This window comes from Cytobacillus sp. FSL R7-0680, from assembly GCF_038009245.1.
Taxonomy (GTDB): domain Bacteria; phylum Bacillota; class Bacilli; order Bacillales; family Cytobacillaceae; genus Cytobacillus; species Cytobacillus kochii.
Map to the genome: position 1 here is coordinate 1,958,572 of NZ_JBBPAO010000001.1, position 57,671 is coordinate 2,016,242.

The following is a 57,671-nucleotide window of genomic DNA, read 5'->3' on the forward strand; positions in this document are numbered from 1 at the left end:
GAGCCATTTGCTGTTCATTTTCTGTTAATGTCTTGATTCTTTTCATTGTTTGCTCGTATTCTCTATAGACCTCTTCGTATTCTTGTCTGCTTTTAGCGATTTTGGTACCACCAAATTGATCTAATAAAGGCAAATGCAAACTTTCATTCATTAATTCTTGGTGTTCATGTTGACCATGTATGTCAATTAGAGTACTACCAATTTCTCGAAGAATAGAAATGGTTACAAGTTTTCCATTTATTCGACAGACACTTTTACCTGATTTAGATATATCTCGTCTTAGAATCAACATTCCTTCATCGATATCTATACCAAATTCTTGCGCCCGTTTGTAACACGGATGTTGTTCATCATCTAATATGAATAAACCCTCTATCTCAGCTTTCTCTTCACCATGTCTTACATACTCTGAAGAACCCCTGCCACCAACAAGCAGGTGAACGGCGTCAATAATAATTGATTTTCCTGCTCCTGTTTCTCCTGAAAGCACAGTTAGACCTTTATTAAAGGCAATTGTGATTGATTCGATAATAGCAAAGTTTCTAATTGATATTTCATTTAACACTGACATTTCACCCCAGCTTATAGCATTTCTAAAAATCTTTTGGAAATCACTTCAGCTTCTTCAGGTGTTCGACAGATAATTAAGCAAGTATCGTCGCCACAAATTGTTCCTAATATTTCATCCCAATCTAGGTTATCCATCAATACACCAATCGCCATTGCATTCCCTGGCAAAACTTTCATCACAAGTAAATGACCGGCAGAATCTAGACGAACAAATGCATCCATTAAGTTACGCTTTAATTTTTGTAAAGGGTTAAAGCGTTGATCAGCTGGTAAACTGTACTTATATCTTCCATCCAAAAGGGGAACTTTCACTAAATGTAGTTCTTTAATATCTCTTGAAACCGTTGCTTGTGTGACGTTAAACCCAGCATTTCTTAACTCTTCTACTAGTTCATCTTGGGTTTCAATATCATTGTTCGTAATTAAATCCCTAATCTTAATATGTCGTTGTCCTTTATTCATTCTTTTCACCTCTATGAATACAAAGCGCTGCCTGAAATCAGCAACACGATTCTTATTATCTTTTAATTCATATGTTAGCTGATTTTCTCTATATTGTACAATTTATTCTGCATAATTTGTGTTTTTTTGGTAAAAAAGATTGTTTCATAAGAGAATTTCAAATCTCATTTATATCCGTTATGATGCCTGACACAAAAGAACAGGCTGGAAAATGCTCCCCTAGCCTGCTCACTTTAGTCTGTGTTCATTCTTTCAGTTTTGCTTTTAATTGCTTGTGGGCTTCTTCTACTACTGATTGGATATCAAAATCATTGGTAGCATGCACTTCCTCTGAACCATGTGGCCACTGCAAATGAGCGAGGAATTCAATATTACCATCTCCACCTGTAATCGGAGAATAGGATAAGCCTTTAATATGATATCCTTCCGTTTGAGCGAAGGTTAGAATTTTATCAATTACTTGTTCATGTACTGACGAATCACGAACAATTCCCTTCTTCCCAACTTGTTCTCTTCCTGCTTCAAATTGAGGCTTGATTAATGCGATCACGTCGCTACCAGGTACGAGTAATGTTCGCAAAACAGGAAGAATTAGTTGTAAAGATATAAATGAGACATCAATGGAAGCTAAATTTGGCATTTGACCGACTAAATCAGCAGGTGTAACATAGCGAAAATTAGTCCGCTCCATTACAACCACACGTTCATCCTGTCTTAGCTTCCAGGCTAACTGATTATATCCAACATCTAGGGCATAAGACATTTGTGCCCCATTTTGCAATGCACAATCTGTAAAGCCCCCTGTTGATGCCCCAATATCTAATAGAATTTTATCTTCAACGGTTAAATCAAATACCTCTAATGCTTTTTCGAGCTTTAAGCCACCTCTACTTACGTAGGGCATTGCTTTCCCTTTGATTTGTAATGGAATATCACTCTTTACCTTTTCTCCAGGTTTATCTAGCCTCATTTCATTACTATAGACGATGCCTGCCATTACCGCTCTTTTTGCTTTCTCTCTTGTTTCTGCCAAGCCTCGTTCTACAAGAAGAACATCCACTCGTTCCTTTTTACTCATTATCGCTTCATGCCCTCTTTTGTTTTTTTTCAGCTAATCTACTCATGCGCTTTACAATTTCTTCAGATGTTAAATTTATCTCTTCTAAGAGTTTGTCCACACTACCATGTTCAATAAAATGATCCGGGATACCAAGTCTATCCACTTTCGCATGATGGTAATGATGATCATGAGCAAATTCTAACACGGCGCTACCAAATCCACCTTGTAAGACGGCTTCTTCAACTGTCAAAATAGGCATGTTCATACTAAAAATATCATGTAACATTGTCTCATCTAATGGTTTAATAAAACGGGCATTAACAACTTTTACTGAATAGCCTTTCGCTTCAAGAAGAGCTGCCGCTTCCATAGCCATTGGAATGGTTGTTCCAAATGTTAAAATAGCTGCGTCTTTACCTTCTTTTAACACTTCCCATGAACCAATTGGAAGTGCCGTCATCTTCTCATCAATCTCAACTCCAAGTCCATTTCCTCTTGGAAACCTCATTGCAATTGGACCATCATTGTATTGAATAGCGGTATATGTCATATGACGACCTTCATTTTCATCTTTTGGCATCATCAGTACCATATTTGGTAAATGTCTTAAAAAGGCAATATCGAAAACACCTTGGTGCGTTTCTCCATCAGCACCTACTAACCCAGCACGATCGATCCCAATAAAAACATTTAGGTTTTGCCTAGCAATATCGTGGACCACTTGATCATACGCTCTTTGTAAAAATGTCGAATAAATTGCTAAAAATGGCTTCATTCCTTGTGTAGCAAGACCTGCCGCTACTGTAGCCGCATGTTGTTCCGCTATTCCTACATCAAACATGCGATCGGGAAATTCACTTGCAAAACCTTCTAACTTAGATCCCACAGGCATCGCAGGCGTAATGGCAACAATTCGTTCATCTTCTCTTGCCAATTCTCTGACTGTTTCACTAACTAACTTACTCCATGCCGGTGCAGTATTAACAGGTTTCAGGAAGTCACCTGTTTCCGTTTTATAAGGGCCTGTTCCATGCCAAGTACCAACTGTATCACGTTCTGCAGGTTCAAAACCCTTTCCTTTTTTCGTAATTACATGTAAGAGAACTGGACCTTCTGTTTTCTTGGCATAATTAATGTTCTCAAATAATTCTTCATAATTATGACCATCAATTGGTCCAAGATAAGTAAAGCCGAGTTCCTCAAAAAACACGCCTGAAACAAGTAAATACTTTAAGCTATCTTTTAATCTTTCAGCTGTTGAAGCAATTTTACCACCGACAGCTGGGATCTTTTTCAGAAAAGCTTCTAACTCATCTTTTGCCCATTGGTATTTCCCCGCAGTTCTAAGACGACCTAAAACATTATGAAGGGCGCCAACATTAGGAGCGATTGACATTTCATTATCATTCAAAACAACAATCATGTTTTTCTGCTCGTGACCAATATGGTTGAGCGCTTCTAATGCCATTCCACCAGTCAAGGCACCGTCCCCTATTACTGGTATCACATGGCTATTTTCTTTTTTAATATCTCTTGCAATGACCATTCCCATAGCACCTGATAAAGAGGTGGAGCTATGGCCGGTTTCCCATACATCATGAGGACTTTCGATCATTTTAGGAAACCCGCATAATCCTTTATACTTTCTTAACGTATCGAATTGGCTAGCTCTACCAGTAAGGATTTTGTGAACATATGACTGATGCCCAACATCCCATAAAATTTTATCTGTTGGGCTATCAAACGCTTTATGCAGAGCAATGGTCAATTCAACAACACCTAGATTAGGCCCAATATGGCCACCAGTAACTGACAATTTTTCAATCAAAAAATGTCTAATTTCCGAGGCTAGATTCTCTAATTCCTCATTAGAGAGCTTCTTTAAAAAGCTTGGGTCTTTAATTGATAACAGATCCATAAGACGGATCACTCACTTTCATTACTTATTCATAAATTGAGTATACTTCTTCTCATTTCCTTTTCATGATTAGTACTAGATTACAGCAAAAATAAAAATAAGCCAAATGTTATCCCTTTTAATGGTTTCTTTCAGCTAGCATATCTGTAATTTTTTCCAAGTAATAAGTATTCAAACCTGTTTTTGCTAATTTTTCTTTCGCTAACTGTGTATGCTCATCAAGAGCTGCTTTTGCACCATTCATTGTTAATATGCTTGGATAAGTACTTTTCGCATTGACTTCATCACTACCTACCGGCTTACCAATTAGTTCCTCAGAACCTTCTAAATCTAAAATGTCATCTCTTATTTGGAAGGCTAGACCTAAATGTGTGGAAAATTCAAGTAAAAGCTGCTTTTCCTTATCTGAGGCACCAGCTAAAATGGCACCAGCCATGACACCAAAACTTAGTAACTTTCCTGTTTTATGTACATGAATGTATTCTAATTCAGGAAGTGTAAGTGTTTTCTTTTCACCCAACATATCAGCAACTTGGCCACCAACCATGCCTTCTGCTCCTGCTGATTGAGCAAATTCTTTAATTAAAGCTAATTTAGCTTCAGGAGAAGCAAATGCTTCATCCGTTTCTGCAATTAATTGAAAGCTAAAAGTTAAAAGCGCGTCCCCTGCTAAGATTGCATTGGCTTCCCCATACACTTTATGGTTTGTCGGCTTTCCTCTTCTTAAATCATCATCATCCATACTAGGAAGGTCATCGTGAATAAGAGAGTATGTGTGCACCATTTCAAGTGCGCATGCACTGTTAAGCCCTTTAATTGTTTCTTGTCCATAAGCAGCTAAAGTAGCGAAGAGCAATAAAGGTCTGATGCGTTTACCTCCAGCCGATAAAGAATATTGCATTGCTTCTTTTAGCACAGCTGGAGATTCTAATCTCTCTACAAAGGATGCCATTTTCTCTTCCAGTAGTGTTTTATGATGTTGTGAAAAAGCTTGTAGTGACTCACCCATTCTCCCTACTCCTCCTCATGTATAACAAACGGCTGTTTTTTTCCATCATCAGTAATCATTTCTGTTAATTGTTCTTCTACATTTTTTAGTTTATCGTGACAAAGCTTGGAAAGTTCCATCCCATTTTTATAAATGGAAATAGCCTCTTCTAGAGGGACATCCCCTTCCTCTAACTTTTCTACGATTTGCTCAAGCTGCTCCATTGCTTCTTCGAAAGTAGGTGTTTTCTCTTTAGCCATTACTTTTCACCTCGATTATCGATTATATTCTTTACTTCAGCTAAGATCGTTCCATCTTTTACCTTTACTTTTATTTCGTCATTTTGTTTAACTTGATGAATAGATTTGATGAGTTCTTCTTTTTCCGAATACAGTAAACTATAACCACGGTCCATAATCTTTAAAGGACTTAACGTCTCTAATTTTGATATAAGATGTGAGAATTCCCTTTGCTTTCGCTCATTCATGACATTCATGGAACGCCTTAACCGTTTATTCATATCTATATATAGCTTTCTGCTTTCTATGGCTAATGAGTGTGGTGGTGTTCTTAGCAAGCGTTTTCGTTGCTGATCGACTTGTTCCTGCTTATATTTTAATAAACGTATTGTACTTTTAATTAATTGTTCTTTCGTACGATCAACTTGTTCTAATTTTTGCTCATAAAGTTTTTGGGGGTATCGAAAAGCATAAGATTTCTCCACTCTATGAAGACGTTCAAACTGCCTTGTTAACCTCTCCCTCGTTGCTCGGATCATCCGTGCTTGTTGGTTATGGATCCGTTCACTTAGGTCATCTATATGAGGCACTGAAAGCTCAGCAGCACCGGTCGGGGTCGGTGCCCTTAAATCTGCGACAAAGTCTGCAATCGTAAAATCCGTCTCGTGACCAACCGCTGATATAATTGGGATAGATGAAGCAAATATCCCTCTAATCACTTCTTCTTCATTAAATGCCCATAACTCTTCAATTGAACCTCCACCTCTACCAACAATTAACACATCAACCTCTTTCCTTTCATTCGCTCGATTGATTTGTTGAGTGATGGAAGGTGCGGCCCCTTTTCCTTGTACAAGTGCTGGGTAAATATAAATAGGAACAGCAGGATATCGGCGTTTCAATGTTGTAATCATATCTCTGATTGCTGCACCAGTTGGTGAAGTAATCAGCCCGATCGCTTTCGGATACTTAGGAATCGGTTGCTTATATTTCTCTGAGAACAACCCTTCCTTTTCAAGTTTCTGTTTTAACTGTTCATAGGCTAGATAAAGGTCACCAATACCATCAGGGGTCATTTCTTTCACATATATTTGATATTGTCCACTTGCTTCATATAAGGACAAATCACCGGTAATAAGAACATTCATCCCATTCTCAGGGACAAATTTCATCGTTTGATTGTATCTTGAAAACATCACTGCAAGAACTCTTGATTTCTCATCTTTTAATGTAAAATACATATGACCACTCGAATGGCGCTTGAAATTTGAGATTTCACCTTTGACCATTACTTGTTGTAAATGTGGATCTCTATCAAATTTCCGCTTTATATATTTTGTTAATGCGTAAACTGTTAAATATCTCTTTTCTTCCATTCTTATCTCCTTCTTTATTACAACGAATTAATTGTAATAGGAAAGTTTAAGCAGCGGATTCAAATGATGTAATCGCATAAAATAGATGCTCTTAATTCTCACTATAATTTTCTTTTATTTTTGATAATACACTATTTATAAACTTTGGCGATTGGTCGTCTCCATACATCTTTGCAATCTCAATGGCTTCATTAATAACAACATTAACCGGTATATCATCCTCGCTAAAAGCAAATTCAAAAGTGCTAAGACGTAGTAAATTGCGATCCACGGTTGCCAAACGATCCAATTTCCAGTTCTCCAGATTGTTAGATATTAATTCATCAATCTGGGCTTTATGCTGAAGAACACCACTGACAAGATGGTTTAAATAAGCATCCTCTCGCTGTTCATCTAACACATGATGAATGGCCTCATTCATTTCCGTTCCACTTAAATCGATTTGAAATAGCGCTTGCAATGCTTTTTCTCTTGCTGTTCTTCTTTTCATTCTTATTTCTCCTTTGTCATTCAATCTATTATATAAATGTCCTCGTGGATTTCTTTAACGACACATAAAAAAACACATAAGAAGATAATAGCATAACTGACTATGATTCGCACAGTGTAGTCAATAATTTTTCCTCTATTTTTACTTACAGTCTGATGAACTTTAAATAATGAGAACATAGTTATTAATATGAATAGACTTATCTAAAATTTGTTGAAACAAACCTTTAAGTCATGAAGCGGATATATCAATACAAAAAAAAGACGACTAAAGACACCGATGTCTCTAGTCGCTTTTTTTGTCTTTTTATATTTCTTGTTCGTATTCATCTTCTTGTTTTTGGCTTTCAAAAAGAATACCAACTACATGAATATTAATTTCTTTCGTTTCAAGCGCTGTCATATTTAATAGAGCTTGACGAATATTATCTTGAATACTTTGTGCAACAGTTGGAATAGATACGCCAAATTTCATTAAACAGTAGACATCCACTTTAATGCCTTCTTCAGCTAATTCGACTTTTACACCTTTTCCATGGTTTTTCTTGCCTAATTTTTCAACTACACCTGATGCGAAGTTGCCGCGCATTTGTGCAACACCTTCCACTTCAGATGCCGCAATTCCTGCAATTACTTCAATTACTTCAGGTGCAATTTCCACCTTACCTAACCCTGTTTCCTCTTGGTTCATTTCTAGAATATTTTGATCGCTCATTTTGAAACCTCCAATTCTTATTCAGATTTCATAACGTCATTCAATTCCAGGAATTTCGTATTAAACTCCCCTGCAACAAAATTCTCATTCTCAAGAAGTCTTAAGTGGAACGGGATTGTAGTATGAACACCTTCAATAACGAATTCACTTAGTGCTCGTTTCATTCTAGCAATTGTTTCCTCCCTCGTATCACCATAAGTAATCACTTTTGCAATCATTGAATCATAATACGGAGGAATCGTATATCCAGGATATGCAGCAGAATCAACACGAACACCTAAACCACCTGGTGGAAGGTACATCGAAATTTTCCCTGCTGATGGCATAAAGTTTTTCGCCGGGTTCTCTGCATTTATTCGACATTCCATCGCCCATCCACTATAAGTAACATCCTGTTGGGTCATACCTAAACGTTCACCAGAAGCAACTTTAATTTGCTCTTTAATCAAGTCAACGCCTGTTACCATTTCTGTTACTGGATGTTCCACTTGAATACGTGTATTCATTTCCATGAAATAAAACTTACGGTTATGATAATCATAAATAAACTCGATTGTACCTGCACCGGTATAATTTACTGCTTCTGCAGCTTTTACTGCAGCTTTCCCCATTTCTTCACGTGTTTCACCATCTAAGGCTGGAGAAGGCGTTTCTTCAAGTAGTTTTTGCAATCTTCTCTGAATGGAACAATCTCTCTCTCCAAGGTGAATCGTATTTCCATAAGTATCTGCTAGTACTTGAATTTCTACATGTCTAAAATCTTCAATGTATTTTTCAATGTATACACCTGCATTACCAAAAGCTGTTAATGCTTCCTGCTGTGTAATGTTGATTCCTTTCGTTAACTCTTCTTCATTACGTGCGACGCGAATTCCTTTACCGCCACCGCCAGCAGTTGCCTTTATAATAACAGGATAGTCTATTTTTTGCACCAATTCAAGCGCTTCACTAATGTCTTCAATAATTCCATTTGAACCAGGTACGATTGGTACGCCTGCTTCCTTCATCGTTTCACGAGCAATATCTTTCGTACCCATCTTGGCAATCGCTTCTGGAGTTGGCCCAATGAATGTAATATGACACTCGCGACATAATTCTGCAAAGTCACTGTTCTCTGCTAGAAAACCGTAACCTGGATGGATCGCATCGCAATCTGTTAACTTCGCCACACTAATGATACTAGTGAAGTTTAAGTAACTATCCTTTGAAGAAACTGGACCAATACAATAAGCTTCATCAGCAAGCTGAACATGTAGAGCTTCTTTATCACCTTCTGAATAGACAGCTACACTTTCAATACCCATTTCACGACATGCACGAATAATACGTACAGCGATTTCTCCTCTATTTGCGATTAATACTTTTTTTATCATCGACAAAAGCCCTCCTTACTCAGGCTTCACTAAAAATAATGGTTGCCCGTATTCAACTAATTGACCATCTTTAACTAAAATTTCCACAATTTCTCCATCTACTTCTGCTTCGATTTCATTGAATAATTTCATTGCTTCAACAATACACAGAATAGAATCTTTGGTGATTTTAGAACCAACTTTTACATATGCATCTGCATCTGGTGAGGATGACTGATAAAAAGTTCCAACCATAGGAGAAACTACTTGATGCAGATTTGAAGTATCTTTATCTTCATTCTTTTCATTTACTTGTTCTACTTTTTGTACTTCCATTTGGACTGCTGCTGTTTTCTGAGGTTGTTCAGGAGGCGCTACTACAGCCTGTGCCTGTGGTTGAACAACTGGTACTGCTGCAGGTTGAATAGCAGTGACATTTTTCTTCATTTCTACTTTTGTACCTTCATGTTCATAAACAAATTCATCAATATTTGATTGATCAACTAATTTAATCAATTCACGAATTTCTTGGACTTTTAGCATTCTTACACCCCTGTTCTTCATTTACGCTTCAACTTTAATAGATGAAATACTAGTTATGTAAAATAATTATGACTAGCTACTATAATCATACGCTAAGACCTAATGAAAGTTCAACACTAACTTTAATAGTAAATATTATCCAAATAATAAATCTCCCTCTAAATACACCACTTATATCCCTTTCTTTCCTTCTGATTTATTAAGAGAACAAGTGAAAGTTGAAGTTCTTCATTTTTGCTAGGCTCGGATTATTTAACTATGTAAAATATTTCATCAGTCAAACACGTACAAAAATTATGCACTTATCAAAAACTATTATCTAACTATTGTAATTATTTTATCATTCCCCTATAAATAAATGCAAAAAACTGAGCGACTGTATTCATCGCTCAGTTTTCATACTACTTACTTACTTGAAATTCTACTGCTACCAAAGCTTGTGTGCCTAACTCATTCATTACTTCTCTAATAATCTTGTTTGCTTCAGCTTTTGATTGTTCTTCCGCCTTAACAACCACTTTTACATTGGCACCATCAGCTTTCACAAGAACATCTTCGTAGTTCATTGATTTTATCAAGTTCTCTAACATTTCTTCCTTAGCAGCTAACTCATTAAGTGAATCAAGTTGATCCTTCGCTTCACTTCTTTCCTCTGCAGGTAATTCTGTCGAAGCTGCGACTTCTGTTAATCTTTCTTTTTCCATACTTCTTTCGTTCATTTGATCAAGTCTCTCTTGGGCAAATTCTTCATCAGATGCTACATCTGAAATTACCGCACCACCGGTTTCTGCATTTTCATTTTCTTCTTGGTCATTTCCCGCAAGATTCATTTGTCCATCTGGAGAAGTTAAGTAATAAATTGACAGAACAACGACTAAACTCAACATAGTTAATAACCATACCGTTTGCTTTTTTAATAACATCATTAAATCCCCCTTAAACATTATTTTTTCTTAGGTAAAACAGAAACTTTATGTGCAGGTACATCTAGTACACGTGAGACAGCTTCCACAATCCATGTTTTCACTTGGATATTATCAGCACCTTTTGCTACTATGAGAACGCCTCTTATATTAGGCTTTTTTGTTTCTATTACAATTGGAACTTCTTTTTCTCCTTCACGGATGATGACAACCTGTTCTTCTTTCGATTGATCTTCCACCACCCTTTTGCCACCTTCTCTATCCGTCTCATCAGTAATTTGTCCTTGATTCGTTGTATTTTTTTCTAATACTTTTTTCTCTGTGGAATCAACATTTACAACAATAGAGACATCATCCACTCCAACTATTGTGTCAAGCGCTTCTTTAATCTGTGCTTCATATGCCTTTTCATAATCAGCAATTGAATTGGCTGATTGTGGTTTAGATTGTCCAAAGACTTCTTGCTCTTTCTCTGTTTGCTCACTCTCGGAGTTAAAGACAGAGACTTCATCAGACGTGTCATTATTAAAAAATATATTACTAATTAGCATAATCGCGGCACCAAATAAGAGAACGATCATCAAGTATTGAACTTTACCGGGTTTTTTTTCGCCATCTTTTTCTTTTGATAACCATTCTTTCAGTAATGTAATTGGTCCTTTTTTACCCATCGTTTTTCGCCATCCCCCCTTCTTCTAAAAATACTTCCATCACTTTTTCATCGATTTCCCAATTAGTAGACAGAAGAGAAGTAATATCACCTGGGACAGTAGTTGTTGCTTCTGATTCAATCGGCTTTCCTGTGTCTACTTCTACATTTTGGACAACTTCAACTGCTTCTTGTTCCCCTTCTTCTACTGGTTGTACTTGCACATAGACCTTTTGAAGGTTTTGAGGGAACTCAAGCTCGGACCTATCGTCTTCAATCATTTCTATCTTTGTAATTTCTAAACCGTACTTTTCTACCAACTCCTCATTCGCCGATGCTTTCATGGCTTTTTCTACGTTTTCTAAAGCATATGCACGAGAGGAGGCTTGTATTTCTTTTTTTTGCATTTCTATTGAATTTTCTATTTCTTCTTTTGAAGAAGTAGACTCAATTGATGGTAACGACATAATCGTTTGTTCGAAATCACTAGAAACAAATTTAAATATAGGAGTTAAAATAATCGCTATTAATAATAAGCCCGTAACCATTTTTGTGTATTTCTGTAGCTTTGAACTTGGAAGAATCATATCAATAACCGTTGCTAGCAAAATAAATATGATAATTGTTGTAATCCATTCTTTTAAAAATTCCATTAGCGACCCTCCCTATCTCACCATCATCGTGAGATTTCCAGCTACGATCACGACAGTAATACTAAGAAAAAACATAAGAGACACAATGGCTAATGCTGCAAATACATACATGACACTTTTACTGATAATATCTAAACATTTAATAATCGGCCCTCCGCCTAAAGGTTGAAGAACAGCTGCTGCAAATTTATATATAAACGCAATCATTAATATTTTGATTGCAGGAAAAGCTACTATAATCATCAAAATGGCGACACCAGCAATTCCGACAGTGTTTTTCAATAATACAGATGCTGTCACTACCGTATCCGTTGCGTCTGTGAACATTCGCCCGATTACAGGGATAAAATTACTTGTTACATACTTCGCTGTTTTTAGTGTGACACCATCTGTAATGGCTGTAGAAACTCCTTGGATTGATATCACAGCCAAAAACACAGTAAGGAAAATACCGAGTAAGCCCACACTCCAATTCCTCAAGAGGTTCCCCAATTGTGTAACCTTATATTGATCTGACAAAGTACTGACGATATGCAGTAGCGTGGATAAAAAAAGCAAAGGAAACACAACATATTGAATTAACACACCACTCGTATTCATTAAGAAGAGAATAACTGGATGAAAAAAGGCTGCTGAGATGAGTCCACCTGAGGAGGCAATTAATGCTAGCAGCAAAGGAATGAGCGCTAGAATGAATGAAGTCATCTTATGGACAGTATCACTTGCATACTCCATCGCGATATGGAAGCTATTCAATGCTAAAATAACCAATACCATCAAAACAATCGCATAAGCGACTTTACTTACTGTTCCGGATTCGAAAGCATTTTGCAATGATTGCAGAAACATGCTAAATACAGCTAGTAAGATTAAGGTTCCTAAAAGTTTTCCATTTACAACAAATTCATGAAAAACGAATTTAAGTATGCCTAATGCCCATTGATCAAACGAAAACTCTTTTTCACCTTTTATAAAATCGTAAATGCTGCCCTTTTGACTTTCCGGCAAAAAACCTCCATATTCATTGGTGATATCTTCCCAGAATCCCTTTAATTCATCCAAATGGAGTGTATCTATTTGTGACTCTACAATATCTTCCGGATTAAAAACTTCTTGAGCTTCTTCAGTTCGGTATTCATCTGGCTTATCTGCCTCTTCATCTGAGGCATGTACAATGTGGCTTGTCATGAAAATAAACAACATACTAAACAGCAATGTTTTCAATAAATAGTGCTTCATCTTTTACACCTCTTTATATAGGGAAGGTGCTACTCTCTTATGATGTTGTCATTTTCTATTCACACCGCATGGGTGGCTCCTTCTTTTTCTCTTTACACTGATTAACTTGGGATCATTTGAATAATTGTTTCAATCAAAACCGTTAATATCGGGATAGCCATTGCTAAGATAAAAATCTTCCCTGCCATCTCAATCTTTGCAGCAATTGCACCTTGACCAGCATCTTTCGTAATTTGCGAGGCAAATTCTGCAATATAGGCTATACCCACTATTTTCAGTATGGTCTCCAAATACACCATATTAATATTGGCATTAACAGCAATGCGCTCTATCATATGAATAATCATATATATCTGATCGACAAGATATAAAAAAATCGTACAACCAACAAAAACAACTAAAAGAAAAGCAAAGTTAGGTTTTTGTTCTTTGATAATTAGTGCCAAGAATGTAGCTATTAAAGCAATGCCTACTATTTTAAGAATATCAATGGCATACCTCTCCCTTCTTATTGAAATAAGAATACTGATTTGATTTTTTGAAAGAGGTTATCTACCACTGATGCAACCAGAAATAAAATATAGATAAATCCAAACAAAGTGACCCATTGGGCATATTCTTTCTTTCCCACTTGGTCAAGAATCGTGTGTAAAAAAGCGACGACTATCCCAACACCGGCAATTTTAAAAATAATCTCGACATCTAATCCCATTATTTTCTCCTCCTACACTCAAACATGAGAAATTTTCTCTACATTAATAAAATAATTAGCAGAAGTCCTGATAAAAACCCGAGGCTTTTCGCCATTCTTTCGTATTTTGCCTGTTTCTCATGCGCATCTACTTCTTCACGTTCCAGATGGGCTAATGTCAGCAAAATTTGCTTTTGTTGGGAGATGCGATCATGTCGCCCTAATGTCTCTCCAAATTGTTTCATGATTTCAAATTCACTGTTTTTCAGAGCCGTTTTTTTCCAAATGTGATTCAAGCTATTCTCCCAGGCCCTCATCACTGTCGTTTCAGTTTCTGTTAGCCGAGAAGCGAAATCAGCAAAGAATAACGAAACTGGTTGACTTAATTGAGAAGCGAGCCGTCGTGATGCCTCATGTAATGGAGTGTGGCCATACATGATTTCCGCTTCTAATGATTGCAAGGCACTCTTTAGCTGCCTTAGTTGACGTGGCCTTTCACTTAATCGTTTTGATATCTCAAATCCTACGAGAGTAGTTGCTACGATGATAAGTATTGCTCCCAATATTTTAATCATGGTCCTAATACCTCTTGCTTCCTATATAACCGCATACCATTACCGTCTTTGACAGCTTGTATATTTCCCGGTCCTGCACGTCTATTAAGTTCAACAAAACGTTCAAATATATCTAATTCAAGTAAAGGTGCCATTAACGGACGTTTTTTTATATCTTCATACGAGAAGCCGTGGGTAGTAGTAATTAACTTTATACCGGCATTAACTGCTTCTAATACGGCTTCTACATCTGCTTTGCTACCCAATTCATCGACCACAAGGACATCTGGGCTCATCGAGCGAATCATCATCATCATACCTTCAGCTTTTGGGCACGCATCTAAAACATCAACACGCGGACCAAACCTCATTTGTGGTATACCATGAATACTTCCAGCTATTTCTGATCTTTCATCGACGATGCCTACTTTTTTAGCAGTTGTGTATTTATTTTCACTAGAGACCATTCTCGCTAAATCTCTAAGCAAAGTTGTCTTTCCAGTTTGTGGAGGGCCGATAATAACTGTATGCATCCAACCATTCTGATAAATATGGTGAGCAATAGTTTCGGCAATCCCGATTTTTTCTTTAGCAATACGAATGTTAAAAGAAGCGACATCTCTAATCACTTTTACTTGTCCGCCTTCTAAAATAACTTTACCTGCTAGTCCGACCCGGTGACCGCCCTCTATCGTGATATAACCTCTACGTAACTCTTCTTCCAAAGTATAAATAGAGAAGTGACTCATCTTATCTAATAAATGAATCGCATCCTCTTCCGTTGCTTGATAAGGTAACAAAACATAGTTACCATGTGTAACAACTTCAATCGGGCGATGAGTCCTAATCCTAATTTCCTCTATTTCTGCTAACTGACGAGTTGGTAATTGCCGTAACTGTTGTGAGATTGAACGTGGTAAAAATGCTAGAATTGTTTCCACCTCGAAAGTCCTCCCTTTCCTTTGTCTCCATAGGACTTGCTCTTTTCTACTCTCAATGTATGCAAGATGAATCTAACGTATGACCAGATAACAAATAATTATTATTAAAAGAGAGACAATAATTCACATGACAATCTATTAAAGAGGATGTGAAATGAGTGAGGAAATTAAAGTACTTATCTATGCTATGTTTTTCTTTATTACTACTAATAAATACTTCGTCTGTTACGGCAGAAGGAAACAAACCTACAAACATTATCTATATGATTGGAGATGGTATGGGGGTGGGCCAACTAGAGATAGCGCGCGAATTGGAAAGAGGTAAAGAGGGGCAATTGTTTCTGACTTCCCTCCCCTTTAGTGCCCTTGTTCAAACCTATTCTGCTAATCGAGTCGTAACTGATTCTGCTGCTGCCGGTACTGCCCTCGCAACAGGAAGCAAAACCAATAATGAAATGATCGGAGTCACGCCAGATGGCAAGGAGGTAAAAAGCATCCTCGATTTATTTAAAGAGCAAAAGAAAAAGACTGGTATCATCTCCACCAATGCCATCACGGATGCCACACCTGCCGCTTTCACAGCAAGCGTTCTTAATCGTTGGGCAGATCAGGCGGATATTGCGAAGCAACAACTCACACTCGCCCCTGATGTCATGTTAGGTGGGGGAGAAGTTTTTTATGGTCCTGCCCTGTTAGAAAAAGCAAAGAAGTTAGGTTATACCATTGTCAGAAATAGACATGATTTATTAAGCAATCAGACAGAGGGTAAACTGCTGGGCCTTTTTGCTCCGTATCATCTGTCATTTAAAATAGACCGCAAATATACAGATGGCACAGAACCCAGCTTAAGTGAAATGACAAAAACAGCACTACAAAAGCTTAATAATGGAAATGGTTTCTTTTTAATGGTGGAAGGGGCAAGAATTGACCATGCAGCCCATTCAGCAGATATAGCAAGTGTTTGGAGAGAAACAGTAGAATTTGATGAGGCTGTGAAAACGGCCGTCGAATGGGCTCATAACCGTTCAGATACTTTGATAGTTGTTGTTGCTGATCATGAAACAATGGGTATTTCTGCGACCGAACCACTAAAGCGAAAGATGATAAAAAAAATTCAAGCTTCACCAGAATATGTGCTTGCACAAACGAAAAAGGGAGAGGATGGTAAATTCATTACCTCTCACATAGTAGACAATTTAGTTAAATATACTGGGATTGTTTTAACTGAGGAAGAAGGTATACAGCTCAATGCAAGATTAATGAACGCTCGGGGAAAAGTATACAAAAAAAATAAAGCTGCATGGGAACTTGGTAGCTTTATCTCAGAAAGATATAATACTGGTATCGTTAATCACCAAATCCGTAGTATAAGCAGTGCGGGTGGCCATACAGCCAATCCAGTTCCGTTATTTGCATACGGTGCAGGTGCAGAACATTTCCATGGTATGTTGGATAATACGGATATTCCTAAAAAAATGGCGGAATTATTGGGTTATCAATGGGATTAATGATGGAAGTATAATAGGTGGGGGAATTCCCACCTTTATCTTTAAGATGGTTGTAAAAAATTTTACTCATGCTTTTATAAAGTAAACCAATCGGGTTTATAAGACTTACTTGTTATCTTCATTTTATTGTAAACTTCGACTTACTTTAACCTCTCTTTGGAAGTCATTCTAAAGGTTGAAACGTAAAAAAGACATCTGAGAACCATCTCAAATGTCTTCATTAGTAAATCAAGTAGCCGCTGTTGCCGCCGATTTATATGGAGTTTCATACCTGCTCCACCAGGTGGGTGCTTGCAATAATCTTCCTAACGTCCTAAACAATGTAGGCATGTTATTTCAATTATGATCTTAAGCTCCCTAAATTAACGTAAAGGTTGAAACTTCATATACAAACGAACAACGCAGCAAGTTGATTATTATATTACTATAAGATCACGAAAATAACAAGTCATCAAACGCAAAAATTAAGCACGAGATACGTAAGAAGCATCTGTTGTGTTAATAATAAGCTGATCGCCTTGGTTCACAAAGAAAGGTACTTGCACACTTAAGCCTGTTTCTAAAATGGCTGGTTTTGTACCACCAGAGGCCGTATCACCTTTGATGCCAGGTTCTGTTTCAGTTACTTCAAGTACTACCGTATTTGGCAATTCAACACCTAATGTTTCACTTTGATATAACATAATGGAAACTTCCATATTTTCTTTTAAGAACTTCAATTCATATTCAATTGCTGAAGCACTTAATTCAATTTGATCATAAGATTCTGTATCCATAAAGACGTGTTGATCACCATTAGCATATAAATATTGCATTTTACGATTATCAATTTGTGCTTTAGCTACTTTTTCACCCGCACGGAAAGTTTTTTCTTGAATAGCTCCTGTACGTAGATTACGTAATTTTGAACGAACAAACGCCGCACCTTTACCTGGTTTCACGTGTTGGAAATCCATTACACGCCAAATCCCATTATCTACTTCAATGGTTAAACCTGTTTTAAAATCATTTACTGAAATCATGCAAAAAGTTCCTCCTACTATTCACTCATTAAAGAATAACTAATTCTTTTGTTGATGTATTAAGGTTTTCGTTACCCTCTTTAGTTACAATCGTATCATCTTCAATTCTAACGCCACCGATGCCTGGTAAATATATACCCGGTTCACAAGTAACAACCATTCCTGGTTCTAATACGATGTCAGATTTAAAAGAGAGTCCTGGTCCTTCATGGACTTCTAAGCCAATACCGTGACCGGTAGAATGACCAAAATATTCACCATAGCCTTTTTCTGAAATATAGTCTCTCGTTAAAGCGTCAGCTTGCTTCCCAGTAATTCCAGCTTTAATCCCTTTCATACCGCGTAACTGTGCTTCTAAAACAATATCATATACTTCTTTCATCTTATCACTTGGTTGACCGATGGCAACGGTTCTTGTTATATCGGAAACGTATCCATTATATAACGCACCAAAGTCAATTGTAACAAGCTCACCTTTTTCGATGACTTTATCACTCGCTACACCGTGAGGTAATGCACCACGAACACCTGAAGCAACAATCATATCAAACGAAGATGAAGTTGCTCCTTCTTTTCTCATAAAAAATTCTAATTCATTTGCGACTTCTATTTCTGTTTTACCAGGTTGAATAAAGTTAAGAATATGAGAAAAAGCGCTATCCGCTATTTTCGCGGCTCCCTTTAATATCTTAATCTCTGATTCATCCTTTATCAAGCGTAACTTTTCAATTTCGCCTGATACAGGAATTAATTCAGCATCAATTGTTTCATTAAAAGTTTGGTAAGAAGCATATGTAACATAATCTTTTTCAAATCCCAATTTCTTAATACCTAATTGCTTTACGATTGATGCCACTTCTTCAGGTATAGTTCCTTTATGTTGCACAACCGTATATCCAGTACATTGCTTGCTAGCTTGCTCAGTATAACGAAAATCAGTAATGAACAATGCATCTTTTTTGCTAATTAAAACAGCACCGGCAGACCCTGTAAAATGAGAAACATAACGTCTGTTATAAGCACTCGTAATCAAAATAGCATCAATACCTACTCGATCAAAACTATTTCTTATTTTATCTATCTTTGTCATAACTTCTACTCTCCCTCTTATTCATCTGTTAATGCAAATAAAGCAAGCTCATAGCCTTTCATTCCTAAACCAACAATTTGCCCCTTTGTTACTGCTGCCATGACGGAATGATGTCTGAATGATTCTCTTTTATGCACATTGGAAATATGTACTTCAATAACAGGGACATCAATGGCTGCAATGGCATCACGAATAGCAATACTATAGTGAGTAAATGCTCCTGGATTAAATATAATACCTTCATATTTCCTATTCGCCAGATGGATTTGATCAATGATTACGCCTTCGTGATTAGATTGCATACAAGTAAGCGCAACATTTCTTTGTTCTGCTATTTGTTTTAAATTATGTTCAAGCGACTCTAATGTGTCCGAACCGTAAATCCCTGGTTCACGTTGGCCTAGAAGATTCAAATTCGGTCCATTGATGAGCAATATTTTTTTCATGGCGCCACTCCTACGAATACTGAAATATTCAATATGGCTATTTTATCACAAAATAGAGAACACTCACTATAATAAAGCAAATAAAAGCAATCAATCTTCTAACAATTTAAGCTTCTTCCGTTTCTTGTGCTTCTTTCATCTTTTGTTGTTCTTCATTTTCATATGAAATGGAATAACCAACAAATACACCATACAATAAATATAAGCAAACAGATGTTATAATTGTATTTATTTTCAAATCTCCTACAGGGGCAATATTAGGAAACATCGGATTTAGGACAAAAAAAACAAGGGCAAATAAAACAAGTCCATAAAGGGCACCAAACCACATTTTCTTGAACCTTCTCATTGTCCAATAATAAATATAAGCGGCTACAACTGAAACAGCTCCAATTAAAATAATCGAAATCACTGTTCCAAGCCAACCATCCTTCCAATCACCTATTGTCCATGGTTCTAAAATGACTCTTGGTCCTACTTCTGTTAAATTAAGGACATAAGCGATGTAACCAATCGTACTCCAAAAAACACCTCCGACAAATCCAGTGATAAAAGTTAAAGATGTCATTGATAATGGTTGTTCCCGTTCGTTTTGTTCTAATTCATGTTTATCACTCATATGATTCACCTCCGTGCTTATTATGTCCAATGCAGGTAGAAACCATTGCATCTTTCATAAAATTGTTAAAATCCGTATTTTTTTCTTGTTTTTTATCTATTTGTAGAGGGTTTCACAGTGAAAATAGAGAAATTTATATATAAAATCTTATTGATTGTACAAGATAGTCTAAGATAATATTTTTCTTATATAAGTACTGCTTGAAATCTCAAATATTGGGTAAGATAACTTTAAAAGGGTACGATAAATTGGTTTTTTACTCTTTCGAAGTTTAAAAGCTTACAAATATGCTCATCATGCTCATAGGGAGGTGGCTTTCTTGAAGAATCGGAAATCCTTATATATTTTTGGCGCACTTATTTTACTTGCAATGATTGGGCTTGGTTCTCAATTAATTAAAGACCCAGCCGGATTATTTCGAGGTATAGCCATTATGGCGCTTGTTGGGGTCGTCATCTATTTTGTCGTCCAGAAACTTAGCGGGTCATCAAGTCCCAATAAGAGTGAGCGAAAAGCATTTGCGCAAGCCGCTAAAAAATCAAAAAAACGTTTTAAAAATAAAGAGAATCAAACTTCTTCAAACCGAAGAAGTAAGCCAGTCACTTTAACTTCTATAAAAAAATCAAAAAGAAATACCTCTGTACATCTAACAGTCATTGAAGGAAAAAAAGGCAAAAAGAAAAATCGGGCTTCTTTATAAGAGGTCCGATTTTTTCATGTCAGATTGCGTGATTAGTGACATTTTAGGCTTATTCTCAATAAGTCCATGTGGCAAGAAATTCCTTCGCTCTTTCCCTCCCAAGTTTCAGTAGATCTCTCTTCCCTTCTTCAGTTAACTCAAACTCTGTCGCTAATACTCCTTCTGTAGGAACAAAAATAACATTCTGTTCATGACTTCTCGAAATATAACGGGAATCATGAGCATCCTTCATTGTTTCAAATAATGCTTCAAACATTTGAATTGCATTTTTGATTCTTCTCGGTGGCTGTTCATTATTATTAATACTCAATTTCACTCCGAGAACCGGTCTCGTTTTCTTTACATTATCTTTATCAAACAACCACATTGGGAAGTTACTTAATACACCACCGTCCACAATGAGATTATTACGCTTGCCACGGCCACCAATTTTCACAGGTTCAAAAAAATAAGGCATACTACAACTCATCCTCACTGCCTTAGCTACGGAAAAACGATTTGGGTCAATTTGGTATTTCGGTAAGTCATCTGGCAGCACGAGTAATCTCCCATTCGTCAAATCTGATGCAATAATGCGTAGAGAAAGCGGGGGAACGTCTGCAAATGTCCGAATCCCCCTTGCTGCTAATCGAGCTTCTATCCACTTTTCTAATTCATTTCCCTTATATAATCCCAAACTCCAAAATAAAAATATCCATTTTGCTACAGCAATAGGAATAAGTGATTTTCTACTATCTAAAAACACTTTTAAATCTAAATCGTCCATCATTCTTTCTATCTCATCACTTGAATAGCCTGCAATAATTAAAGCAGATATAATTGACCCGGCACTCGTTCCAGCAACACGTTTGAATTGGAAACCTTGCTTTTCAATTTCCGCAAGAGCACCAATTAGAGCGAACCCTTTAATGCCCCCTCCTGAAAATACACCATCGATTTCCATGTATACAATCACCCCATTCTAATTTGCATACATCCTTTTGCAAAAAGAAAAAAGCATTATAATACATTTGTAATCACTTGAGCTTGGCAATAGTCCGATTTTTGCGAAAATCACAAAACTGGCATTTGTTATAAAAGAACTCGGTAAATCCCCTATTAAACTCTACTCTTCCAGAACAATTATGAAGCTAATAATGGTGACAGTGAAATTGATTGTTAAGTCCCTAAGAAGAGTTAAGGGGAGTTTTCATGTGGATGATTAGAATTTCTGGTGGTGCTGGCATTCTTTTTTATCCCACGTTTTATGATGAGGGCCGATGAAACTCTTTTGTTCTGCTATCTTTGGCGATTTCACTTTTGATGTACGAGCAATACCCCTTTGCTCAGCAATTTTAACGAATTCCTACAAAGTCATACGCACACACCTTGCCAAAAATTATCTTTCCATTTTTAACTAAATATGTACAAGCAAACTATCTTATGTCGAATGCACTTAACAACCTCCAACTAGAACCTTCTAGCTACTTTTCTTGATTATACAGACAGAAAAAAAAGCATGAACAAATTCGCTAGATAATTTGCTCATGCTTGTATTTTTATTTAGTGAGCTAAGCTCACTTTCCTTCCAGTCTTGCTACTTATAACCCACATTTTAATTGTGCATTACAATTGGTACATGTATTACAGCCACCGATTTCTTCCACTTTCCCTTGACGGCAGACAGGGCAAGTATTACCAACTTCAGATCCAATAGTGACATCAGTTGAACGTAAGTCATTAATTGTATCTACAAGGACAACATGCTGTTTATTGGATGATTTCTTCTCTAAGGTTTCTTCTTCAAAAGAATTTTCTTCGGCTTTTAAAGTTAATACTTGAGAGTCTCTTGAGCCATCCACGTATACAGTGCCGCCTTTTGCTCCACCTTTATATAAACGCTCATACACCTTTTGCACTTGTTCTACACTATAACCTTTAGGCGCATTCACTGTTTTACTAATAGAACTATCAATCCAACGTTGAATCACACATTGCACGTCAGCATGCGCTTCAGGAGCTAAGTCCATTGCAGCAATAAACCAGTTTGGTAAGTTTTCAGGATCCGCCTCTGGGTGACGATCTAAATATTCTTGAACAATGTCTGCTTTTACTTCAATGAATTTACCAAGTCGACCACTTCTAAAATAAGAGAATGAGAAATATGGTTCTAATCCAGTAGAAACACCAACCATTGTCCCTGTTGAACCTGTAGGAGCAACTGTTAATAAATGAGAATTACGAATCCCCGTTTCTAGAATTGCCTGTTTGATATCAGCCGGCATCTTTTCCATATAACCTGTTTCGATAAAGGCTTTTCTTAAACGGTTCGTTTCCTCCGTTGTTTCTCCGTTTAAGAATGGGAAGCTACCTTTTTCTTTAGCGATTTCTACTGACGCACGATAAGCCGTTGTAGCAATCGTTTCAAACACTTGGTCAATTAATACATTACCTTCTTCTGAGCCATACTCTGTTTCACAATAAATTAATAAATCATGCAGACCCATGACACCTAAGCCAACTCGACGTTCACCCAAAGCTTGTTTTTTATTATCTTCAAGGAAATAAGGTGTAGCATCGATGACATTATCTTGCATACGTACGCCAATCTCAACAGTTTTTGCCAGCTTTGCGAAATCAACTGTCTTATTTTCCTTGTCAGCCATTTCAGCTAGGTTCACTGCTGCTAGATTACAAACACTGTAAGGAGCTAATGGCTGTTCGCCACAAGGGTTTGTTGCTACTACCTTTTGGCCATAGCTTTTTGCATTGGTCATATCATTGGCGTTATCAATGAAGAAGATACCTGGTTCAGCTGAATAAGTTGCACAAATATTTATCAAGTTCCAAAGCTCTTTTGCCTTAATTTTACGATATACACGAACACCGTGACCTAACTTTTCCCATTCACGCACATCGCCAACTTCATGCCATTGCTTATTGTAGTTGTCCATCTGCTCACGATCGTAACTCTCTACATCTGGGAAACGAAGTTCATATTCACCATCATTTTCAACTGCTTCCATAAACTCCTTCGTTAAACAAACTGAAATATTTGCTCCAGTAAGGAATTCAGAATTATGAACAGCATATGTTCCGCCTATTAATAGTTTTTCTTCTGCATCTTTAATGATTTTCTCATTAAATCCACCTAAACCTGGAATGGTTTTATAATTGATTATTCCTTGATACATGGCAATCTCTTGCTCTGTAAATGGAGTGAACTTGAGTTTTTCCTTAGCGTAACGTTTAATTGTCTCATCTTCCGTATTTTCAAGTAAGAAACGAAGAATTCTTGGATTTTGCATTTTAGAAATAATAAATTCAATAATATCAGGATGCCACGTTAACTACCGTCCCTTTCAGGATATTTACACTGCTCTTAGCAGTCGGACTAGACTATATCATCACCCTTATGTATAGGGGCCGGGCGCTATTTGAGAGTTTATTGTTGGGGCTCACTCTCTAGTCGTTGAACCTTCACCACTACCTATGCCCAGTGGCGCTTGGCTGCGGATTGTCCCATGCAAAACATTTTTTATAGCGTTCACGCTCACCGTTGCCAGTCACGTTGTAGCAGTTTTGCCTTTAACAGGATATCCCCGCAATTCACCCGATTTTCTAGTCATTCATTGGTTTGAATGACGCGGACTACAGCATCAATTAATCCGCTAACATTATCATCTGCGCACCTCTTCTTGAACCACCTTGTTCAACGAGATGTGTTAACTTCGCAATATCATCTAACCAAGAAACAGAACCGGAAGATTTCCCATTCACTCCTTTCGCTAGTGTATTACGCGGTCTTAATGTCGAACCATTCGTTCCAACACCGCCACCTCTAGACATGATTTCCATGACTTGTTTACGATGCTCAGAGATACCTTCACGAGAATCTTGTACAAACGGCATTACATAGCAATTAAAGTATGTAACCTCAGTATCAGCACCGGCACCATACAAAACACGACCAGCTGGAATAAAGTTCAAATCAGCTAATTCCTGATAAAACTTTTCAAACCATTCTTTCTGTTTTTCTTCAGTCTTTTCAACCGAAGCTAACCCTGTGGCATTGCGCTTAGCAATTTGCTCATAAAATACTTCTAACGGCTTCTCTATAACGTCTAAAGAACGTACAATGATTCCCGTTTCTATCTCTTCTTGTGTATCGAGTACACCGCGATAATCTTGTTCAACTTGTACAACTGCTTTTTTATTTTCCCAATCAATCTCTACAATGTAGCCTAAACCTCGCGCAGGAAACTTCGGATCCTCCTTAATCGTTAGAACAACAAAGTCACCTTCAGATAACGTTACTTTTTCTGTATCTTTAAATGTATATCTATCAAGCATAACTAGGCGGGAAACACCTTTATGGGTTAATTTCATCTCTGGAGTAATAGGATGCACTTGTGGAAATAAGCGGATGTCCTCATTTAACCTCTCAACATTTAACTTTAATTCTTGTCCTACAGCAACAGACATTACGACAACTCCTTCAATCATTAAAAATTTACTTCTCTTTATGTTTACATCGTTTTATGCTTTTATATTGTTTTTAGAGAATACCCTTACGTTATCATAAATAAACCTAGATAATCAATATATAGTACCTACTTTATAAAATATAACACTATATATTGTGTTATTTTTATTTTGTCAAATGCAAGAAAGAGGATAAACACTCGAAAACAAGAGCAATTATTTATTTAAGTTAATAAAATAAATGATTTTCACCAATTTTACGACTTGCACTTTAAATCGTTTCTCACAAATCTAGTAGACAAAACAATTCGACTCTACTCTTTTAAAAATAAAAGAGCGAGTCGAAAAAAAATTTATTATCGTTTAAATGTCCATTCATCATTTTCATATCTTTCTTTTGCTAGCTTTTCAACATAAGTTATTTCTTCTGCATTAAGCTCATATGGTTCTAAAATGATGTCAAGTCCTTCTTCAAATCCCTTTTTAAAAGCCACTACTGCATCTTCATATGTAATTTTTCGATCCGTCAGTTCATTTATCGCTACCGCTTTACTACTAAATGCTCTTTGCATTCTTTCTTTCACGCGATCGTTAGAATATTTAAACAGACTAAATAATTTATCCTCATCTAAATCAAGTAGAATGGATCCATGTTGTAGAATCACACCTTTTTGCCGTGTTTGGGCACTACCTGCTACTTTACGACCTTCTACAACTAATTCATACCAGCTTGGTGCATCAAAACAAACGGATGAACGAGGATTCTTTAGCATTTCTTTTTCTTCCTTTGAACGAGGTACAGCAAAGTATGCTTCTAAGCCTAGTTGTTGGAAACCTCGTAATACCCCTTCTGAAATCACACGATAAGCCTCAGTCACTGTTTTCGGCATTTGTGGATGTTCTTCAGGAACAATTACACTATAAGTCAGCTCATGTTCATGCAGAACCCCACGACCACCTGTAGGCCTACGAACAAAACCTAATCCATTTTCCTTTACAGCTTCAAGCTTAATTTCCTTATCAACTTTTTGAAAATACCCGATAGATAGTGTGGCTGGGTTCCAACCATAGAAACGAATCACTGGTGGCATTTTCCCTTCGCTATTCCAATCTAATAAAGCTTCATCTAAAGCCATATTAAATGATGGAGAACCCATACCTGAATGGATAAATCGCCATACTTCCTTCCCCATAATAACCCTCTTTTACATCTATTTTTAGTAAACGTTTAAGCGTATTTTAGTCTATCAAAATTCGACCAGAAAAAAAAGCCATACATTCTTCTTTCCATATAGTCTAAAAAAATGATTTGTCCTTACAACTGATGAAGCATTAAAAAGATGAGCGCTTAATGGAAAGATTTTTCACCTTTACTAAATGTGCAAAAAAAGCGGGCTTCATTAAGTTTTCATTACAATTTTCTCGTTCTTGTCCTTTACTAAACCTATGAAAAACTTATATAATATATCTTGGCGTAAGCAATGTTTGAAAGGAGCAAATATTAATTGTCTACTCTATATTTTTTATTAATTATAATCGGTGCTATTATTGTTTACACAGTAATCACAAGGTTGTATCAAAAGAGAATTGTAAAAACATTATCAGAACAAGAATTCAGAGAAGGATATCGTAAAGCGCAATTGATTGATGTCCGAGAACCAAATGAATATGAAGGTGGCCATATTTTAGGTGCCAGAAATATTCCCTTATCTCAGTTAAAAACAAGACTTGTTGAACTTCGTCAAGATAAGCCTGTTTATTTATACTGCCAGAGCGGAATGAGAAGCGGTAGAGCGGCTCAACTATTGTATCGGAAGGGATACAAAAATCTTTCTCATTTACAAGGCGGCTTCAAAAAATGGGGCGGGAAAATTAAATCTAAAAAATAGATCTCTCCTACCACCCGCCTTAAAACGGGTGGTTTATTCTCATTCTTCACGATCCCTCTATTCCCTCTAAACTACCAGATTACAAACCTCATTAGACCATTTATATCCTACGTAAAGAGTCCCAATATACTTATCTTTTTTATTTTATTTAGAAGAATAAGTTCCGTTCTTAATCTACAATTATAAACTCCTATTAGGAGTGATTTTTGCGATAAAAAAACGCGAACAAATACACATAAATGAATTTGTTCACGTTTTATTTAGACCTCGTACATATTTGTAAGAGGGCGTTTTATATTAGTCCTTTTGATAACGTAATACTGGCTTTCTTGCTGCTAGCGTCTCGTCTAAACGGCCAATTACTGTCGTGTGAGGCGCTTCTTGGACGACCTCAGGGTTTTCCTCAGCTTCCTTGGCAATCTGGAGCATGGCATCAATAAAGCTGTCGAGTGTTTCTTTAGATTCAGTCTCTGTTGGTTCGATCATCATACACTCTTCAACATTTAACGGGAAGTAAATAGTCGGTGGATGATAACCGAAATCAAGCAAACGCTTCGCGATATCAAGCGTGCGTACACCTAATTTTTTCTGGCGTTTTCCACTTAGTACAAACTCATGTTTACAATGTTTATCATATGGTAGATCGAATGCTGGCGCTAGCTTACGCATCATATAATTGGCATTAAGTACTGCATTTTCAGTAACAGCTTTCAAACCATCTGGACCCATAGAACGAATATACGTATAGGCACGGACATTGATACCGAAGTTACCGTAATAAGGCTTGACTCTTCCAATTGACTGTGGACGGTCATAATTAAATGTATAACCTTCTTCTGTTTTCACTAAGATTGGTTTAGGCAAATAAGGAATTAAGTCTTCTTTTACCCCAACAGGACCTGAACCGGGTCCTCCTCCGCCATGGGGACCAGTAAATGTTTTATGCAAATTCAAATGAACAACGTCAAATCCCATATCTCCCGGTCTTGCTTTAGATAAAACGGCATTTAAGTTGGCTCCATCATAATACAGTTTCCCGCCTGCTCCATGAACTATTTCTGCCATTTCTAGAATATTTTCTTCAAACAAACCTAACGTATTAGGGTTTGTTAGCATAAGAGCAGCTGTATCATCTCCCACCACTCTCCTCAAATCTTCTAAATCTACTAAGCCTTGATCATTAGACTTAACTGTTAAGGTTTCGAAGCCCGCCACAGTTGCCGAGGCAGGGTTTGTACCATGAGCTGAATCTGGAACAATAACTTTTGTACGGTTAAAATCACCGTTTGCTTCATGATAGGCACGAATCATCATCAACCCAGTCCATTCCCCATGGGCACCTGCTGCCGGTTGTAGAGTGACTTCGTCCATTCCTGTGATCTCAATTAAATGCTCTTGTAAATCATATAACAACTCCATTGCACCTTGAACAGAGCTTTCGTCCTGTAATGGGTGTAAATGAGCAAAGCCGTTATAGCGTGCTACATTCTCATTTACTTTAGGATTATATTTCATCGTACAAGACCCAAGCGGGTAAAAACCAGAATCTACTCCGTGGTTACGCTTAGATAAAGCTGTATAATGACGCATAATATCAAGTTCAGATACTTCAGGTAAATCCGCGTCCTCTTGACGGATATATTCAGCTGGGAGCAAATCAGATAATTCTACTTCTGGGATATCCATCTCGGGAAGGCTATAGCCGATTCTCCCTGGTTTACTTAGCTCAAAAATGAGCGCCTGGTTTTCGTTATGCACGGTAATCCCCCATTTCTGCCACAAATGTATCAATTTCGTCTTTTGTTCTTAGTTCTGTTACAGCAATAAGCATATGATGAGCCAATTCACTATAATCTCTGCCTAAATCATAACCACCAATAATATTCTTTTTCAGTAATGCTTGATTTACCTCACGAACTGGACGATTACACTTAATAATAAACTCGTTGAATGAACCGCCATCAAAAGTAATATCAAAGCCTGCACTTCTAAATTGTTCTTTCGCATAATGCGCCTTTTGAATATTATCTATCGCCATTTGTTTAACACCGTTTCTACCTAAGGCTGTCATAGCAACAGATGCGGCTAGTGCATTTAAAGCTTGGTTAGAACATATGTTAGATGTAGCTTTATCCCTACGGATATGTTGCTCTCTTGCTTGAAGTGTGAGTACAAATCCACGTTGTCCGTTCTCATCAACCGTTTGCCCCACTAAACGTCCAGGTACTTTCCTCATGAGTTTCTTTGTCACGGCAAAGTAACCACAGTGAGGACCGCCAAAAGCTGTTGGAATACCAAAAACTTGCGCATCGCCAGCAACGATATCTGCACCAAATTTTCCTGGAGGTGTTAACGCTCCTAAAGATAGTGGGTTACTTGATACAACAAATAAAGATTTATGAGCATGGATAATTTCTTCTAATTCAGCGAGTGGCTCGACTCTTCCAAAAAAGTTAGGGTATTGCACGACCACTGCGGCAATGTCATCACCAATCATTTCTTTTAGTGCGCTCATATCTGTTAATCCATCTTTGTGTGGGATTTCAACTACATCGATGTATTGGCCTTTTGCATAAGTCTGAATTACAGCTTTTGATTCAGGGTGTACTGTACTTGAAATCAATACTTTTTTACGCTTTGTATGCCCAGTTGCTAACATAGCAGCTTCCGCAAGTGCCGTCCCACCATCATACATAGATGAGTTTGCTACATCCATTCCTGTTAGTTCAGATATCATTGTCTGAAATTCAAAAATCGCTTGCAACTCACCTTGGGAAATTTCCGGTTGATATGGTGTATAAGCGGTATAGAACTCTGAACGCGATAACACGTGATCAACAATAACTGGCATATAGTGATCGTAAACACCTGCACCTAAAAATGAAGTATTTGTTTTTAAATCTGCATTTTTTTGTGATAGAAGCATCAATTCTTTCATTAAAGCAGATTCCGTTTTAGCTGGTTTAATATTATATTCCCTTTTAAAACGAACGCTTTCAGGAATATCACTAAATAAATCATCAATTGTTTTGACTCCGATTGCTTCAAGCATTTCTTTTTGATCAGAATCAGTCATCGGTAAATAACGGTGTTTCATCGCTTCTCTCCCCCTGATAAGTTAGTTCTTTTTCTCTTTTTTATAAAACGGTGTTGCAATTACTTTGGCACGGACACGCTTATTACGAATTTCAACTTCCACTTCAGAATCTAGCGCTGTGTATTGATTGTCCAGAAGTGCTAAGCCGATATTTTTCTTTAAAGTAGGAGATTGTGTACCTGTAGTAACTTCACCAATCAGTTGGTCGTCAGCATAAACTGCATAACCATGACGAGGAATCCCACGTTCAATCATTTCAATCCCAACAATTTTTCTACTTAACCCATTTTCTTTTTGTGATTTTAATGCCACTTTTCCAATAAAATCTTCTTCTTTGTTCACTTTTACGGCAAAGCCAATACCTGCTTCAAGCGGAGAAATTTCAGCAGACAACTCTTGACCATATAAAGCTAAATTTGCTTCGAAGCGAAGGGTATCTCGGGCACCTAGACCACAAGGAAGAACTCCATCTTCTTTTCCTGCTTCTAAAATCGACTGCCATAAAAAGACTGCATCCTCATTTTGACAATAAATTTCAAATCCATCTTCACCGGTATAGCCAGTTCTCGATACTAATGCATTTTTGCCATTAATATTTACTGTTTGGTTAAATTTAAAAAATCCAATTTCACTTAAATCAACATCTGTAATCTTCTGTAAAACAAGCTCAGCCATAGGACCTTGCAAGGCCAATTGTGACATATCCTCTGAAAGGTTTTTAAGTTCAACATTTCCTTCTAAATGACTTTGTAACCATTGATAATCTTTTTCGATATTAGCTGCGTTTACGACTAAGAGATATTCATCTTCAGTCATTTTATAAATAAGCAAATCATCCACAGTTCCACCATTTTCATAACACATTGCTGTATATTGTGCACCAAACGTTTTTAGTTTTGCGACGTCATTTGTCATCATTTTCTGAAGATAACGTAAACTATCTTGACCTTTAACCTCAATTTCTCCCATATGTGATACATCAAACAGACCCGCTTTTGTACGTACTGCTTCATGTTCTTCTTTAATACTAGAAAATTGAACAGGTAGAGCCCATCCACCAAAATCAATCGTTTTTCCACCATACTGTTGATAAATGTCATGTAGTGGTGTTTTCTTCAACTGTGACATTCACTCATCCTCCTTTATATTTCTGTTTTTTTCTAAGATGAATATTTGCATACTAGCCATAGAAGTACTTGGCTTCTCGCCAAATGCTACGACGAAAGCTACACGCTCTCCACTTTAACCCATTAAAGAAGCTAAGTGTTCTAAAGCACACAAAAAGGACAGAGAATCTCCTCAAAACCGATCATTTGAGCAGATTCTCTGTCCTTTCACCTGAGAGTTTACGGCGATATTGCAGCCTTTCCCCTTTGGTGGCTCGCTTATTACCTTGAGCTCTCTCCAGAGTTGCGTCAAGCAAGTGTTCTTTTGCCTGAGAGATTCACAATACGATGATTGTTTGCTCCTTCGGCGCTGCAGCACTGCAGTCTCTCCCCTTGCTATCATTCGCGTTTATAATTTTTTCCATTTTTGCACATACTATAATTAACTGCTTTAGAGAGTCGAAGCTTACAAAGACGTATTGTACGTATTTGCAGATTTAGCGTTGAAAATTCACAACTTTCAAAGCTACTTACATCCTACCATCCTATCATTATTTGAGCAATATTTTTATTTAAAAATCTAATGTTTTTTCAACAAGACTTAAGCTTAATACGAACATTATATTTAAAAATTATAATAATGTTCGTATAAAAAGGAGAGAGCAAATGACTTTACAAATAAATTTTGATGCAACTTGGCAAGATGAATTTCAAAACCGTATTGATAATGATGGACCATGGGGAAACTGGGATTTATTCAAGCTTACCATTGAGGTTGAGAATCAAACGGTCATCCCTGCGTTTGATGGACTGCAAGTAGACAAACATTTATCAAACCTCACCCCACTACCACATCAACTAGAGGTTGCCGAACAAGTAGTGGAAAACATGAATGGTAAAGCAATTCTAGCTGATGAGGTCGGATTAGGGAAGACGATAGAAGCAGGGTTAATATTAAAAGAATACATGATCAGAGGGCTTGTAAAGAAAGCACTCATCCTTGTACCCGCTTCACTAGTGTCTCAGTGGGCAATTGAATTAAACAGTAAGTTCTTCATCCCAGCTGTCGCTCAAAAAAAGAGCTATGTGTGGGAGCAATGTGATGTTGTTGTATCATCAATCGACACAGCGAAAAGAGAGCCGCATAGGAGTTTAGTCTTTGAACAAAACTATGATTTGATTATTATTGATGAAGCACATAAATTAAAGAATAATAAAACAAAAAACTATGAATTTGTACAGTCTTTAAAAAAGAAATTTTGCTTACTACTTACAGCAACACCTATACAAAATCGAATTAGTGAGATCTTCAATCTTGTTTCTTTGTTAAAACCAGGTCACTTAGGAACAGAAACATCTTTCTATGAAAAATACAAAAAAAATGCACGCTCTCTCGATGATGATGAAGGTTTAAAGGAGCTAGTCAATAAAGTAATGATTCGTAATCGTAGACAAGATACGGGTATTGAATGGACAAAAAGACATGTCGAAACCGTTCCCATCCATTTCTCAAAAGAAGAAAGAGCCTTATATGATGCAATTTCTTCCATGCACAGAGAAGGTAATTGGATGACTGATAACCAATTTTCACTTATGACTTTACAACGTGAAGCATGTAGCAGTCGCGAAGCGGTATTTTACACTTTAAGAAATATGTTAAAGAAACAAGAACAACCCTCTGTTGCCTTTCAGCAAAAAATTGAGGAGTTAATTGGGTTAGTAGAAAATATTCAACAAAATGCAAAAGCCCAAAAAGCATTAGAAATCATTCAACAAATCAATGATAAAGTCATTATTTTTACAGAGTATCGAGCCACACAGCTATTTCTACAATGGTTCTTAAAACAGCATAACATTACGTCTGTTCCTTTTCGCGGTGGTTTCAAACGCGGGAAGAAAGATTGGATGCGCGAGTTATTCCAAAACCATGCCCAGGTGTTAATTGCCACAGAAGCAGGCGGTGAAGGGATCAACCTACAATTCTGTAGTTATATCATTAACTTCGATCTTCCTTGGAATCCAATGAGACTAGAACAACGAATTGGTAGGATTCACCGTCTTGGTCAAAAAAACGATGTCCATATTTATAACTTCGCTACAAAAGATACAGTAGAAGAACATGTACTCAAACTATTGTATGAAAAAATCCATCTCTTCGAAAAAGTGATTGGCGAATTGGATGATATTTTAACTAAACTACAATTTGGCAGTATTAATGATCACCTAATTGATATCTTCGGACAATCGGCTTCAGAAGGAGAAATGCGCATAAAAATGGATAATTTAACATCTATGATTGAATTTGCTGAGTCTGTAAAGGAGGAAAATCAACATGCAGCAACATGAAATCCACCATTTTCTATTAAGATACTTTCATGCCAACCATTGTGAAATCCTTGAAAATAAACCAGGCTATTTAGTCATTCAGTTGACAGTAGAATTAGACAAAGAATTAATGAACCGTCCCTTTTATTGGCATTATTTAGAGAAAACAGGCGGTGTTGCAAACCCAATGGAACTTACACTTATAACCAATCCGTCCTTAGCACCAGATGATATAAAGGGAGAGATCATTCACTTTGGATCACCTCGCTTGCATCAAATTTTTCAATCGACGAAAAACTTGGCTGGTTATATCCGTTTGTATGAAAATTACGAGGCCCCACCAGGAACGCAAACCGCCTTACGTCCTTGGCTAGGGCTAAATCTACGGATATCCTATCAATGTGATCGTAAAAGAGATTTGTTCAAGTCAATCGGCTTGCACTTAATTAACGGGCAGATGGTTGAACAATTCCATGATAAGCTCCTTCATTTATCACTTACTCCTAAAATACCAGACTTTAGCTTTACATTGTCACCATTTATCAAGCCTCAAAGTGGTGTGATGCGTGTAGCGAATTTTTTACAGTCGGAAATTGAAAAAGAAGATCACACATGGGCAGATGAAGCACGACTAAGATGGCAAAAGGACCTGCAACTATTAGAAAGATTCTATGAAGATGCGGATGAAAAAGGAGAAAGCTTCGAAAACGAAATGACTGCATTACAAGAGCAGTATGAACCCCAAGTTCATATTTCTATCGTTAATGGTGGATTATTTTATTTAACAGATGAAGCGATTAGTTAAGCATTAACAAACGTGGACGACTCATGAGATTCTTAAGGAAACACTAAGTACCTATGGCTTAACCATACTGCTAGAGTATTCCTCATTCTTCCTTTTAACAACGATGGCACCAATATTCTTATCGACACTAAAAAAAATATGAACAAACCCAACAATGGGTTTTGTTCATATTTTTTGATTGTTGTTGATTAATGATTTCTTTTTTTCGTTCCTTTCATTCCGTAAAACAAAAGATAAGGTACAATTCCAAACCACCTAAATAAAACAGGCGCTTTTTCTTGCTTTCTTTCTATTCTTTGTTTCTTTCTCTCAGACTTTGGTTGTTCCATATATTGAACGAATGTCTGAGTAATAAACTTGACATAATCATTAGAATTCATCTGGCATCCCTGCTTTTTTAGCTACTAGTCTTTCCCATTCATAAACCATTTATTCCTATTATTTTCTCTCGATTTCCATCCATTTGACCACTTCTTTTTCAATCAATGAATAATACGCAATCGCTTCTACGTTCGCAACACCGTTTATTTGTACTTCCAGATTGATTTTGATGAGGCCTCCTTCTTGATCTTCTAAATCATAATAAACCGTTCCATGATTGAATAAATACTCTCCTTCTATTGGTAGCTCATCATTCAAATGAAATTGTTCATCTAAATAAGTAATAGATTGTTTAAAATAGTACTCCTGTTGTAAAAGTATACTACTTAATTTCAAAATTCTTTTTTCTCTTATTAAAAAATCTGCTTGAATGGTAATCACAAAAGAAAGCAAAACAATGAGGAATAATACAAAAGGATAAAACAGCCCCTTCTCATTCATCTTCTTCGTCACCGTTTGTACTCCTTATTTTCATTTGATAAAAAGAAGACCGATACTCTTTTTGGAAAATATTTTTATAAATAAGCACCATGTTATCTTCCTTCACCTCAAATTGAACGGATTGAAGCTTTTGTAACACAACTTCATGGCCTGCCCCATTCACACGCCTTCTTAACTTATCACCATATTTTTCATAGCTAATAGATTGATTGTCTATTAATAAAATGAGCTCTCCTCGATTATCTAATGATATCTTCTCAGCAACACGTACTTCTTTTTTTAATTGCTGAATAAATACGAGCCATTCAATCTTTTGCTTTCTTTCATCAATATTCTCGTTAACGGAAATAACCTTAAACACAAGTGGCATAAAGCTCACAATGATTAAAAAGCAAGCTAAAGTTATAAGTGCTTCTATTAATGTAAATCCGTTACTTTTAATACTTTTCACAGATCATCACTTCTCGTTGATAGAGATAAGAAATACAAATATTATTAGCCTCACTGTTAAAAAGGTGAAATGACATTTCGTCTTTTCTCACCATTCTAGGTAGCACCCTATCATTGTCCATCATTTCCTCATATAGAATTTGAGTGGCTTCATATCTCAAATCTTCAATATGTGCGTACGTATAGAGATGAATCATAACAGGAATAAAAAGAGTGGCGATTAAAAGCATCGCCGATAACGTGAAGAGTAAATCAATGAGCATAAAACCACTAGTATGCTTCCACATAAAATCTCCCTCTGCCTATTTGAAAAACAAATTTGTACTGCTTAAGCGAGCTTTTGATTTGCAAGTAACCAAAACGGTTAATTTTCCCAGTATTTAAAAATTTGAAATGTAATGGCATTGTACCGCTAGTAATGAAATAATCCTCACTATATTTCTGACGAAAGAAAATATTTCGACCATTAGAAAAGATGTATTCATGCTCATCAGGTAAAAGATAAACACTAACCGTGGTTTGATTTACAATTGCATACTGCTGAGCATATAGAAGGTCACCTTCTAATTTGGCAAAGAAAGCTTGATTATCATACTCTTCAAATTGGTGCTGCATGCTTATAGCAGTAATAAAAAGAATAACACTAAAAACAGACCAAACAATTAATGATTCAATCAAAGTAAACCCTGACTGTAAATTTATTCGTCTCTCACCGCCGTCACAATGCCGTCTATTAAAACAAGTGTTTCTCCGGTCGGACATGTTGTTTCACCTTCATTTAAATATTCCTCCGCCACAAGCACATCCAATGATTCAGGAAGCTTATTATTAGCTAATTCATACGATTGCACTTGACTCTGAACCATTTTTGTATAAGCACTACAGCCTTTTTCGTTTATCGCTGATTGGTTTTTTGTGATGTTTGGGATTGTAATAATTAGGAGTACAGATATGACTAACAAGACAATCATCATTTCAATCATGGTAAACCCTTTTTCATTTTTTATGTTTTTCATCATACGCCCTCCATTAGTTGAAACATTGGTAACATTACTGCTAAATATAATGAAATAATTAGACAACCAACAATAAGATAAATAGCGGGTTGTATTACTTTCATTATCTGATCTATTTTTTCTTCTAACAACTGCAGACAATAGCGGCTAAAGAATTGTAGTTCTTCTTCTAGCTTTCCATTTTGCTGCCCATGACGAATAACTGCCCTTAAATCTAATTCTAAAAAGGGAAAAACCTGAATCAATTCATCTAATTGTTCACCATTTTCTAGCTTACGACGCAAATATTGACCAACTTCCTTCATCAATGGTTGTTTTTCATCTTTAGCAAATAAGTTCAAGGAAGTTGTGATAGACATCCCACCTGCAAGTAAATAATGCAATTGGATAGCAAAGTAATGTGTATAAAAAAGGGCGACTAGTTTGCCAATAATCGGTATGCGAACAACAAGAGATACTTGTCTGATCATTGAAAACCGTCGAAAAATAAAGTAGTAATACAAAGAACTAAATAGTAACAGGGTGAACATTACAATTAAAAATAGAGGAGCAACAGAACCAATCCATTGAAGGAGCGCCATAAAGGTATTTTCATTGACATTCATCGACTGAAAAAGTGAGGTAAAGCGAGGAAGAATGATTTTATCAACGAGAAAAAACAGAAGAATGGTGATAATGAATAAGAAACATGGATACATTAATGCCTTTTTTAACTTTCTCATATCCTCTCCCCTCTTTTGCATCATTTCACTGCCATCAATAAAAGCTTGTTGTAATCCTCCATGCTGCTCAGCAAAAAAGACATAACCAACTAGATGTGAATTAAAGTTCATTGACCCTAGGGCAGAGTGCAGATGGAAACCTTCTTTTAACTGATATATAACCTCTTGTAATTGTAGCTTTTTCTCTAAGGTCAATTGTAAACTCGAGGACGCCATCGCTTCTGAGAGCGAATAACCCCTGGATAATAATTCTCCTACTTTCTTCAGGAAGTCGCATTGCTCCTTTAATGTCCATTTAACTTTTTTCATCTAAAATCCACCGATTAAACTCACTTTCTTTTACATACCCTAAGGCTACCCCTTTTTTCAAAGCTGACTTGAGCGAAAAATATGGTTCATAATTGTTCTCACTACTTTTCGCCGCCTTCAAAGCTTGATTCAATTCCCTTCCACTCAATAATTCAAATACACCAGCTCTTTTTAACCTGCCACAGCTATAACAGAAATCGGTGCATTCTCCTTCACAAAATGGGCAGGTTAATTCTACAAGCCTCTGTGCTGTTATGGCTACTAACGTTTGTTCTATTTGCTTCCATGCTACCCCAAACTCCACTAACCGATGTATGGCTCCAACAGCATTTCTCGTATGCATCGTCGTCAATACTAAATGCCCAGTTAAAGCTGCTCTTACAGCTATTTTAGCTGTTTGTGCGTCGCGTATTTCCCCAACCATAATTATGTCCGGGTCGTGCCTAAGGATAGCTTTTAAACCAGTAGCATATGTTACACCTGCCTTTTCATTTACTTCGACTTGCAGTAAGGAGTCAGTCTTTTTCTCAATCGGATCTTCTAAAGTGATAATACTTCGATTGAATAGGTTGGAATTGTCATTTAGCAGACTATATAAGGTTGAGGTTTTTCCACTACCGGTCGGACCAGTTAGTATAATCATCCCGTGCGCATGTTTAAGCATCGCAAGGATTTTTCGGGACATCGTTGGAAATAGTGAAACATTGTGAGAAGAAATATGAGACGATTGTGGCAGGATGCGGATGACAAGACTTTCATTGTATTGAGAGGGCAATGTGGAGAAACGTAAGCCTATCTCATATCCTTCAATATCTGTAGAATAGGCGCCATTTTGTGGCTTTCGTTTTTCACCAATATCCATGGATGCAATAAACTTGAAATGAGAAATTAAGCGATCAGATTCATAATGAGGGATGTAATGTTTAGGGACAAGGCGCTTGCCATAGCGGAAATAAATGATTGTGTGATTCTTTCTGGGGACAAAATGAATATCTGTTACTTCTGTTTTCACAGCTTCCCTTAAAATTAAGGTAGCCATGCGTTGCATTGAGACCAAGTAATTAGTCACCACCTTTTTTAAGATATTTTATTATTCGCCAAAAAAAGATCGTTTCCTGCATGATTTTAGTCCTTTTCTTTAACTTTTTTTTGAACATTTAAGAGATTCCCTCCACCCTCTCCTCTTTCCACATACTTTACTATATAATGGTATTAACAAATAAAACATTTAAAAATGACTGACAGTGCAATCGCATCTTTAAAATCCTATTCATATCAGAAAAAAAGAATAATGAAAACCATATGAGAGGTGAGAATAATGAATGAAACATTAAAAATTACGAATACATTATCCGATCCAACGAGATACTATATTTATCAGTATGTTCTTAAAAAACATTTCCCTGTCACTGTTAAAGAAATTGCTAAAGAGTTTTCTATTCACCCGAATGTTGCTAGATTGCATTTATCAAAACTCGCAGAAATCCACATGCTTGAAGCTAAAATAGAAAAAACCGGTCAAGGTGGCCGACCGAGCAAGCGCTATCACCTAACTGATAGCGAGATTGGACTACATTTTCCTTATCGTAATTATCAAATGTTATCAGATATTCTTCTCGAAACAATGATTACACTTGGGCCAGAAGGAAAAAAAGCATTATATATAACTGGTAAAAAATATGGCGAGAAATTGATGGAGACGGCATTACACAGGCAAATGGTTACATTAGAGGACTCATTTGAAAGAAAATTAGCTCTCGTCATTGAAGCAGCAGAAGTGGCTGGTCTTCAGCCAGAATTTAATTTTGATGGAAAAAAGATCATGTTTGAAATGTTTAATTGTCCCTTTAAAGAAACCGCAAAGAAAAATCAAGGTGAAATATGTCATATGCACTTTGAATTTTTACGAGGCATGTTTGAGACGGTTTTTTTAGATATAGAATTAAGGGAATTGGGTAATATGTTAAACGGGTGTATTTCATGTTCTTATGAAGCTGTCGCAAAATAAAAAACATACTGTTTACTTTTAACCAAGTATTACCTTATAATTATTGAGTAATGGACATATGTGTGTGTTAAAGGAGGGATACATATGGATCGCATGTATAGAGTGATGGGATTCTGGACTGCTATTTTTGCAATTATGTTTTATGTAGGTGATATGTATACACCAGCACTACTATTCCTTGGCCAAACTGGTTTCTTTGTGCTACTAGGCTACTTAAAGCTTACAGAGCGTATGTACATTTATATTTTTGGCGCATACTTGACTGTTGCCTTTATCGGATTCACATATTGGACTGTCTTTATGATGGTACCAGGTATGGGGTCACACTAAAAGCACACATAACAAACATAATAAAAAGAGGATGCAACGTCATCCTCTTTTTATTATGTTTTTTTAAAGGTTCTTTTTCTGAAGAACAAGCTGAAACGATTGGCTGATTCCACTATCCATTAATAATGTTCGAATATCACGATTTTTCTTAGCCTCATTTGAAAATAGGTCTCCACTATGATTGGATAATTCATCTAGAATACCTGATGCAATTAAAAACTCATCTTGCCGCCATTTCTGCATAAAAGTCAATCCATACTTCTCACCAAAACGGATCCACGAATCCCAGTGCACATCATGAGTAATATCCATCTCACCAGCGTGTGTAAGGATATTGGGGATAAGCTGATGTTTCCTGTATCCCCTCATGCTGCCATCTTTTCTCGTCGGTATTAACCAATCATCGTCCGTGTAACCATAATCAGCTGTCAATACAAGTCCTTTTTCTAACACTTCGCTAATCGATGCACTTATGCCATCCATAAATAATGGAATCTCCATTCTTTGGCCATTGTATAAAGAAATCGACATTTGCTCGATGTATGAAATGATTTCCTGATTTTCTATAGGAATATAGACTTCGGTTAGCCCATTTTGGTTGGAAGTAATCATTATTTCATATAAACAATCATCTTTTTTTTCTACTAAATGAACAGGTAGCGCATCAAGTAGTTCATTAGAAAAAACAAGCCCTGAAAACGTATGACATTCATCTAATGATTGGAGAAAATGAAGTTCTACACTGTGATGTTTACTTAATTTATCCTTTTGTAATCTTCTATGATGAGGGCTTTCATCAACTAATATATAAACTAGCGACTCATCGGTCATCTCTTCCCATTGATTTATAAAGACTTGAGCAAATGAACCATCACCTGCACCAATTTCTAACACGGCTGCAGGCAGTTGATTCACTCTCACCTGCTCTATAAACCATTTAGCGATTATTGTTGCATACATAGGTGTCATTGTTGGTGATGTATAAAAGTCCCCATCTACACCAATCTTTTTATCATCCTTCATATAATATCCAAAATCAGGATGATAGAGGGCTAACTGAATAAAATCGGCGTAAGTAAGCCGTTCCATCCTATTTTCTTCGATATAGCGGATGATTGGATTCATTATGAAAAGCCGTTCAAGAAAGGGTTTGTGTCCATTTCATTGGCAATGGTAGTCACTGGCCCATGTCCTGGTAAGACGAGTGTGTCTTCAGGTAAAGTGAGTAATTTATCATGTATGCTTTGCAGAAGCGTCTCATGATGGCCACCAGGTAGATCTGTTCGCCCAATACTGCCTTGAAAAAGGGCATCCCCACCAAACAGCAAGGCAATGTCTGCGAAATAAATGGAGACACTACCAGGAGAATGACCCGGAGTCTCTAATACTTTGAAGGAAAAACCTGAGATATCTATCTCTTGCTCTTTTACAAATAACTCATCGGCAGGTTGCAAACAAATCGCTGTGCCCATTTGAAATCTTGCTGAACCATTTAAGGCTGGGTCTATTAGCCAATCCTTTTCTTTTTCATGTATGTAAACAGGGATTTGGTACTTTTCTTTTACGTCATCTACTGCACCAATATGATCAAAATGTGCATGCGTTAAAAGTATCGCCTTCGGATTCAATTTTTCATCATCCATTATTTTGATTAGTTTTGTTGCTTCTCCTCCTGGATCAATAATTAAGCAGTCCTTGTTTTCTTTTATAAGAAGATAGCAATTCGTTTGTAATGGTCCTAATGGTAACTGTGCGTATTTCAAATGAATTCCTCCTTGGTTATTTTCTTTTATTGTACACAACTCCATAGTCTACGAGAAGCAAACATTGTTAAAAGACTTGATGTATCTTCCTTAAAATGTTATTATCTGAAAAGTTCGTAGAATACACCTCGACAAATTTTGAAAAAAAGTATAAAATATGATGTGAATGTAAAAATAAGTATTACATACGGTTCCAAACCTTTGCAAGGAATGAGCATAGACTCATTTGTTGATTGAATGAAAAGGGGGCTATAAACATGGGACTAGTAATTATTACTGGTTTAACAGCTATTTTAGCAATTTTCGGTCTAATCAGTGCACTACGAAACAAAAATCTCCTAGGGATTGTATTCGCTTTCGGGACAGCTGCCGTTTTCGGATGGTTTGCTGTGATGACATTAATTCATAGCGGATTCCCAGCTGTCCATTAAAAGGGGATGTAAATAAAAAGTCTGCCTCTTTAAGGGCAGACTTTTTATTTATCATTCATCCTCTTGTAGCAATGATTCTACTCGTTTAACTTTATCCGCCATCTGACGTTTTACATCTCTACGGTCATCAATGCGAATATTTGTTGCCACTCGCGCTAGTCCTTTTTCAAATGGAACTTCATGCATTGCTTGGATAACCTCGAATAACACTGGTAATTCTCCTTCAATGAGTGTATTCATCGGTGTCAATTGGTAATCAATTTTCCCAGCATCTTTATATTCTTTTAAAACCTTTTGAATATCTGCTACATAAGCTGATACACTTGGACTCTCCGTTCCTATTGGAATAATTGTTACGTCTACTATTGCCATCATGTCATCTCCTTTAAATATCAATATTAGTATGCACAAAATAAAGAGCGAAGAAAATTTATCTGCTCAAGATTCTATAAGTGAAATGACTTCTTTCTCATCTAATAAAATGATTTTATCTAAATAATGACCGTATAAACAAGCATTGGCATTATTAGAACAGGAAAGAGGTTCGTTGTCCATATCTTCTAATAATACGGTCTGTTCTCCCGTTTCCATATCTGTAGCCATGAAATCAAAGCTACCCCGATACGTATCTGCATCTGTACTGTACTCCGGCTTAAAGTATAAAAACTCTTTATCCATCATGGCATATTGTGGAACCATCCAACCGGAAAAGCTTGTTAAATGAGGAACTGAAAAAGATAACACCGATTCAAAGTCGTTATTCATGAATGTGTATTGTGCCTCTTCATCATGATTTTCGTTTACACCAATTGTCACCATTAAATCATTAAATGTATCAACAAAATACACGTTTTCTTTCTTCACTTCCGCCGTTCCAGTCTTTTTTTGTTCTTTTAACTGCGTCACGATTGAAGGTCCAACCGTACTCCAGTCCAAATAAACAAATGAATCAGTACTTAACCAATGGACAAACGGCTCCGCTATAGATATATGTTCCATATTTTTTGTTTCAGCTGATATCAAATAAGAAGTGTAAGACCAGTCCTCGGCAAAACTCGAAACCAATAACTTTGTCGGATCATATTGATTCCAAGAAACAGCTAGTTCGGTGCCATCTATTAACTCCTGCAATATGTAATCACCTTTATGATCCACTATAGCAATACGCCATTTTTGATTACTTGGTTCAGACTGGACAAATATATATTGTTGATCTGGGCTAATATAGACATTATTAATTGGTGCCTCACCTTCAAAAAATAACTCTTGTTCTCCGGTATAAATATTATATTTAAAAATTTTGTTCAATGTTTCATCTTTGTGATTGAGGAATAATAAGTGCTTGGCATCTAACCAGCCAAAGAAGAAAATTTGATCAGAATCTGAAACAGCAAGAGGTATAACTGATTGTTTTGAAGTTTGCTTCTCTGTCATATTCGTTTCTTTTACAGGTGGCTTATCACCTGTTTCATTCACTTGACAGCCAGCTATAATCATTGTGGAAAAAAATAAAAGCAATATGAGCATATAATCTTGGTGTTCCGCTTTGTGCTTCATAAACTTGGCTTGCCCCCCATCGAATTCCAATCTAGCTTCATTCTAGCGCACTTTTATCTGAATAGACGCGAGAAAAAGCCGTTTCCGGCTTTTCTTCGCTCTCTACGAAATTCTTCCTAATTAATTCCCAAAAACATTGTAATCAATAGTAAATTTTATACTGATTATGGAGGAAATACAAGCAACAACTATTTTTTATTAAAGATAAAGTGAAGCCAAAAAGACACCAAGCATTTCTTCATACATGTCTTCATACTGTGATAACGGCAGGGGGTTTACTCCTTTTCCCAGTTCCATCGTAAAGCCTGGCCGTCGATACTCTTTAATAAACCAATCTCTAAACCCAGCGAAACTATCTACATATTGTACTGAACGGTAACCGCTTACTCGTTCAAATTCATCAGCAATGACTTTTGAATCAGGCGGTTCAAGTCCTTCATATCCCCAGTAAAATTCTTCACCTTGTGTGTGAAAAGCTAATAATAAGCTGAAGTTGTTATTCTCAACAAGATTGGCCATCGCTATCGCTTCAGGCTCGGATAACGGTTCATATCCAGGAAAGTCTCGAGATGACGGAACATCTGGCTTTCTTTCTTTTTCATATTCCCACTTTGCGGGATATTGTTTATTCAAATCTACTCCTCTAATATTCGCCTTCCATAGGGAAAAATCATCTTTTTGTTCATTAATTGCTAATATTTCTTCTTTGTAGCCTTCTGGTGGTCCCCCTAAAACCAAGTCAACTCCATCAGGATTAACCATTGGAACAACGGATAACTCAACACGACTATAATAAGGTAAAGTCTCAATTCCCCTTAAAGGTTTTGCATTAGTCATAGATAACAAATAGGCATTTATTAAAGACATGAGGACAGGCGTTGTAATCCATTCATTTGCATGAAATGACGCATTATAATGAACTTGCTTTTCACCTGTACCTATTCTTATCTCATATAAAGGCTTGCCTGTCACCGAATAACCAATCTCATTTATTTTTATAAATGGATAAACTTCTTTTAATTGGTTGAGATCGTCTTGCAAAGTTTTAAAACTATAACTTTTTTTCCTATCCATTAAAGGCATAATCACTCTTGTTGGCACTAGGACTGTTTGATTTACTTGTAGATTTTGAGGCTGTAACTGCTGATTCAATAAAAGCAATGCATCGACAGGAAGATTATTCTTTGATGCTATTTGCCATAGTGAATCACCTTTTTGAAGTTTAATAGTAGATGTATGAAAGCCAGGAATTTGAATGCTTTGGCCAATCTGCAATGAGGAAGGGTCCACTTGTGGATTGCTATCAATGACTAAATTAATTGGAACCATAAACAGCTGACTGTAGTACCATAAAGAATCACCTGACCTAACTTTAATCTTCACCTTTTATCCTCCTCTCCATCAGTTCATACATATGATGAATGAGAAGAAAAGATGACTTACTCACTATTACTGAACCCTTACCCTATAATTAATTGCTTTGCACTCCAGGCGGCACCTACTACTCCTGCATCATTCCCTAAAGTAGCTAGTTTCAATAAAGTAGACCCTCGCATCTCAGGAAATAAGTTTTCGTCATAATAGAATTGTAATGGCTCTAATAATAATTTCCCGGCTTGAGAAACCCCACCACCGATTATAATCACCTCAGGGTTTAGTATTGCTGCTACATTCGCTAAGGCAATGCCTAATGGCTTCATTGTTCTTTGAACCACTTCCTTAGCAACTACGTCATTCTTACCTGCTAAGTGAAATATATTCTGAACTGATAAATGGTCAACTAATAATGTGTTCTTGTTAGAATGAATGATTTCCTTAGCCACACGTACTATTCCAGAAGCTGAGGCAATCGTTTCAAGACAACCCCATTTTCCACAATTACATCGCACGCCATAAGAAGAAACGGCATTGATATGGCCTATTTCACCAGCAGAACCCCCATTCCCACGCATTAACTGACCATTACTAATAATGCCACCACCGATACCAGTACCAATTGTTAAGAGTACAATGTCTTTGTAGCCAGTTGCGCTACCAACCCAGCGTTCGCCTAACACTGCACAATTAGCATCATTCTCCAATATCACTGGAAGCGCCATGTAATCTGATAGTTCTTTTTGTAAGCGGTAGTGAGGTGACAAATTTATATTTGTTGCTGAAAGTAAAATTCCATTTTTGCTATCAACCGGTCCTGGGGCACCGACTCCAACAGATAAAATCTGCTCTTTTTTTAATTGCGCCCTCTTTCTATGATGTTCAATTGAAGTTGTAATTTGCTCTGCTAAACTGTTGTCTGTATAATCCTGCTTCGTCATTTCTTGCCATTTTAAGTGAATGTCGCCATTCTCGTTAACAAAAGCAAATTTAATTGTTGTACCACCTATATCCACACCAACAAACAAAACAACACCCCCTAGAGAAGTAATGAGCAACTATTTTCTTGTTTTCTTTTTCTCTTTTTCTCTCTCAGCCCTTAAGACTAATAAAGCATCTCGATAGGTATCTACTTCAATTATTTTTGCTTTATATAATTCACTCACTTCAAGCTCCATCATTTCAATATCCAATAAACGTTCACCCATATAAATAATAGCACCATATGCTTTTAACAACTGTTGTACATCATAAAAACTTTTCACATTCATTCCCTCGATTCTTTCTTTCATAAAGCAAAGTATAAACGAAAAAAAACTCTTCCTCAATCATTAAAACATGAGAGAAAGAGTAATTCTAACGATCAAAAGAAAAGTGTTCTTTTATCTATCTGGATCTTTTGGATGCAACATTCTTGGACGTCTATTTTTCAAAGGCATTGGTGAACGTAAAAGGACATCTCTAAAGGCTCTTAGGTTAAAGGGAATAAACGGCCATAAGTAAGGGACTCCGAAAGACTTCATTTTAGACAACCAAATGACAAATAGTGTGATACCGATGATAAAACCATACATATGAAATACACTTGTCAGTAATAATAAAACAATACGAACAATTCGATTAGCTAATCCTAATTCGTAACTTGGTGTAGCAAATGTACCAATTGCTACAATCGCAAAATAAAGAACGACTTCACTTGTAAATAAGCCCACTGAAACAGCCAAATCACCTATCATGAGTGCCGCTACTAAGCCGAGAGCAGTAGCAAGACTCGAGGGGGTATGAATGGAGGCCATCCTCAACATATCAATACCTACTTCAATAATTAAGATTTGCAAAATCAAAGGGATTTTCCCTGCCTCTTCTGGTCCTATAAATGATAGAGAATCTGGTAATAAACTTGGATTCGCAGCAAATAAAAACCAAATAGGTAAAAGGAACAGCGAAGCCCATACGGAAATAAAGCGAACGAATTTTAAATAAGCACCAATAATCGGTTTGTTTCGATATTCCTCTGCATGCTGCAAATGATGCCAGAAAGTAGTCGGTGTTATAATCACACTCGGTGAACCATCCACTATGATACATACATGACCTTCAAATAAATGCGAAGCTGCTGTGTCCGGTCTCTCTGTATACCTAACCATCGGATAAGGATTCCAATGCTGACCAGAAATGTATTCTTCAATTGTCTTCTCGGCCATCGGTAAGCCATCTGTATCAATTTTAGATACACTATCTTTTATTTTATTGACCAACTCAGGGTCTGCAATATCTTCAATATAAGTTATGACAATATCAGTTTTTGAGCGTCTACCGATTTGTAAATACTCCATTCTTAACGTTCGATCTCTTATCCGCCGCCTCGTTAGTGCTGTATTAAAAACTAATGTTTCAACATAGCCATCCCTTGCGCCTCTTACAACCCTTTCAATATCAGGCTCTTCCGGGCCGCGGGCCGGATAAGACCTTGTATCAATTAATATCGCTTCATCTGCTCCATCAATGACCAATGCCGTTTGACCAGCTAATACAGCATCAACAATTGCATCCAGATCACTTTCTGTAGCAATTTCGATATAAGGGATATATCTCTTCATTAGCTTCGGAACAGTATCCTCTTCTAATTGTTCTCTTCCAAGCTGAGCAAGAAATTCCATTAACCGATTCATAATATCATCTTTAGCAAAGCCATCAACCAAATAGATTGCCATGTCTATCCCAGTATATTCCACATCTATTTGTAACACATCAAAGTTTTTTCCGACTGCTAATGCTTCTTTTAAATATGATGTATTGTTAATCAATTCCTTAGATACTTTATGATGTTTGTTTGTTTCCATGAGTTCACCTCATTCAAATATATTCCTAACAAACATCATAGACATACTAAAAAGGAATCATACCCTCCTAAGAGGTTGATTCCTTTTACATTATGTTAAACAACAAGTTTTTTAAGTTTCTAAGAAAAGATGTAGAATTTCCTAGGAAATATTCCCTTCCTGTCGAAATATCTTATTTGTTTTCATTTAGATTGTCTAGTAGCTGCCGATAGTCTTCTGAGTCATGTAATTCTACAGCTTGATCAAGATACTTTTTCGCTTCATCCGTATTGCCTTCCCTTAAATATAATAAGGAAAGATTATAGTAAGCTTCATGGAATTGTTCGTTTACTTCAATAGCAAGATGCAAATGACGCTTCGCTTTCTCTGTTTCTCCTAATTGAATTTCCGCATAGGACAATAAAAAATAAGTTTGTGCGGTTGCACCTTCTTTATCAAACGGAGTAAGCTCTTTAATCATCATTGAGTAATTTTCTTTTTCTAAATAAGTTTGTGCTTCAATCAAAGCCATCTCTTCTTGCGTTTGATCATTAGGGAAATGAAAGCCATAATAGAGACCTCCACTTATGAGAAGAGCCGTGAAACAAGCTATCAATAGTTGAGCAATCCTGTTTCTCTTCTTAGGCAAAAGAACGATTCCCGTTGCTAAGAACCCGCCAATTAAACCACCAATATGACCAGCGTTATCGATTCCTGGGATCATAAAGCCTAATGCAAGGTTAAACACAAGAACAACGATAATGTTCATACCCATTGTGCGGAAAAATAATTTTGGTTTCAATATCCCAAAGAAAAGCAACGCTCCAAAACAGCCAAATATCGCTCCGCTCGCTCCAGCCGATACGTTAGGACTAGTAATAAAACTAAGCAATGAACCCATAAAACCAGATAACAAGTAAATAACTATAAACCTTGTATTGCCCATTATTCGTTCAACAGCAGAGCCTAAATAAAAAAGAGCAAGAGTATTCATCAATAAATGCAGGAAACCAATATGTAAAATGATCGGTGTGAAAAAACGCCACCACTCACCTGCCAAAATAAGTGGATTATATTTTGCTCCACTTTCAATCAGCACCGAGGTATTTGTACTTCCACCTTTCCACTCCAGCCAAAGAAAAGCTAGGACTTGTAGCACAATAAATAGATATGTAAAAATGGGCTTACCTTGATTAAAAACCTCTGTTTCTTCTTTCGCTTTATTTGCTGCTAGCCATAATGTCTGTTTTTTTAAGTTTTCAATTACTTGTTCATCAATATCATCAGATGGTTCTTCTAAAAAGAGAAGAGGTTTCATAAAGTGTCGCTGCAGCTGTTTGGCCACCTCTTCCAGCCTATCCACAGTCATAATGACAGATTCAACCGTTGTCTTCTCCATTTTGGAATGCTGAAAGGGCTTATTAAGCTTATCCTCATAATCGTCAACAGGTACAAATGGTGAAATATATATATTGAGCACAGTCATTTCTCTATGCCTTACTTGTTTTCGAATACGCTCACCATTAAAGGCAACTGATTCTATATCTCTTTGTAACCAGTTACTCCAATCTAAATCCTTCCTTAGCAAACGAATGATTTTTGTCTGTTTATTCTCTAACTTCTCAATCCAGAGTTCATCTTGTTTTTCAGAAAGCTGAATGAAGCGATATTCTTCTTTATGTAGCAGATGATTGGCCAATGACCAAAATAAATAAGCCTCTTTACTATGCACTGTTTTCTCACTTCCTTACAGTTATATATCTTATTATAGTCAATGTTTCTTTTTAACAAAATAAAAAGCCCTTATATAAACAGGGCCAAAAAGTACATTGTTATAAACGTTCATCATTATATTGTGGTTGAGGAAAAACTAGCTTCATTGCTTTCTCTCTTAAAAAAGGGCAATTTAATACGGTAGCAATGATAAAATTTTGTCTCGCTAAAAGACCAACTAGGCGATAACGATACTGATAAATGAAAACACCTGACAATACAAACAGTATCAAAGTCATTATTTTTCCCATTTCATTCCCTCCTGTCTATCACTATTATGCGAATCATTCTCTGCAATTATCCACCTGCTACAGTCACAAAGAACAAAACACCTAATAAACTCGCAAGAGCACAAGATGAAAGGTTAACAAGGTCATTATTAACTATTGTGTTACCGCTTATATGTACCGTTTTACGATTACAATGCCATTTCGATTCGACCACCATCTCACAAGACGGACAACGATAAGTTACCTGTATGAAGGCACCTAATAAGGTATCCAAGATATTTCCGAGGAAACCAAAGACAAATATAATAAACATGGTGGAAAAAGATAATGAATAGGACAACATAGCAATAATAGCAATAGAGAAGGAACCCATTATTGCAGCAAAGGTTCCGAGGAAACTCATCGCTCCTGAAGTACCAGGTTCTACCTGCTTAAAATGCTGAATTGACAAAGGTCTTCTTTTACTTAATGAACCTATCTCTGAGGCCCAAGTATCTGAATTCGCACTCGCAATGGTTATTGTAAAAGCTATAAAAAAAATGGGAGATGGAAAAATAATAAAAAGCACACTAAATAATGCAGGTAACCCACCATTAGCAACCACTTGCTGCCAATCTCTAGTAGACCCTTTTTCATGGCGTGCTTCGATTTGTTGCTTCTGCTTTTTCTTGTATTTAGACAATAAGCTTGAACTAGTGAAAAAGAAGCCAAGCAGCAGCAGTCCCCTCCACCCAAAACCTAAGTTAATCAATACACCCACAACAATTGCTGCTATGGCGCCTGACTTTGTAAGAAGTTGAAGAAGGTAGCCTAAAAAGGCGGCAATGAGTACAAGAAAAATAAATATCAATTCTTTCACTCCGTTATTGTAATAATCTTTTGAACAGGTAGATCATGTTGGTCTAATGGTATTTTATTAACCACTTGCTGGGGGAAAGCTAATGAAAGTGTAAAGCCGTTATAATCCACTAAATAACGATCATAATAACCGCCTCCAAAACCAATACGATCACCCTTTAATGTATAAGCAACGCCTGGAACTATTAATAAATCAATTTCAGAAGGCTGAACACTCTTAGTTTTGTCTACTACTGGTTCTTGTAATCCAGAATAGACGACTTCAAGATTGTCATAACTTGAAAAAATCCTGAAATTCATTTCCCTCGTTTTAGGTAAGCATTTTGGAATAGCCACTTGTTTTCCCTCTGACCAAGCCTTATTAATAATTGGAAAAGTATCGACTTCTGGAAAGCGTGATATTGTAAGGGCAACTACTTTGGATTGTTGCCAATGAGATGTGAGGAATAATTGCGATGCTAATTTTTCTGATAGTGATGTATATTGTTCACTAGGCATTTCTGTTAATTGTTGCATAATCATCTTTCTCAGTTGTTTTTTATCCACCATTTAACTCTCCTATACCTCTATTTATAAAAAACACACTTATCTTATAAAAATATTAGTTTCAATCTAGACATATGAAGTAACAACCATCACTCGTAATTTCACCTCTTGAACCTTACCCGGTATCACCCCCGTGATGAAACCATAAAAAAAGAGACAAAAAAAGCAGCAGGAATCTACCTACTGCTTATTTTGTCTCACGGTGTGTTGTAGAACGCTTTTCTCTTGGGCAGTATTTTTTTAGCTCAAGACGATCTGGATTGTTTCTTTTATTTTTTTTAGAAATATAGTTACGATCTCCGCATTCTGTGCAAGCTAACGTAATATTTACACGCATGTCATTTCCCTCCAAACTACTAAGCACTAGTTCGTTTCATACGACTTTTATATAATATCACTTTTTAGTTTGAAATGCTAGTATGTTTTTTTAAAAGTGTTTGATTTACTTGTAAAAGCTGTTTTTGACAATCATCTGTAATTGACCAAGCTTGTCCGTCAATAGCAGATTTCCCTGTTATTTTAACAGTATCCCCACATAAACTAACTACCTTTCCTTTTCCTATTGGATTGTATGATAATGTTTGTTTTCCACCTTTGCCATATGACCATATTTTGTTATTATCCACTTGTGATTGTTGCATAACTGTGTTTTCCTTCATTTTCACCCCGTTCAAATGACCATTCACTAAGAATAATTGGCGATCAATCATGTGATATATCAAGTGTTCAATCGGAGATATAAAAGAAATCTGGTAGTCACACTCTCTTGGATTACTATGCGCCATAAGTACTTTTATCTCTTTACTCGTAGATAGTTCATTGTAAATGTTGAAATTTAACATAGAAATATGATGATCAATTCTCACCTTTTCTGTACGTATCGATAAACCTTCTACTTGATGTTCTCTTCCTTCCGCCATATCATTCATTTCAATCCAATAAACACTTTTACCAACGGCGATACCTAACGTTTGATGCAATAAGTTTTCCTGATTCGACTGATTCCAATATTCAGTTGTGTAAGGCGTTTGCTCAATTATTTTCACTTTAATCACCTTTTCTTTGGAATTTATTGACTCGTCCGTGAATTCTATACACCTTTAACGTTTGTTTCGCTACCGATTGCCAGCTAAATTCTGTCTTGATTCTTTTTTGAGCTGCACTGACGATTTGGCTTCTAAAGTTAGGTTTTAATAGTAGAGAATCTATTTTACTTTCAAGATTTACTACATCTCGAGGATCGAAAAAAAGCCCCGACTCATTTTCAATGATTATTTCACTGAACCCGCCAGTTTTAGCTAAAACTACTGGGAGTCCAGCTGCCATCGCTTCTAAAGCAACTATTCCAAATGGTTCGTACAAACTAGGGAAAATAGCTAAGCTAGCATATTCCATCCAGTTATCACGCTCATATTCGTCAACATAACCAATAAATTGAATCCATTCATCGATTTGTTTAGCACGAACTTTTTGTCTGTAATACGATAATAACGGACCTTCCCCAGCGACAATGATTTTTAAGTTTGTATTTTTTCTCTTTAATTTTTCAGCAAGAGCGATAAGAATATCGAACCCCTTCTCTTCTACCATCCTCCCCAGCGAAAAGAGGTATGGTCTATGTTGGGCAAAATGAAATTGTAGGTTCCTATCTTTTTTCATCGGCTTACTTACGCCATTTGGAATGATAGAAATGGTCGAAGATGGCTGTTGGTATTTATGTAGTAACTCATTTCTCATAAAATGACTACAAACTACAAGATGATCGGCATATGCCATTAATAATTTTTCTTGTCTATCGATAAAGCTTTGACTCTCTGTATGAATTCCATTATGTCTACCTGCCTCAGTCGAATGAATGGTAGCGATAAGCGGTATATCCATTCGCTTCTTTAAAATGATGCTACTCGCTGCAACTATCCAATCATGGGCATGAATCATCTCTATACCATTTTGCTCAATCAAAGCTCTTGCTTTCTCTTCCATTGCTAAATTCACCGAAGCAACCCAATGAAGAAATGATCCAGTTTGCATAAGCGGTGCCACACGATGAATGACTACATTATTTTGCACTTCAAATTCTTCGTCAACTTCATGCCTTTTCACTGTTAGCACATGAACGGACACCTTTTCTTGTGCGAGTGATCTCGCTAATTCACTTACATGGCGACCAAGGCCACCAACAATATACGGTGGGTATTCCCAACTTAACAGTAGAATACTCTCCGTCATTGCTTCACTTCATAATAACTATACCCACACACTTGATGGATCCAGTCAGCACTTATTTCTGATGATAATTTGACAGTTCCCACTCCACTACCTATCTCAGTAGTAAGTAAAGGGAGATAATTATCATCCATTAGTTTCAAACACAGGGTGATGCGGTAAGAATGATATTCTGTTTTAATGGCGTTTCTAATGACCCTCATCGATTGGTATGGTGGAATAAAAAACTCATATAGATCGGAATGATTTTTACTGTATGAATGAAGCTGAATTACTTGCAGGCAACTTCTTATATCTTTGTTGTAGTAGAGCGAGAGGATGTCATATTTTTCTTGCCTAACCTTCCAACTAATATAGATATCTTTGTTGATAATTTCTGTTTTTAAAGGTAATAATCCTGACGAATGTATTATGTGATTCTGTTTACTTTCCATTTTTCGAACCATTCCCCTTGTCAGATTATTCTATACATTAATGTTAGCACTGAATGGCCAAGCCCACAATAAACAGATTTTGTCGGTTTATGCTATCTATCGCTACACTTGTTATTATGATAAGCATTTTTTCTTCACCGACCTATTTCTTCATTCATTCGACAGAAACTATGATATCTTACTCGACAAATTCTATAGGAGATTCTTCAAAGTTAGCACGACTTGTCGATATTTATGGTAGAATAACTTTGATAATAAAGCTTTGAGGTGAGAATGATTATATATATATTTGCTGTTTTATTAGTTATCGCTTTTCTGCTATTTATTTTATCCTTTTTTCTTAAAGATCCTTACCGTTCCTTAAAGGATGAGATTGACCAACTATCTATTCAACATGTAAAAGAAACGTATCAAATAAAGAAAAAATTAAAGCTGTTAGAAGAAGAATTACTGATAGACGAAATCAAACTTCCGAATGACACTGGGTTATCTAGACCTAAGAAGAAGGAAGTTCATGATATTATAAAAAATCAAGTACTTTTACTTCATAAGCAGGGACTTTCCACAGAGCAAATCGCTAAGCAATCTTCTTTATTAGAAGATGAAGTATTGGCCATTATCACAGCTAGTCAACTTAAAGGTGAAAAAGTATGAAAAAATATGTTTTAAGAGGCTTTTCAGCTGGTGTTTTTTGTACAACCCTAATTCTTCTCATTGGTTATATGCTTATGAATGACGAGAACAAGCAAATGATTGATGAGACAGCGGCTCAAGCTTATGTAAAAGAACAAGGTTTTCATGTTTTGACGGATGATGAGATCGATAAACTCATTGAAGAAAAATTAGAACTTGATAAACAACAGGAAGAAGTACCTAAAGAAGAAACTACCATTACAACAGAAATTAAAATCGAAAGCGGTATGCTTCCACAAGAGATTGCGCAGCAACTTGAAGAGGCAGGCATCATCGAATATAGTGAGGACTTTACTAGCTTTTTAAAAGAATTCAATTATAGTCAGAAGCTACGTGTTGGTACATATCAAGTGAATAATCAACAGTCTTATAAAGAGCTTGCTGATTTATTTAGCAAATCATAAAAAACGAATCTCTATCTCAATGGATCTTACTTGGCTGCAATTACACTCTTAAAATAGAGTTAATTACAGCCTTTTTATTATTAAATTACCGAAGAATATAGTTACGATTACCGAACTTTGTTTACATCAGTCCACTTAGAAATTGACACTTAATTCCCCCGCTTGATCTAATAAATAAAAGAGTATGCTTATCACAAAAAGTTCCTACTTCTTTATTTCACTTTGCTAGTAAATGATACAGAATTTACCTTTACATGCAATAAAGATGTTAGTTGTTCAGATAAATAAATGGGCGATTCTTCAAACTCTGTATCAATCCAATGCTTAATAAGCCCTAAAACTGTATATGCCTGGTAATTTGTATATAATTGGTGATCTATCACAAACTTATCATTTCCTCCAAAGTCTATTTGAATATTATGAACATATTGCTTAAGTGCTTTTATAAACTTATTTTCAAATGTATAAGAAACATCACTTTGTAATAGTGACTTATAATAATGTCTATATTTAAATATATGGTTAAATAATTCTTTTGTAGAAGGTAAAACACTTTGGTCAATTTCATAATCTCGTTGATTTGCAGTACTATTTTCCATCTTGTAGATTAAGTCCCTAATTGCTTCGTCCATCACTTCTTTTAGAACTTCTTCTTTCCTATAGTAATGGTAATAATATGTGCTGCGATTAATATTTGCAGTAGTCGTTAAGTCAGTTATTGTAATTTTATGAAATGGTTTTAGTAGTAATAATGTAACCAGAGCATCTTTAATTCTTTGTTCAGTCATTAGATTTTTACTCATTAACTTAGCCACCTCTCCGTGTAACCCCAACAAATAAATACTTTTTTGTTGGTTGTTAAAGAAAACAAAAATAATTATAGTGGTATTGTAATCGATTACAACAATGTTTAAAAGCTATATTCTATAATTATTTAAAGGGGTCTTTTATATGGGTAGATTAACTGGAAAAGTGGCTATTATCACTGGTGCTGCTAGCGGAATGGGCTTGGCAGGTGCACAAATTTTCGCAAAAGAAGGTGCTCAGGTTGTAGCAACTGATATAGTTGAAGATGCTTTAAAAGTGAAAGTTGCAGAGATTATTGATAATGGTGGAGAAGCCATTGCCTTAAAATTAGATGTTTCAAGCCAAGAATCATGGTTAAATGTCGTTCAAACGACAATAGAAAAATACGGTAAAATTGATATTTTAGTCAATAATGCAGGAATTCATATGGCAAAAGGAATTTTAGAAGCAGAATTAGATGATTGGAATAAAGTGATGGCCATTAATACAACGGGTGTATGGCTTGGAATGAAATCCGTTATACCTTATATGCAACAGAATGGCAAAGGGTCAATTATTAATACATCTTCCATTGCAGCAATTGTGGGTGGTGTCGCTGATGCACAAGGTGCAGCGTACAGTGCATCAAAAGGCGCAGTTAGAGCACTTACTAAACATGGTGCTCAGTGGTTTGGAAAAGATAACATCCGAGTGAATTCCGTGCATCCTGGTGCAATCTTTACAGGTATGGTTGAGAAAGCTGGAATTAAAACACAAGAAGAAATGGGAGAGAATTATAAAGGTTTAGCTCCATTACCTCCTTATGCTGGAGAGTCATTGGATATTGCAAATGCATACTTATACCTTGCTTCAGACGAATCTAAATTTGTTAATGGAATAGAATTGGTCGTTGACGGTGGTTGGATCAGTAACTAATTTTTTTAATCAAATAAATAAGACTCACATTCATTTCATATAAATAAAAGAACGAACCTCTATGATGAAAGAGGTTCGTTACTTTTATCAATCATTCAAATCAAATTGCTTACCTTTCACTAAATAGAAGATATGCTCAGAAATGTTTGTGACATGATCTGCTGCACGTTCTAAATATCTACAAACAAAAGATAATTGAGTAATTTGCGGAATTCGCTCAGATTGTTCCCCACTTATTCTCAGTAAATCAACAATCGTTTGCCCATATAAATCATCCACTTCATCATCCATGTCAGCAACGGCTTTTGCTTTTTTAAGATCTTCTTCATTGAAAGCAGTTAATGAATCGTTTAACATTGTTAAGCAAATCGCATGCATTTGTTTAATATGAACAATTGGTTTCACATGGTCTTCTTTCCCAATTCTAATCGTTGATTTAGCAATATTCACAGCAAAATCAGCTATTCTCTCAATATCCGTTGCTATCTTTATTGCGACAATAATTCTTCGCAAGTCAATAGCTACTGGCTGCTGTTTCGCTATTAATAAAATGGCATAATCATTAATTTCTTCGTACAAAATGTTTGCTTTTGTGTCATTTTCCATGATCTCTAAAGCTAATTCTATATCATGATTCTCAAGTGCCTGAATCGATAAAGAAAGAGCATTTTCAGCAAAATGACCTAAATCTAATAATTTTTCTCTTAATACTGCTAATTCTTCATCAAACTTCTCTCTTACTGGCAAT

At 36.4% G+C, this 57,671-nt stretch carries 65 protein-coding genes, 1 other RNA gene, 2 pseudogenes and 1 riboswitch (1 of these 69 running past the window's edge); of the genes and pseudogenes, 11 read left to right on the top strand and 57 right to left on the bottom strand.

The features are described 5' to 3' along the window. The 19 genes from recN to spoIIIAA all read right to left on the bottom strand — a co-directional run. Positions 1-565, bottom strand: the 5' portion of a protein-coding gene (gene recN, locus MKY26_RS09705; RefSeq protein WP_340975440.1) for a DNA repair protein RecN. 1,124 nt of this gene lie to the left of the window's left edge; only the first 565 of its 1,689 coding nucleotides appear in the window; the start codon lies at positions 563-565; the stop codon falls past the left edge of the window. Between the two features lie 17 nt (positions 566-582). Then, the gene (ahrC, locus tag MKY26_RS09710) at positions 583-1,032 is read right to left on the bottom strand and encodes a transcriptional regulator AhrC/ArgR (protein ID WP_095372619.1); all 450 of its coding nucleotides are present in this window, start codon (positions 1,030-1,032) and stop codon (positions 583-585) included. Between the two features lie 244 nt (positions 1,033-1,276). Next, positions 1,277-2,113 carry a TlyA family RNA methyltransferase gene (locus MKY26_RS09715; protein WP_307313730.1) on the bottom strand — a complete coding sequence of 279 codons (837 nt, stop codon included), beginning with the start codon at positions 2,111-2,113 and terminating at the stop codon, positions 1,277-1,279. A 4-nt stretch (positions 2,114-2,117) separates the two neighbouring features. After that, a complete protein-coding gene (gene dxs / locus MKY26_RS09720; RefSeq protein ID WP_340975443.1) occupies positions 2,118-4,010 on the bottom strand; it encodes a 1-deoxy-D-xylulose-5-phosphate synthase in 1,893 nt (630 codons plus the stop codon). 118 nt (positions 4,011-4,128) lie between these two features. Beyond that, positions 4,129-5,019: a polyprenyl synthetase family protein gene (locus tag MKY26_RS09725; protein WP_095372616.1), complete on the bottom strand. Its 891-nt coding sequence runs from the start codon at positions 5,017-5,019 to the stop codon at positions 4,129-4,131. Between the two features lie 5 nt (positions 5,020-5,024). Further along, positions 5,025-5,258 (bottom strand): exodeoxyribonuclease VII small subunit, encoded by a 234-nt coding sequence (locus tag MKY26_RS09730; RefSeq protein ID WP_095372615.1) that lies wholly within the window; start codon positions 5,256-5,258, stop codon positions 5,025-5,027. Continuing rightward, positions 5,258-6,613 (bottom strand): exodeoxyribonuclease VII large subunit, encoded by a 1,356-nt coding sequence (gene xseA, locus MKY26_RS09735; RefSeq protein WP_307312936.1) that lies wholly within the window; start codon positions 6,611-6,613, stop codon positions 5,258-5,260. Before xseA ends, MKY26_RS09730 begins: the two co-directional genes overlap by 1 nt. Positions 6,614-6,704: 91 nt before the next feature. Beyond that, the gene (gene nusB / locus MKY26_RS09740; protein WP_340975446.1) at positions 6,705-7,103 is read right to left on the bottom strand and encodes a transcription antitermination factor NusB; all 399 of its coding nucleotides are present in this window, start codon (positions 7,101-7,103) and stop codon (positions 6,705-6,707) included. 306 nt (positions 7,104-7,409) lie between these two features. Continuing rightward, entirely contained in the window at positions 7,410-7,817 is a 408-nt protein-coding gene (locus MKY26_RS09745; protein WP_095372612.1) for an Asp23/Gls24 family envelope stress response protein, read from the bottom strand. Positions 7,818-7,834: 17 nt separating this feature from the next. Further along, on the bottom strand, positions 7,835-9,190 hold the full coding sequence (gene accC / locus MKY26_RS09750) for an acetyl-CoA carboxylase biotin carboxylase subunit (protein ID WP_095372611.1): 1,356 nt from the start codon (positions 9,188-9,190) through the stop codon (positions 7,835-7,837). A 15-nt stretch (positions 9,191-9,205) separates the two neighbouring features. Then, on the bottom strand, positions 9,206-9,712 hold the full coding sequence (gene accB, locus MKY26_RS09755; RefSeq protein ID WP_095372610.1) for an acetyl-CoA carboxylase biotin carboxyl carrier protein: 507 nt from the start codon (positions 9,710-9,712) through the stop codon (positions 9,206-9,208). A 401-nt stretch (positions 9,713-10,113) separates the two neighbouring features. Further along, positions 10,114-10,638, bottom strand: coding sequence for a SpoIIIAH-like family protein (locus tag MKY26_RS09760; protein ID WP_341096400.1), 525 nt, complete (start codon positions 10,636-10,638; stop codon positions 10,114-10,116). A gap of 17 nt (positions 10,639-10,655) precedes the next feature. Beyond that, positions 10,656-11,306 carry a stage III sporulation protein AG gene (spoIIIAG, locus tag MKY26_RS09765; RefSeq protein WP_340975454.1) on the bottom strand — a complete coding sequence of 217 codons (651 nt, stop codon included), beginning with the start codon at positions 11,304-11,306 and terminating at the stop codon, positions 10,656-10,658. Beyond that, the gene (gene spoIIIAF, locus MKY26_RS09770) at positions 11,299-11,937 is read right to left on the bottom strand and encodes a stage III sporulation protein AF (RefSeq protein WP_095372607.1); all 639 of its coding nucleotides are present in this window, start codon (positions 11,935-11,937) and stop codon (positions 11,299-11,301) included. Before spoIIIAF ends, spoIIIAG begins: the two co-directional genes overlap by 8 nt. 12 nt (positions 11,938-11,949) lie before the next feature. Next, entirely contained in the window at positions 11,950-13,176 is a 1,227-nt protein-coding gene (spoIIIAE, locus tag MKY26_RS09775; protein WP_095372606.1) for a stage III sporulation protein AE, read from the bottom strand. A gap of 101 nt (positions 13,177-13,277) precedes the next feature. After that, entirely contained in the window at positions 13,278-13,667 is a 390-nt protein-coding gene (spoIIIAD, locus tag MKY26_RS09780; RefSeq protein ID WP_095372605.1) for a stage III sporulation protein AD, read from the bottom strand. 17 nt (positions 13,668-13,684) lie between these two features. After that, positions 13,685-13,888: a stage III sporulation protein AC gene (gene spoIIIAC, locus MKY26_RS09785; protein WP_095372604.1), complete on the bottom strand. Its 204-nt coding sequence runs from the start codon at positions 13,886-13,888 to the stop codon at positions 13,685-13,687. A gap of 38 nt (positions 13,889-13,926) precedes the next feature. Next, the gene (gene spoIIIAB, locus MKY26_RS09790; RefSeq protein WP_095372603.1) at positions 13,927-14,442 is read right to left on the bottom strand and encodes a stage III sporulation protein SpoIIIAB; all 516 of its coding nucleotides are present in this window, start codon (positions 14,440-14,442) and stop codon (positions 13,927-13,929) included. Further along, complete coding sequence (gene spoIIIAA, locus MKY26_RS09795) at positions 14,439-15,362, bottom strand: stage III sporulation protein AA (RefSeq protein ID WP_341056361.1); 924 nt, start codon at positions 15,360-15,362, stop codon at positions 14,439-14,441. Before spoIIIAA ends, spoIIIAB begins: the two co-directional genes overlap by 4 nt. 158 nt (positions 15,363-15,520) lie before the next feature. Between spoIIIAA and MKY26_RS09800 the strand changes: the two genes are divergently transcribed. Continuing rightward, positions 15,521-16,870, top strand: a complete 1,350-nt coding sequence (locus MKY26_RS09800) for an alkaline phosphatase (RefSeq protein WP_340975460.1) — start codon at positions 15,521-15,523, stop codon at positions 16,868-16,870. Positions 16,871-17,099: 229 nt separating this feature from the next. Here MKY26_RS09800 and ssrS read toward each other — a convergent pair. From ssrS to MKY26_RS09825, 5 genes are all read right to left on the bottom strand, one after another. Next, positions 17,100-17,281, bottom strand: a non-coding RNA gene (gene ssrS / locus MKY26_RS09805) — 6S RNA. Positions 17,282-17,334: 53 nt separating this feature from the next. Then, a complete protein-coding gene (gene efp, locus MKY26_RS09810) occupies positions 17,335-17,892 on the bottom strand; it encodes an elongation factor P (RefSeq protein WP_095372602.1) in 558 nt (185 codons plus the stop codon). Between the two features lie 28 nt (positions 17,893-17,920). Then, positions 17,921-18,982, bottom strand: a complete 1,062-nt coding sequence (locus MKY26_RS09815; RefSeq protein WP_095372601.1) for a M24 family metallopeptidase — start codon at positions 18,980-18,982, stop codon at positions 17,921-17,923. Positions 18,983-18,999: 17 nt separating this feature from the next. After that, complete coding sequence (gene aroQ / locus MKY26_RS09820; protein WP_095372600.1) at positions 19,000-19,428, bottom strand: type II 3-dehydroquinate dehydratase; 429 nt, start codon at positions 19,426-19,428, stop codon at positions 19,000-19,002. Positions 19,429-19,534: 106 nt separating this feature from the next. Further along, a complete protein-coding gene (locus MKY26_RS09825) occupies positions 19,535-20,047 on the bottom strand; it encodes a YqhR family membrane protein (protein ID WP_224936001.1) in 513 nt (170 codons plus the stop codon). 310 nt (positions 20,048-20,357) lie between these two features. On the opposite strand from MKY26_RS09825, the gene MKY26_RS09830 reads away from it, so the two are divergent. Then, on the top strand, positions 20,358-20,747 hold the full coding sequence (locus MKY26_RS09830; protein WP_224936000.1) for an SA1362 family protein: 390 nt from the start codon (positions 20,358-20,360) through the stop codon (positions 20,745-20,747). Between the two features lie 55 nt (positions 20,748-20,802). Here the strand turns inward: MKY26_RS09830 and MKY26_RS09835 are convergent, their stop codons facing one another. The 4 genes and pseudogenes from MKY26_RS09835 to MKY26_RS09850 form a co-directional block, all read right to left on the bottom strand. Then, a complete protein-coding gene (locus MKY26_RS09835) occupies positions 20,803-21,690 on the bottom strand; it encodes a patatin-like phospholipase family protein (protein WP_095372599.1) in 888 nt (295 codons plus the stop codon). Between the two features lie 637 nt (positions 21,691-22,327). Next, a pseudogene (locus tag MKY26_RS09840) lies at positions 22,328-24,070 on the bottom strand (vitamin B12-dependent ribonucleotide reductase); the annotation flags it as partial. 322 nt (positions 24,071-24,392) lie between these two features. After that, positions 24,393-25,211, bottom strand: a pseudogene (locus MKY26_RS09845) (ribonucleotide reductase N-terminal alpha domain-containing protein); the annotation flags it as partial. 356 nt (positions 25,212-25,567) lie between these two features. Continuing rightward, positions 25,568-26,404: a lipoate--protein ligase family protein gene (locus MKY26_RS09850; protein ID WP_095372597.1), complete on the bottom strand. Its 837-nt coding sequence runs from the start codon at positions 26,402-26,404 to the stop codon at positions 25,568-25,570. Positions 26,405-26,716: 312 nt separating this feature from the next. Here MKY26_RS09850 and MKY26_RS09855 point away from each other — a divergent pair, with 312 nt between their 5' ends. After that, a complete protein-coding gene (locus tag MKY26_RS09855) occupies positions 26,717-27,100 on the top strand; it encodes a rhodanese-like domain-containing protein (RefSeq protein WP_095372596.1) in 384 nt (127 codons plus the stop codon). A gap of 297 nt (positions 27,101-27,397) precedes the next feature. On the opposite strand, the gene gcvPB is transcribed toward MKY26_RS09855, so the two are convergent. Genes gcvPB through gcvT form a run of 3 tightly spaced genes read right to left on the bottom strand, consistent with a single transcriptional unit; the run spans position 27,398 to position 31,325 of the window. Continuing rightward, complete coding sequence (gene gcvPB / locus MKY26_RS09860) at positions 27,398-28,858, bottom strand: aminomethyl-transferring glycine dehydrogenase subunit GcvPB (protein ID WP_095372595.1); 1,461 nt, start codon at positions 28,856-28,858, stop codon at positions 27,398-27,400. After that, complete coding sequence (gcvPA, locus tag MKY26_RS09865; protein ID WP_095372594.1) at positions 28,851-30,197, bottom strand: aminomethyl-transferring glycine dehydrogenase subunit GcvPA; 1,347 nt, start codon at positions 30,195-30,197, stop codon at positions 28,851-28,853. Before gcvPA ends, gcvPB begins: the two co-directional genes overlap by 8 nt. A 21-nt stretch (positions 30,198-30,218) precedes the next feature. Continuing rightward, positions 30,219-31,325 carry a glycine cleavage system aminomethyltransferase GcvT gene (gene gcvT, locus MKY26_RS09870; RefSeq protein WP_095372593.1) on the bottom strand — a complete coding sequence of 369 codons (1,107 nt, stop codon included), beginning with the start codon at positions 31,323-31,325 and terminating at the stop codon, positions 30,219-30,221. Between the two features lie 285 nt (positions 31,326-31,610). Then, positions 31,611-31,706: riboswitch (glycine riboswitch) on the bottom strand. Between the two features lie 263 nt (positions 31,707-31,969). Between gcvT and MKY26_RS09875 the strand changes: the two genes are divergently transcribed. Both MKY26_RS09875 and MKY26_RS09880 read left to right on the top strand, forming a co-directional pair. Next, positions 31,970-33,649, top strand: a complete 1,680-nt coding sequence (locus MKY26_RS09875) for a DEAD/DEAH box helicase (RefSeq protein WP_095372592.1) — start codon at positions 31,970-31,972, stop codon at positions 33,647-33,649. Continuing rightward, positions 33,636-34,433, top strand: a complete 798-nt coding sequence (locus MKY26_RS09880) for a YqhG family protein (RefSeq protein WP_307312920.1) — start codon at positions 33,636-33,638, stop codon at positions 34,431-34,433. The genes MKY26_RS09875 and MKY26_RS09880 overlap by 14 nt, the downstream gene beginning before the upstream one ends. Before the next feature lie 188 nt (positions 34,434-34,621). Here the strand turns inward: MKY26_RS09880 and MKY26_RS09885 are convergent, their stop codons facing one another. The 8 genes from MKY26_RS09885 to comGA are packed head-to-tail and all read right to left on the bottom strand — an operon-like array spanning position 34,622 to position 38,809. Then, positions 34,622-34,813: a YqzE family protein gene (locus MKY26_RS09885; RefSeq protein WP_095372590.1), complete on the bottom strand. Its 192-nt coding sequence runs from the start codon at positions 34,811-34,813 to the stop codon at positions 34,622-34,624. A 58-nt stretch (positions 34,814-34,871) separates the two neighbouring features. Continuing rightward, complete coding sequence (gene comGG / locus MKY26_RS09890) at positions 34,872-35,267, bottom strand: competence type IV pilus minor pilin ComGG (RefSeq protein WP_095372589.1); 396 nt, start codon at positions 35,265-35,267, stop codon at positions 34,872-34,874. Further along, positions 35,248-35,706, bottom strand: a complete 459-nt coding sequence (gene comGF / locus MKY26_RS09895) for a competence type IV pilus minor pilin ComGF (protein ID WP_307312919.1) — start codon at positions 35,704-35,706, stop codon at positions 35,248-35,250. Before comGF ends, comGG begins: the two co-directional genes overlap by 20 nt. Continuing rightward, a complete protein-coding gene (locus tag MKY26_RS09900) occupies positions 35,693-35,992 on the bottom strand; it encodes a hypothetical protein (protein WP_095372587.1) in 300 nt (99 codons plus the stop codon). The genes comGF and MKY26_RS09900 overlap by 14 nt, the downstream gene beginning before the upstream one ends. After that, positions 35,976-36,467, bottom strand: coding sequence for a competence type IV pilus minor pilin ComGD (comGD, locus tag MKY26_RS09905; RefSeq protein ID WP_095372586.1), 492 nt, complete (start codon positions 36,465-36,467; stop codon positions 35,976-35,978). Before comGD ends, MKY26_RS09900 begins: the two co-directional genes overlap by 17 nt. Further along, complete coding sequence (gene comGC, locus MKY26_RS09910; protein ID WP_341056427.1) at positions 36,404-36,721, bottom strand: competence type IV pilus major pilin ComGC; 318 nt, start codon at positions 36,719-36,721, stop codon at positions 36,404-36,406. Before comGC ends, comGD begins: the two co-directional genes overlap by 64 nt. Beyond that, complete coding sequence (gene comGB / locus MKY26_RS09915; RefSeq protein ID WP_341056433.1) at positions 36,721-37,752, bottom strand: competence type IV pilus assembly protein ComGB; 1,032 nt, start codon at positions 37,750-37,752, stop codon at positions 36,721-36,723. The genes comGC and comGB overlap by 1 nt, the downstream gene beginning before the upstream one ends. Beyond that, positions 37,739-38,809: a competence type IV pilus ATPase ComGA gene (gene comGA / locus MKY26_RS09920; protein ID WP_095372583.1), complete on the bottom strand. Its 1,071-nt coding sequence runs from the start codon at positions 38,807-38,809 to the stop codon at positions 37,739-37,741. The genes comGB and comGA overlap by 14 nt, the downstream gene beginning before the upstream one ends. Before the next feature lie 261 nt (positions 38,810-39,070). Between comGA and MKY26_RS09925 the strand changes: the two genes are divergently transcribed. Together MKY26_RS09925 and MKY26_RS09930 are read left to right on the top strand one after the other, a co-directional pair. Then, positions 39,071-39,760, top strand: a complete 690-nt coding sequence (locus tag MKY26_RS09925; protein WP_095372582.1) for a helix-turn-helix transcriptional regulator — start codon at positions 39,071-39,073, stop codon at positions 39,758-39,760. Between the two features lie 84 nt (positions 39,761-39,844). Next, positions 39,845-40,090, top strand: coding sequence for a DUF2626 domain-containing protein (locus MKY26_RS09930; protein ID WP_095372581.1), 246 nt, complete (start codon positions 39,845-39,847; stop codon positions 40,088-40,090). A gap of 63 nt (positions 40,091-40,153) precedes the next feature. On the opposite strand, the gene MKY26_RS09935 is transcribed toward MKY26_RS09930, so the two are convergent. Both MKY26_RS09935 and MKY26_RS09940 read right to left on the bottom strand, forming a co-directional pair. Next, complete coding sequence (locus tag MKY26_RS09935) at positions 40,154-41,215, bottom strand: SAM-dependent methyltransferase (protein ID WP_341056447.1); 1,062 nt, start codon at positions 41,213-41,215, stop codon at positions 40,154-40,156. Continuing rightward, positions 41,215-41,853: an MBL fold metallo-hydrolase gene (locus tag MKY26_RS09940; RefSeq protein ID WP_095372579.1), complete on the bottom strand. Its 639-nt coding sequence runs from the start codon at positions 41,851-41,853 to the stop codon at positions 41,215-41,217. The genes MKY26_RS09935 and MKY26_RS09940 overlap by 1 nt, the downstream gene beginning before the upstream one ends. A 257-nt stretch (positions 41,854-42,110) precedes the next feature. Between MKY26_RS09940 and MKY26_RS09945 the strand changes: the two genes are divergently transcribed. Next, positions 42,111-42,284 carry a DUF2759 domain-containing protein gene (locus MKY26_RS09945; protein ID WP_095372578.1) on the top strand — a complete coding sequence of 58 codons (174 nt, stop codon included), beginning with the start codon at positions 42,111-42,113 and terminating at the stop codon, positions 42,282-42,284. A 51-nt stretch (positions 42,285-42,335) separates the two neighbouring features. Here the strand turns inward: MKY26_RS09945 and MKY26_RS09950 are convergent, their stop codons facing one another. The 14 genes from MKY26_RS09950 to MKY26_RS10015 all read right to left on the bottom strand — a co-directional run bounded on the left by MKY26_RS09950 (position 42,336) and on the right by MKY26_RS10015 (position 54,104). Further along, positions 42,336-42,656 (bottom strand): MTH1187 family thiamine-binding protein, encoded by a 321-nt coding sequence (locus MKY26_RS09950; RefSeq protein ID WP_095372577.1) that lies wholly within the window; start codon positions 42,654-42,656, stop codon positions 42,336-42,338. Positions 42,657-42,722: 66 nt separating this feature from the next. Continuing rightward, positions 42,723-43,841: a YqgU-like beta propeller domain-containing protein gene (locus tag MKY26_RS09955; RefSeq protein ID WP_095372576.1), complete on the bottom strand. Its 1,119-nt coding sequence runs from the start codon at positions 43,839-43,841 to the stop codon at positions 42,723-42,725. A gap of 198 nt (positions 43,842-44,039) precedes the next feature. Further along, complete coding sequence (locus MKY26_RS09960) at positions 44,040-45,224, bottom strand: M14 family metallopeptidase (RefSeq protein ID WP_095372575.1); 1,185 nt, start codon at positions 45,222-45,224, stop codon at positions 44,040-44,042. A gap of 77 nt (positions 45,225-45,301) precedes the next feature. Next, positions 45,302-46,243 (bottom strand): ROK family glucokinase, encoded by a 942-nt coding sequence (locus MKY26_RS09965; RefSeq protein ID WP_157733935.1) that lies wholly within the window; start codon positions 46,241-46,243, stop codon positions 45,302-45,304. A 30-nt stretch (positions 46,244-46,273) separates the two neighbouring features. Beyond that, complete coding sequence (locus MKY26_RS09970) at positions 46,274-46,480, bottom strand: YqgQ family protein (protein WP_095373646.1); 207 nt, start codon at positions 46,478-46,480, stop codon at positions 46,274-46,276. Between the two features lie 117 nt (positions 46,481-46,597). Further along, on the bottom strand, positions 46,598-48,058 hold the full coding sequence (locus MKY26_RS09975) for a spore germination protein (RefSeq protein ID WP_095372573.1): 1,461 nt from the start codon (positions 48,056-48,058) through the stop codon (positions 46,598-46,600). A gap of 172 nt (positions 48,059-48,230) precedes the next feature. After that, positions 48,231-49,769, bottom strand: coding sequence for a rhomboid family intramembrane serine protease (locus tag MKY26_RS09980; protein WP_095372572.1), 1,539 nt, complete (start codon positions 49,767-49,769; stop codon positions 48,231-48,233). Between the two features lie 100 nt (positions 49,770-49,869). After that, positions 49,870-50,061 carry a hypothetical protein gene (locus tag MKY26_RS09985; RefSeq protein WP_095372571.1) on the bottom strand — a complete coding sequence of 64 codons (192 nt, stop codon included), beginning with the start codon at positions 50,059-50,061 and terminating at the stop codon, positions 49,870-49,872. A gap of 46 nt (positions 50,062-50,107) precedes the next feature. After that, positions 50,108-50,899: a DUF92 domain-containing protein gene (locus MKY26_RS09990; protein WP_370873258.1), complete on the bottom strand. Its 792-nt coding sequence runs from the start codon at positions 50,897-50,899 to the stop codon at positions 50,108-50,110. Then, positions 50,896-51,447: a 5-formyltetrahydrofolate cyclo-ligase gene (locus MKY26_RS09995; protein WP_095372569.1), complete on the bottom strand. Its 552-nt coding sequence runs from the start codon at positions 51,445-51,447 to the stop codon at positions 50,896-50,898. The genes MKY26_RS09990 and MKY26_RS09995 overlap by 4 nt, the downstream gene beginning before the upstream one ends. 184 nt (positions 51,448-51,631) lie before the next feature. Further along, complete coding sequence (rpmG, locus tag MKY26_RS10000; protein ID WP_057771568.1) at positions 51,632-51,781, bottom strand: 50S ribosomal protein L33; 150 nt, start codon at positions 51,779-51,781, stop codon at positions 51,632-51,634. A 64-nt stretch (positions 51,782-51,845) separates the two neighbouring features. Next, a complete protein-coding gene (locus MKY26_RS10005) occupies positions 51,846-52,490 on the bottom strand; it encodes a hypothetical protein (RefSeq protein WP_095372568.1) in 645 nt (214 codons plus the stop codon). A 1-nt stretch (position 52,491) separates the two neighbouring features. Continuing rightward, positions 52,492-53,673 (bottom strand): glycosyltransferase family 4 protein, encoded by a 1,182-nt coding sequence (locus MKY26_RS10010; protein WP_095372567.1) that lies wholly within the window; start codon positions 53,671-53,673, stop codon positions 52,492-52,494. Next, positions 53,670-54,104, bottom strand: a complete 435-nt coding sequence (locus tag MKY26_RS10015) for a hypothetical protein (protein ID WP_095372566.1) — start codon at positions 54,102-54,104, stop codon at positions 53,670-53,672. The genes MKY26_RS10010 and MKY26_RS10015 overlap by 4 nt, the downstream gene beginning before the upstream one ends. Before the next feature lie 273 nt (positions 54,105-54,377). Here MKY26_RS10015 and MKY26_RS10020 point away from each other — a divergent pair, with 273 nt between their 5' ends. Both MKY26_RS10020 and MKY26_RS10025 read left to right on the top strand, forming a co-directional pair. Further along, the gene (locus MKY26_RS10020; protein WP_095372565.1) at positions 54,378-54,758 is read left to right on the top strand and encodes a hypothetical protein; all 381 of its coding nucleotides are present in this window, start codon (positions 54,378-54,380) and stop codon (positions 54,756-54,758) included. Then, the gene (locus MKY26_RS10025) at positions 54,755-55,201 is read left to right on the top strand and encodes an endolytic transglycosylase MltG (RefSeq protein WP_095372564.1); all 447 of its coding nucleotides are present in this window, start codon (positions 54,755-54,757) and stop codon (positions 55,199-55,201) included. The genes MKY26_RS10020 and MKY26_RS10025 overlap by 4 nt, the downstream gene beginning before the upstream one ends. Before the next feature lie 212 nt (positions 55,202-55,413). Here the strand turns inward: MKY26_RS10025 and MKY26_RS10030 are convergent, their stop codons facing one another. Continuing rightward, complete coding sequence (locus MKY26_RS10030; protein ID WP_157733934.1) at positions 55,414-56,034, bottom strand: TetR/AcrR family transcriptional regulator; 621 nt, start codon at positions 56,032-56,034, stop codon at positions 55,414-55,416. A gap of 118 nt (positions 56,035-56,152) precedes the next feature. Here MKY26_RS10030 and MKY26_RS10035 point away from each other — a divergent pair, with 118 nt between their 5' ends. Further along, positions 56,153-56,923: an SDR family NAD(P)-dependent oxidoreductase gene (locus tag MKY26_RS10035; protein WP_307312890.1), complete on the top strand. Its 771-nt coding sequence runs from the start codon at positions 56,153-56,155 to the stop codon at positions 56,921-56,923. An 87-nt stretch (positions 56,924-57,010) separates the two neighbouring features. Here the strand turns inward: MKY26_RS10035 and phoU are convergent, their stop codons facing one another. Further along, positions 57,011-57,670 (bottom strand): phosphate signaling complex protein PhoU, encoded by a 660-nt coding sequence (phoU, locus tag MKY26_RS10040; protein ID WP_341096542.1) that lies wholly within the window; start codon positions 57,668-57,670, stop codon positions 57,011-57,013. Position 57,671 lies beyond the last annotated feature (1 nt).

Coding starts and splice junctions, on each gene's coding strand:
- rpmG (WP_057771568.1), bottom strand. CDS start 51,781: ATGCGTGTAAATATTACGTTAGCTTGCACAGAATGCGGAGATCGTAAC.
- MKY26_RS09875 (WP_095372592.1), top strand. CDS start 31,970: ATGACTTTACAAATAAATTTTGATGCAACTTGGCAAGATGAATTTCAA.
- spoIIIAG (WP_340975454.1), bottom strand. CDS start 11,306: ATGGGTAAAAAAGGACCAATTACATTACTGAAAGAATGGTTATCAAAA.
- MKY26_RS09930 (WP_095372581.1), top strand. CDS start 39,845: ATGGATCGCATGTATAGAGTGATGGGATTCTGGACTGCTATTTTTGCA.
- MKY26_RS09950 (WP_095372577.1), bottom strand. CDS start 42,656: ATGGCAATAGTAGACGTAACAATTATTCCAATAGGAACGGAGAGTCCA.
- MKY26_RS09815 (WP_095372601.1), bottom strand. CDS start 18,982: ATGACAAAGATAGATAAAATAAGAAATAGTTTTGATCGAGTAGGTATT.
- aroQ (WP_095372600.1), bottom strand. CDS start 19,428: ATGAAAAAAATATTGCTCATCAATGGACCGAATTTGAATCTTCTAGGC.
- MKY26_RS09745 (WP_095372612.1), bottom strand. CDS start 7,817: ATGAGCGATCAAAATATTCTAGAAATGAACCAAGAGGAAACAGGGTTA.
- ahrC (WP_095372619.1), bottom strand. CDS start 1,032: ATGAATAAAGGACAACGACATATTAAGATTAGGGATTTAATTACGAAC.
- MKY26_RS10025 (WP_095372564.1), top strand. CDS start 54,755: ATGAAAAAATATGTTTTAAGAGGCTTTTCAGCTGGTGTTTTTTGTACA.
- spoIIIAB (WP_095372603.1), bottom strand. CDS start 14,442: ATGATTAAAATATTGGGAGCAATACTTATCATCGTAGCAACTACTCTC.
- MKY26_RS09925 (WP_095372582.1), top strand. CDS start 39,071: ATGAATGAAACATTAAAAATTACGAATACATTATCCGATCCAACGAGA.
- MKY26_RS10020 (WP_095372565.1), top strand. CDS start 54,378: ATGATTATATATATATTTGCTGTTTTATTAGTTATCGCTTTTCTGCTA.
- accB (WP_095372610.1), bottom strand. CDS start 9,712: ATGCTAAAAGTCCAAGAAATTCGTGAATTGATTAAATTAGTTGATCAA.
- gcvT (WP_095372593.1), bottom strand. CDS start 31,325: ATGTCACAGTTGAAGAAAACACCACTACATGACATTTATCAACAGTAT.
- MKY26_RS09725 (WP_095372616.1), bottom strand. CDS start 5,019: ATGGGTGAGTCACTACAAGCTTTTTCACAACATCATAAAACACTACTG.
- MKY26_RS10035 (WP_307312890.1), top strand. CDS start 56,153: ATGGGTAGATTAACTGGAAAAGTGGCTATTATCACTGGTGCTGCTAGC.
- comGB (WP_341056433.1), bottom strand. CDS start 37,752: ATGAAAAAAGTTAAATGGACATTAAAGGAGCAATGCGACTTCCTGAAG.
- dxs (WP_340975443.1), bottom strand. CDS start 4,010: ATGGATCTGTTATCAATTAAAGACCCAAGCTTTTTAAAGAAGCTCTCT.
- MKY26_RS09850 (WP_095372597.1), bottom strand. CDS start 26,404: ATGGGGAAGGAAGTATGGCGATTTATCCATTCAGGTATGGGTTCTCCA.
- xseA (WP_307312936.1), bottom strand. CDS start 6,613: ATGGAAGAAAAGAGATATTTAACAGTTTACGCATTAACAAAATATATA.
- MKY26_RS09825 (WP_224936001.1), bottom strand. CDS start 20,047: ATGAGTGATAAACATGAATTAGAACAAAACGAACGGGAACAACCATTA.
- MKY26_RS09760 (WP_341096400.1), bottom strand. CDS start 10,638: ATGATGTTATTAAAAAAGCAAACGGTATGGTTATTAACTATGTTGAGT.
- gcvPA (WP_095372594.1), bottom strand. CDS start 30,197: ATGAAACACCGTTATTTACCGATGACTGATTCTGATCAAAAAGAAATG.
- nusB (WP_340975446.1), bottom strand. CDS start 7,103: ATGAAAAGAAGAACAGCAAGAGAAAAAGCATTGCAAGCGCTATTTCAA.
- MKY26_RS09935 (WP_341056447.1), bottom strand. CDS start 41,215: ATGAATCCAATCATCCGCTATATCGAAGAAAATAGGATGGAACGGCTT.
- MKY26_RS10015 (WP_095372566.1), bottom strand. CDS start 54,104: ATGGAAAGTAAACAGAATCACATAATACATTCGTCAGGATTATTACCT.
- spoIIIAE (WP_095372606.1), bottom strand. CDS start 13,176: ATGAAGCACTATTTATTGAAAACATTGCTGTTTAGTATGTTGTTTATT.
- MKY26_RS09730 (WP_095372615.1), bottom strand. CDS start 5,258: ATGGCTAAAGAGAAAACACCTACTTTCGAAGAAGCAATGGAGCAGCTT.
- MKY26_RS09885 (WP_095372590.1), bottom strand. CDS start 34,813: ATGAATTCTAATGATTATGTCAAGTTTATTACTCAGACATTCGTTCAA.
- MKY26_RS09945 (WP_095372578.1), top strand. CDS start 42,111: ATGGGACTAGTAATTATTACTGGTTTAACAGCTATTTTAGCAATTTTC.
- comGC (WP_341056427.1), bottom strand. CDS start 36,721: ATGAAAAACATAAAAAATGAAAAAGGGTTTACCATGATTGAAATGATG.
- efp (WP_095372602.1), bottom strand. CDS start 17,892: ATGATTTCAGTAAATGATTTTAAAACAGGTTTAACCATTGAAGTAGAT.
- accC (WP_095372611.1), bottom strand. CDS start 9,190: ATGATAAAAAAAGTATTAATCGCAAATAGAGGAGAAATCGCTGTACGT.
- MKY26_RS09975 (WP_095372573.1), bottom strand. CDS start 48,058: ATGGAAACAAACAAACATCATAAAGTATCTAAGGAATTGATTAACAAT.
- MKY26_RS09900 (WP_095372587.1), bottom strand. CDS start 35,992: ATGTGGAAGCATACTAGTGGTTTTATGCTCATTGATTTACTCTTCACG.
- MKY26_RS09985 (WP_095372571.1), bottom strand. CDS start 50,061: ATGGGAAAAATAATGACTTTGATACTGTTTGTATTGTCAGGTGTTTTC.
- MKY26_RS09880 (WP_307312920.1), top strand. CDS start 33,636: ATGCAGCAACATGAAATCCACCATTTTCTATTAAGATACTTTCATGCC.
- MKY26_RS10010 (WP_095372567.1), bottom strand. CDS start 53,673: ATGACGGAGAGTATTCTACTGTTAAGTTGGGAATACCCACCGTATATT.
- MKY26_RS09955 (WP_095372576.1), bottom strand. CDS start 43,841: ATGAAGCACAAAGCGGAACACCAAGATTATATGCTCATATTGCTTTTA.
- MKY26_RS09835 (WP_095372599.1), bottom strand. CDS start 21,690: ATGGAAATCGATGGTGTATTTTCAGGAGGGGGCATTAAAGGGTTCGCT.
- comGD (WP_095372586.1), bottom strand. CDS start 36,467: ATGTCCGACCGGAGAAACACTTGTTTTAATAGACGGCATTGTGACGGC.
- MKY26_RS09995 (WP_095372569.1), bottom strand. CDS start 51,447: ATGGTGGATAAAAAACAACTGAGAAAGATGATTATGCAACAATTAACA.
- spoIIIAC (WP_095372604.1), bottom strand. CDS start 13,888: ATGGGATTAGATGTCGAGATTATTTTTAAAATTGCCGGTGTTGGGATA.
- spoIIIAF (WP_095372607.1), bottom strand. CDS start 11,937: ATGGAATTTTTAAAAGAATGGATTACAACAATTATCATATTTATTTTG.